We start from the raw sequence: 57671 nt of genomic DNA on the forward strand, positions 1-57671 counted from the left end.
AACTGTATCAATTTGTAATTGATAGCTTTGATTTAAATACGCGATGCTATTAACTTCGTTCGAATTAATATTAGCGGGAAAAGAAACCGCTTTAAAACGATCCGACTTATCTGTGTAATCGTAAGAAATCGAAAACGAAGTCCCTAAACTTCCAATAACGTTAGAATTATCGTAATAGTTGAAATTTCCGTCTCCTATCGCAAAGAAATTTGGAATTCGATAAGCAATCCCTTGGCCACCATTAGTAAACTTGATCTGATTCTTCAGACCCAAGTTAGTATATTTTTGAGTCCAAGTACTATCGCCCCATTGCGAAGTATAATTCAAATAAGTAAAGTCCGTGAAAGAACTCGCGGCATTCCCATTTGCATCATAAGTAATATTCGTGACTCCCAGCCAAGAAGCGTCTTTTGCTTCCAATTGTTTAAAATCATATTTCTTAATATTCGAAACGTTTCCAGCTCCGTCTTTCGCCCAAATTGCGATTTTTTCTAAACCGCCAGCTGCTTTACCTAATTGGACAAAGGTTTTAGATTCGAAACAGTTTTCTTTCCAAACATTGAATAAAGAACTGCTAGGAGGTCCGAAATTTAAAGCTCCGAAAGGTTTTCGTTCGAATTCTGTATTGGTCATCCCCGCTTCAAATTGTCGGATATAACAATATTTTTTGACTGATCCTGCGGGATTCGTATCCGAAACAGAAGCAGTAAAATCTACAAAGCTTGAACTTGCATTATCCGACAAAAGCGTAAAAGTCGCGTTCGGAAGAACAGTATCCGCCATGGTAGGGTCTGTTCCGAGAGAAAGTTCCGTAAAATCACTGGTTCCATCTCCGTCTGAATCAGTATTTACAGATGATGAGAATGTATTCGAAGCTCCTGCGATAAATAAAGGTCGGATTGGGGTAGAAGATTCAGTAATATCTGATAATCCGTCCCCATCAGTATCTACGCTTGTGGTTATAGATCCGGTACTAATCCCATTAAATATTCCGTCGTTATTTAAAGCAAAAACGGAATAGTAATAGGTCGTATCGATAGTTAAGCCGCTATCCAAATATGAATAAGAAGTAATTTCTGAAGCAGAAACCTCATCACCTTGAGTCGGCGCCATAGGAGGTGCAATTTGACTTCTGCGAATTATAATATTCCGAGGAGCATATGTATCTTCATAGGCGAACCAAAAAAGATTCTGATTTGATCCAGGAAATGATTTCAAGGTAACAGGATTGGACGTTCTTAGATCAGGTCCTGTAGAACAGAGAACTCCAGAGGAAACTACAGTCCCTTCTGTGTTTTTAGGTTTTACTACTGCCCAGAAGTTAGATGAAACTCCACCACCTACTGTACCCTTCTTATTTCCACCAAGAACAACCCTAGCTCCTTGAAGATAACTACGTTTATATACTTTGTATCCAGATGCTCCAATGTTTTGTGCCGGATCTAATCCCGGTTCAGTAGTATAAATATATTTTCCAGAAAGAAGAGTAAAATCTGTTCTTAACCAGTCTGCGTCATTAGAAGAATCGGAAGGAGAGATTCCACCTCTTGAATCATACATAACGTATACATCGATGTCTCGGACTGCATTAAAGGAAACATATTCGCTCGCTGTAGAATCCGCGTGGATAGAACTAACACCGCAGGTTCCTGCCCCACCTTGACAACTTGGGACCAAAGCAGCAAATTGAAGTCCTAATTCGCGAAATGCGCCTTCGTTTTCTTTTACAAAATAAGGACGATCCAAATAGTATTGGTAACCTTCTCCGATGGTTCCTACCTGAGCTTTAGAAACATTGGAATCATCTAGCACTCCTTGCATTCCCCAAGCAACGGATTCATCGCTCAAACATGCTGTAGGAGCAGCAACTCCGCTATCTGGCAGAACAGGCAAAGCGGTTAGTATAAAAGGAGTAAAATGTTTAGTATGAACTGTAACGATTGATTTCTCTTTATCTAAACTACCTTTTTCAAGAAGTTTCCACTCCTTAGTTACATAGTCTTTATACCAAACGTATAATTCCTGAGAGAAACCTTTCTCTTCTAATGCTTCCAGATCCACCGGAAATTCGAATTTTACAGGCTCAGAAAAAACGATACTAGAGTTACGAGCTTTAGATTGCTCTTTGCCGTCTTTATCCCTAGTTGCCAGGCTGATATCGTAAATTTTACCCACTGGGACCTGAGAACGGCCGACTAATTTCGGAACATTCGAGTCTTCGGATATACGAAGCTCACTGGCGGGAATTGCCTTTGGCAAAGTTACTATCGGGATAGAACTCGCCAAAATAGGAGTGGGAAACGAAGAGTTGCTTTGTCCAAAAAGGTTTTTAAAAACCCCATTGGAACAATTAAAGCAAAACAACGTTAGCGTAAATAAAAGTAAGTTACGTAGGTTCATTCTGTTTGTTTCCAGTCATATTTTTGTGCTTTTAGTCACAAGAAAATTATCTAGAAACTATAGTCAACCTACAGGACAAATTCAGACACAGTTTATCGTTTATTTTAAGAAAAGTATTTTACATTTTCTTAATCTATTTTCCCCAAATGGGATATACCATTTTTCAATTTTTAAGCTGCCGATCCTGCAGCTTCTCTTTTTTGTGCTTTCGCAGAAGAATAAAGATAATCTTTTTCTTTATAAGCCATAAATCTTCCGAAACCATTTTCTTTTCCGATCTCAGGAAGAACGGTCCCATTCTCCACTGCAATTTTTCCATTGATCAGAACTGCACGGATTGCCTCTTCGTTCCTACGAACTAAGCGAACCATTCCACCAAATTCAGGCATTGGAGTTTCTTGGATGGTTTCCACTTTTTCGTTTAAACCATTTGGATTTAAAAGAACGATATCCGCTTGGGCACCAACTTTTAATTTGCCTGTATCCAAACCGAACCAATCTGCAATCTCTCCAGTCACTCTCCATACGGCTTTCTCTGCAGAAAGAAAAGGTTTTCCCTCTAATTCTGCGTCTCTAACCAATTTCAAAAAACGTAATGGAAAATTATAATGAGCCATTCCTCTTAAGTGAGCACCTGCATCCGAGAAACCAATCAACACGTCTGGATGGCTAACAATATATTTTAAAGGCCCCTTACGATCGTTACCGATTACAGTGTACCAACGAATATCATTCCCATACTCTGCGCATAGATCCAAAAATGTTTCGACCACATGTTGCTTTCTTTCTTTGGCTAAATCTGAAAAAGATCTACCTACCAATTTTTGATCGGGACATTCTACAATCTTAGATTCGTTGAAATCTCTATGAAATACTCTAGGTAAGAACCAATTTGTCCATTGTCTTCGGAACCATTTTCTATATCCTTTATCGAGTAGAAGTTTTCGTCGTTCTGCAAGGTCCGCTAAATGGATAGCAGCAGTTCCCGCTCCAAATTCTTCGAAAACAACAACGTCTACTCCATCTGCATAAAGATCAAATACTGCTGGAACAGCTTGCAAACGAACATCTCCTTTCAAGATTGTATTCACGATCCGGGTCAGAAATGCCACTAACTTGTAAATGGAACGATTGGATCTTGGATCCATGAGAGAAATGATTGTTGTCTTCAGCTTCTTTCTGAAAATCCCCAAACTTTCTTTAAAGAAGAGTAATACATTATATTTGGTAGAAACGTTCGGAACTCCTTGGAAAATCCTATCTTCTCTTCGAACAATCTTATTTAATCTGCTGATCTCAGACCATTTAGCAAATGTAGAAGGAAGCGGTTTACTTCTAAAACGACTACCATCCATTTTATCCCAAGTAAGAGTATTGATAGAAAGTCCTAAGTATCCGCAATCAATCGCTTCTTGCAGAAGTTTTTCCATTTGAAGCATTTCTTGTTCAGTAGGTTTCACTCCGTAAGAAAGAGATCTTTCTAATCCCATTGAATAAGATCTGATAGCAGAATGTCCTAAGAACGTAGAAACATTCGGGCCCAAAGGAAGTGAATTCAAATGATCCGCATATTCTTTCATCGAATTCCAAGTTTTCTTTTTTTGTAAAAGAGGAAGCACCTGCTCTCTAGGAATTGCTTCTACCCTACTGAACATATCAGCAAGATCTTCTGGTGAGCCTATACAAAGACTGAGAGAACAACTTCCCATTGTGATTGTAGTAACTCCGTGCATCACAGACTCTTTAAGTCCTGGAGAAGCTTCTACCTCTGCGTCATAATGTGTATGAAAATCAATAAATCCTGGAGTGACCCAAAGTCCTTTTGCATCGTATATCTTTTTTGCATCACCTGGAATTGATTTAGAGATCTGAGCAATCTTTCCATCAAGAACTGCTACATCTCCTATAAAGGATTCTTTTCCTTCTCCATCAAATATTCTTCCATTCCTGATCAGAACATCGTATTTCATAATGATTCCTCTTCTCTATTCTATCTCTAAGAGCTTCGCTACGAAAGTGTATAATAATCCATAGTCAATCTTTTTCAAATTTTTTGAATATAGATGAACAATTGTTTACTAAAAAGAAAATTTCTTTGATACAACTACGCGCTTAGAGATTTTTTATCTTGTTTGGGCGGATAGGCAAACCTTCGCCCATGCTCACATAAATGTTAGATATCCGCAAAACCGAACCAGGTAGGTTCCCCGAATCAGTGCAGATTACCAAATCTTTTGCTTCATTCCCACCATATCAAATTAGAACGTAATCTAATTATTTTTCATATTACCCTGGTTTATACACACAATCCCACACCCGCTATTCGCAGGAACGCGGTAAGCCCAGAAAGAAATTTCCAAACGAACAACCTTCTACCCGAAATACGTTAGTCAGGCTTGAAATATCGAATTTTTCACCTTAGGATCTTCTCCTGGTGATTCATCCCTAAAGGAATATTTATAAAAAACCGACCGTTATAAAAAGAAATTAGTTCTATATCAAACGTTATTTTATCATCACTTTTTTCGAACGTTTTATCTTGACAGCTTTGCCTCTGGATTTAATCTTCAAAAGCTCGGTTTTGTACCGAGTGATACAGATAAAAAAGCGAACAAGTTAAAACTAAGCGAATCTCAATCTGAGACCATATAGACAGCAAGAGAATAGTGAAGAGGTAAACTCAAATGCGTAAATTAGGATTAGCGGTATTACTCCTATTTTTGTGTAGCGGCACGTTGTTCGCTTCAGGGGGAGGATCTTCCTCCAAACCATTAGCTGGATCATATCCAATCGTTCTTTCCCACGGACTTTTCGGTTGGGGAACTGATTCATCCGGCATCATCAGCATCGTTAACTATTGGGGCGGAATGGATTCCTATCTGACATCCCAAGGTGCAACAGTATATGCTCCTACTAAAACTGCGGCTCAATCTAATGAGACTCGTGGTGTTCAGCTAAAAGACAAGGTTCTTGTTTATATTGCTGCAAACGGCTTTAGTAAAGTGCATATCCTTGGCCACTCCCAAGGTGGATTGGATAGCCGTTATGCTATCTCCAACTTAGGACTTTCTTCTAAAGTTTCTACTTTAACTACTTTGAACACTCCTCACAGAGGATCTCCAATTGCTGATATCGTAACTACTGTTCTTCCTGATTGGATCAAACCTTTCGTTAGCGGTATCTTAGGAGTTGTAGTTAAATTAGTATATGGTGGCGGAAACCAAGACGCTCTTGCAGCACTCGGTTCCTTAACTACCAGCGGAACTGCTGCTTTCAATACTCGCACTCCTGATGCTTCTTCCGTTAAGTATTTCTCTTACGGATCTTACATCACTATTCCTGACCTGATCCAACACCCTCTAATGGGAATCATCCAACCTGCATGTGTTGCTGGTGGATTGTTCAATGGACAAGGCGGAACTTGCGACGGACTTGTTCCTTACACTTCTTTGAAATGGGGAACCTTCAAAGGTGGACCTGACTACGGACTTCTAGTAACTGGTGTGGATCATATCCAAGCTTCTAACACTTTGGGTTCTGGAAAACCTTGGTTCGACGTAGAAGGTTACTTCTTAAAAATGGCTTCCAACGCGAAATCTAATCAGTAATTTCGGTGTTGTGTCTGAAAAAAGCCGGGTTTAATCTCCCGGCTTTTTTTATGCCCAAATCTAAGTGTAGAATATCGATTTTCTAGTTGGTATTTTTCTAATATTCTTCATTCTTTCCGCTTATGAGTTTTTCCCCGAAATTTGCAATTTTAGGTTCCGGAAGTATAGGAACATATATCGGAGCTTACTTGGTAAAAGCAGGATATCCTGTAGTATTTGTAGGTAGAGAAAGATTAAAACAAGAGATCCAATTATTCGGCTTAGGGATCAGCGATTATAAGGGAAATTCATTCACCCTTGCCCCCAGCCAAATCCGTTATGTTACTGATATAAAAGAAGCCAAAGACTCAAACGTATTTTTGATCACAGTCAAAAGTAAAGATACGATAGAAGCTGGAAAATCCATCCGTTCTCTTTTTTCACCCGAAGAATTATCTAAAATTACAGTAGTAAGTTTTCAGAATGGGGTTCGAAACTCAAAAGAACTAGCTTCCGTATTACCAGAGTTAAACGATCGTAATTTACCGGGTATGGTCCCGTTCAACGTAGTATCCAAGGGAAAAGGACAATTTCACCAAGGAACAAGTGGGGAACTTGTAATCAAATCAAACGAATTTGGGAACAAGATCCATTCTTGTTTGAGAAGAGCAGGCCTTCCTTCTATCGTTCATAAAAACATGGAAGGTGTACTTTGGGGAAAACTACTTTTCAATTTAAATAATAGCTTAAACGCACTCGCTGGTGTTCCTCTTAGAGAAGAATTATCGCAAAGAAAATACAGAAAAATTTTAGCTTCTATGATCCTAGAAGGTTTAGAAATACTGAAACTTTCCGGGATCCAGCCTGCAAGCGCAGGTAAAATGATCCCTTGGCTTGCGCCCATCATTTTGGGTTTGCCGGACTTCTTATTTTTTAGAGTAGCTTCTTCTATGGTCAAAATTGATCCAGAAGCAAGATCCTCTATGTGGGAAGACCTACATCATGGAAGAATAACTGAGATTTCTTATTTGAATGGAGAGATTATTAGTTTAGCAGATGAGATCGGTCATAAAGCACCGATCAATCGAAAGATCGCTTCTCTAATTGCAGAAGCAGAAAGCGGTTCCGGTAAATCTAAGTACGATGCGGAAACGCTTTCTAATCTTTTAGGAATTGTTTAGGCTTCTTTGTCGGAAGATCCCGAAGCAGTATCTTCTTGTTTTCCTCTTCCGAAAACAAATCTTCTAACTGCGTAAAATAAACCGATCACTGCTGGGATCAGTAATTTTGCACCTTTCAATAAGAACCCGCCGATCACCGCAAACAATCCAGCTTTTTTCAGAAGTCCTCCAGCGATCAGACCGCCGATCCCATACGCGGCTAAACTGTCGATTTTAGAATCGTAATCTGCGTAACGGTTTCCTTCCGAGAATTCAACGCTCTTTAGGATACGGCCTACATCTCCTTCTACTCTTTTCAAAACGTTAATGTCTCCGAGTACATTGAGTAAAAGATAACCGCTTCTTCCTAAAACTCGAATATTATAATTGAGAGTGTTTGTTTCAGTTCCTTCGAACTTATATTCCTTTGCCCAATGTAATTTTTTAGCGGCAGAATCATAATAAGGAGCAGAAGCCCAACCAACTAATTCCAATCCAGAATAGCCGTCTTTTTTTCTTTGCTCACTTTCTTCTTTAGAAGCTTCTTGTAGCTCGGATAATAATTCGTCGTATTTAATTTCTTTGGAATCCTCGTCGTCTACGTGACCTTCTTCCACATAATCAATGGTGATCGCATATGATCCTAGATCTAAAGGTGTTTCGCTAGCGATGAATAAAATTCCTAATCCTAATTCGCCGGGTGGATTTCCCCAAACATCTTCCAATACAATTTTACTATCTTGAGGATTTAAATACTTATAACCTTTTGGGACCTGGATGTTTGCGATCACCTTGCCGTCTTTATTTGCAAGAGGAACTGCTTTAGTTTCATATTTTAGGGACTTAACCCATTTCATTAAGTCCTCATCTGTTTCAAATTTTTGAGCGGAAACAGGAAGACTCCATAAGATGGCCATAAAAAAGAAAAAGGCCAAGAATCGACGAATCATATTATATTCTCCCGGATTGAATTCGAGTAACAAATACTATGCCAATCCGAAAGGAATTAGGACAACTAATAATGTTTAAATAGGAAAAAATATATTGAAAAGAACGAACTTTATACGACGAACCTAAGGAGTTTTTGCGGCGAACAATCCCACATCTTTTCTAACATGTTTTAGTTCCCATTCCTCCAAAGTAATACCTTCTTCTTCTGCTCTTCTGATCCTATAAGAATTCAATAAACGATATGTAATAGGATAACCTAGCAAGGCCAGAGGAATTCCAAAAGCAAAACCACCTACAAACATGGGAAGTCCCATCTTATCGAATAAGAAAATTGTCCAATGATACAATCCACTGATCAGGTCCATAGACTCAGATTCTTTGGAGATGGCCAATAACGTGTCGAAACTGATAGCCTGGAAAGGAATTCCAACTAAAAGTAAAACCTGTTTTCCAATCCAATAGAAGAGAGAATAAAAAAACGGGAGAGTGACTGGATTTGTGATCCAAATCATTGCGATCGCGATCGGAAGATAAAAACGGATACGGAACAATCTAAGGATCAACCAGGTTCCGAGTCCCAAATACATTTGCACTCCAACCAAAGGAGTCATGGACCAGATCAAACCAATCGTGGTCCCTAAACAAACTTCGTGAATAGGAGCATAAGATTCTTGGAAAGGTAAAATGATCTGTTTATGGATGACGCGCCATATTGTTCTGAGAAAATTCATCGGGTCCTGTTTATTTAGAACTGGAAAGTTTGGAATAATGTTCCCAAGATTTTGAGTATTTCTCCATAGCTGGAAATAATTCGAAGGCTTTTTTTGCAGATTCGCTTGCTGCCTGAGGATTTTTTTCGAAATCGTTTTGTAACTTTGCCAGAAGATAATAGGTTTCCGCTTTGATAATTAAATCTCTATATTCAGTTCCTAATCCCTTTTGTAAAGATTGGATTGAAGTTATCTTGTCTCGATTTAATAGATGAACAAAGCCAATTCCGTAATAAGCAGAACCTTCTGGTTTTACTTGAATGGATTTATTGTACCAGTCCAAAGCCTCTTCTCTTTCATCTTGAGAAAGAGCTAAATTTCCAAGATCTGTAAGTAACATTGAACTGTATTCTTGGTCTTTGGTGGCGTGTGCAATTACTAAGGCTTGTTTATATCTTGTTTCTGCCTTTTCGTAATTTTGTTTATGTTTTTCGATTTGAGCTAGGCCCCTTAGGCAATCGATGGAGTTTTTATTTTCCTTTAAACAAAGTTTATACTCCTTCTCTGCAGAAGAGTCTTCTTTGCGTAAATAATGGATCCACCCTCTTAAATAATGGACCTGGTCCATTTTTCCTGTGATAAGAGCCTTATCTTTTGCTTTTTGAACAGATTCTACTAAATGACCAGAATCCAATAAATCTCTGATCTCTAAAATAGAAGGCTCATTCTTTTCCCCTGAACATGCGGAATAAGAAGCCAATACGAGTGTAACGCTAGCTAAAACAGAATAGTTTCTAAAAAAATGAAAACGGTTCATATATGTGATTCGTATCGGTCTTTTTCATGCTCTTCCGGAGGATCAACATGGCAACAGGAATTTCCAGTTTTTAAGCTGATTTGCTAAAATACTTCTTTTTTCCAAAAAACGCCAGATTGGACGTAATATTCTTTAATTTTTTTCCTCTAATAATCTTTGAAGTTCCCCAAATTTGATTTTAGGGACACTTCTTTCGTATTTACGGAATCCAAGCAAAAAGTAGAAGGTCATACATTCCTGAGTCGGTTTTGGAAATTATTATTTTCCAAAATTCTCTCGAATACTCTTGTTAGTCGGAGAAAGATTGACGAGAAAATATAATCCGATGGAGGATGGTCCCAACCTTCCTGCTCAATGCACACGGCAAAATATTTATTCTTTTTATTAGGACCCATCGGCTTCCTCATTTTCCTTTTGTCCCTCACTCCATGGCATAAGGAAGAAAATTTACGCGCCTACAAAGGTGTAATCGACCTTAGAGGTATCCAAAGTACAAGTTCCGGCCCAGTTGATCTATCCGGAGAATGGGAATTTTTCTGGAGCCAAGAGCCTGGAAAAATTTTAGAATCCTTTCATGGGAATATGACTGTTCCGGGTTCTTGGAACAGAGAAACTGAATTACATCCATCATACGATAGATTAGGTTACGCAACCTACAGACTTAAAGTCCTTTTGCCAGATGTTTGGGTAGGAAAGGTTCTCACTCTAGGTTTAGGCACCGTTTGGAGTTCCTACAGATTTTATTTAGATGGAGAATTCCAGGGAGAATCTGGAGGACCATCTACTTCTCCTAAAACAAGCGTTGCAAGAGTGCAACCAAGATCCTTCTCGTTTGTCCCGAGCTCTAGTCAGATAGAAATTTCACTTTTCGTTACGAATAATTTCGCAAGACAGGGTGGAATTAGTTCTCCTGTTAAGTTAGGTCCTTCTGAAGTGATGTTATCCACGAGAACAAGGACAATCTTCACTGATATTTTTGCATTCTCTAGCTTAGTGATCATGGGCCTCTACCATATCTCTCTCTATTTATACTTAAGATCCAGCAAGGCTCCTTTGTATTTTGGATTTATGAGTATGGCGATCGGAATTAGGACTCTTGTTACGAACACAAGACTTCTTATGGAATTTTTCCCTTCTATCAACCAAAATGGGATCCAGATGATAGAACAAATTTCCATGATGTGTGCTACTGGATTGTATCTACTCTTCTTCTATGAAACATTCACTGTTTATGCATCCAAACTATATATTAGAATTTCCTTAGCAATCATCTCTCTGTTCATTTTAATGACTCTATTCGGATCTTTGGAATTTAATAGCAGTAAGGTTGCGTATTTCCATTTATTCATAGGGGTCACGATTGGTTACGTGATCTATGTAATTTTCGGAATAGACTTTGATAAAGAAAACAATTCTTCTTATATCTTATATGGCTCAGGAATACTATTCTTAGGAGTAGCGATTGATCTATTCTATACTTATATCCTAAAAGTTTCCTCTCATCAGGTTTCGCATATTGCACTCGTACTTTTTGTATTCTTACAGTCTTTGGTGATCGCTTCCGATCGTTCATCTAAATATAAAGAAGCAAAACTTCTTACAGAAGATCTACAAACTATGAACTTAGAACTTTTCGAAATGAAAGAAAAGTTGGTTCAAAAGGTAGAAGATAGGACCAGAACTCTAAACGATACTTTACAACAGATCAATAGAGAACTAGAGATCGCTCAAAACGTACAAAGAAAAATTCTTACTCCTCCAGAAAGAGAGATCAAAGGGATCCGTTTCGACTACGTATATAAACCTTTAGAAAAAGTGGGCGGAGATTTCTTAGATATTTCAGAGATCAATCCTGGACAAGTAAGAGTACTTTTAGCAGATGCCGTGGGACATGGAGTGCAAGCAAGTCTTATGACCATGGCATTAAAGACTGAATACGAAGAGCTAAAAAAACTTCCTTGCCCTACTCACGTATTAAAAGAATTGAATGGAAGATTTTTAAGAAAGTTCGATACTTTAGAAAGTATCTTTCCTTGTTTTGTTGCAGATATCTATTTAGAAAAAAAAGAAGTTCTATATGCCTCTGCAGGACATCCCGATCAGGTTTTACTTTCCCCTGATGGTAACTACGAATTACTTCATAAAACTGGTCCTATATTAGGACTATTCGATGATCTGGAGATTGAGTTCTCTACCTATAAATTCCCTACGGGAAGCCGTTTATTACTTTTTTCTGATGGACTCATTGAGAACAGAAGAAAGGAAAATAGATGGAGCACTGTGGAAACAATCGCGTCCAGAGCCGGCACACTTTCTAGCGTAAGTCTTCAAAAACTATTAGAAGAACTAGTAGTAATGGAAGAAAGATCTAGAGGAGACGAGCAAAGATACGATGATATCACCATCATCGCGATCGAATCGAGAGAAACTCCTGAATATCCAGCTTAATAAAATCTAAACGTTTTCCTTTTTTAAAAGGGAGAAGGTCCAGACTCCGCATAAAAATTCAAATCCGCTCGGCATTAAGATCATAGGATGGATCCATCCGAGTAATACAAATATGATCAAAACTATAAACTGAAAAGTCCTAGAATGAGTGGTCAACTTTACGAATGGACGAATATTCTCCTGTCCCATTTTAAAATAAAAATATCCTAATATAATTAGAGTGAGCCCAACTACCCTCACCCACACGTCGCTTGCGCTTAATAAGAAAAGACTTAAGAAAAAATTTGGAACAGTGATCAGAAGAAATCCTTCGATCAATAAAAAGATCCCGAAATATTGAACACTTTTGCCTGAGTTTATCATGGGCAAAGACATATCCAAATTTAAAAGAAGAACAATCCATTTTTAAGTTAGAATTATTCTCAGGCATAAAAAAAGCCCCCAAGATCGGAGGCTTTTTATCATTCGAATAGACTAAAAAATTAGCAGATAACTACTAATTCTCCAGAAGCTTTAACTTCTCCAGATTCATCAGAAGCCTCTACAGCTACAGTAAGAAGTTTCTCTCCGTTCTCTTCTTTCTTACGTTTGATCTTGCCTGAACAAGTAAGTTTTTGTCCTGGTTTGGTCATCGCTTTGAAAGTAACTCCGAATTCTTTGATCTGCTTTTGGTCTGCCCAAGAAGTGCAAAGTCTTCCGATCTGAGCCATTACGAACATACCATGTGCGATAGTTCCATCTAATCCGGTCTTACGAGCGAAATCAGGATCATTATGGATCGGGTTGAAGTCACCACTCGCTCCCGCATAACGCACTAGATGTGCATGTGTAATAGTATCCACTTTTAAAGGAGGGAGTTCTTGTCCTACTTCGTACTTGTCGAATTCAATTTTACTCATCTTAATCCTCCTATCATTATTCCGGTTTACGGATGAAAATAGACATCTCTGCTTCGATCACAGTTTCACCTTTCGCATTACGAATGGTTGTGCGGAAAGTCATAGTATCCATTTTACCAACTGTTACGTTAACACATTCTCCCTGAGAAGAAACCTTACCAGGATAAAGAGTTTTAACATAATTATATCTTTCTTTTAGATGTAGAATCCTGGATGTATCAACTCCCATGTTCTCCATATCTTTCCAAATTTTAGGATATCCCCAAAATTGGATCACTGTGGGAAAAGTAGGAGGAGCTGGAATATCCTCGTATCCTGCTTTTTTTGCCGCTTCTAAATCGAAGTATATCGGATTGCTTTCGCCGATCGCTAAACAAAACTCTTTTATCTTTCCTCTTTCTACGTCGAATTCGTAAGAGTCGAGTTTTGTGCCGATCAGGTCTTTTGAAATGCCTTTTTCTGCCATAATCCTTTTCCTTTGGATTGGTTTAAAAACCTTCGAAGGATCGAAGATCGTTTCTATGGCCCTATTTTTTAGACACCGATCTCACAGGTCCATTGAATTTTTAGTAACGAACGTTCTGTTCGCTCAAACAAGCGCCGACTGAATGGTGTTCATCTGGATGATAAGGGTTGTAAGCGGACCCCTCAAGTAAAATTCTGACCTTGTCCTTATGATTTCTTTTGGTCCCAAACCTTCTAAGATATTAATCCTGATCCTACTTTGTTATCTTTTACAGGATTGTAGACAAATTTTTTCAGGATCATTTTCAAAAGAAGAAGAGACCATAATCCCTGTTTGGGATGGACTTCGCTCTTTAAAAAAATCTGGAAGTGTATGCAGAGGAAATTCAGAAGAAGCCATTAAAAAGATTTCTTATCATTATAAAAAAAATCCATCCCGTTATTCGGAACTTCCTCTTAACGAAAAATGGAGAAACACTCAACTTACTATTTTAAAAGATAAACAAACTCTTCTAAATGAATCCAGAGATAGTTTACTTCTATTCCAAAACGGTGGTTGTGATATTTCCTCAGAGTTCATTATTCCTGGGGCAAAACTTTACGATCTACAAAATGTTGTTTTAGATTTTTCTATAACTGCGCTTTCTTCTTTAGGAGAGAATGTTCCAAGCTCTGGAAAATTGATCGTGAAATTAGGAAATACTATCGTATTCTCTAAAGATTTGCAAAGCCAAGGGAGAGAATGGATCGATCATAAGATCAAGATCCCAGAATCCATTTCCAAAACTTTAGAAGAGAACCCTAATATTTGGAATTTCGAATGGGTTCCTAAAAATCAAAACGATCTCTTATTTGTAGGACAACCTACATTATACGCTTCTGTAGCTGATCCAAAACTCTGGGGACCTAAAGAAAACGTAATATTGATCGTGGTAGATGCACTTCGCCCGGACCGTTTGGGATTTGGAGGTTCTACTGTTCCAACTAGCCCTTACTTGGACGAACTCGCTTCTGATTCTATCATCTTTGAGAATGCTTTCTCTAATGGAAATTGGACCAAGCCGAGCATGATCTCATTTTTTACTTCTAAGATCGCATCTGAATTGGGCCTTGGAAACGCTTGGTTCTATTCTAGTAATCTTCATAGAAAAATATTCTATTCTAAAAAGCCAGAAACACTTCCGAATCATCTTAGATCCAAAGGATATCTCACAGCAAGTCTTATGAATAATGTATTCCTCTTGGATTATACAGGAGTGGGAGTTGATCTAGGATTTCATAAATTATTCCAACCCGGAAAAGACAAAGACGACACTGAACTCATACTTGCAGAATCTATAAAGTTCCTGAAAGAAAACAAAAACAGAAGATTTTTCCTTCATATAAATATCAACACTCCTCATTATCCTTATCTTCCTGAAAAAAAGTATATGGATATTCTTGCAAAAAAAACTGATCCAAAGATCTGGAACAGTTATGATCCTTATGTCAGAAAATATATGGCAGAGATCCTATATACTGACGAGGTCATAGGTAGAATTCTCGAAGAAGCTAAAAAGACAGGTGCATTCGATAAATCCTGGATCGCGGTAGTTGCAGACCATGGAGAATTACAATCCATGGAACATTATTATCATCACCATTTCGTGGCCGAAAATCTTCATGCCCATGGAGAAACACATTACGATGAAGAGATCAAAGTTCCTTGGATCATTCATCCTCCTGCATCAGCAAAATCAAATATTGAAAAAAGGATTTTCGCTGAACAAGTTTCTCTACTTTCTCTTTTTCCTACTTTAGCAGGGGCATTAGGTCTACCTTGTGATCCAAACTCATGCGATGGAAATGATTACTCCAAAGCAATCTTTGGAGAAGCAGGTCCGCAATCCGAGGATTTTGTATATACTGAAGGAAGATTTTCAGAATCCATTCGAACCAAAGAATACAAACTGATCCGTAGATACCCAGGTTATGATTTTGTAAGAAGGACTAAAGAAGGTGAGCCTCATAAAATGCCTGAGGAGTTTTATTCCTTAGTTTCAGATCCTGGAGAATCACAAAATCTTTCTGGCACCAACTCGACACTTCTAACAAAAGCAAAACAAGAATTAGATTCTCATAGTTTAAAGAAGAATGTTTTCAAACTCAGATTGCCTGCCTGCGAAAAAGAATGCACTCGTAAAATAGATATAGGTATCCAAGCAGGAATTTATAAAATACTATCAGATACTCCATTTATAGAGAATCGTTTAGAAACAAAATCTGCTTCTCTCACAGTGAAACAAGAAGCTGGCAAAGAAAGTATTCTCTCCTTCTATACAGTAGAACCTATTTTTGGATTTCATTTATCTATTTTCAAAGATGGAAAATCAGAAGATTATAAATCCGGAAAATGGGGAATTCTATCAGCAGCGAGTTCTAAAATTTACAGGGATTCTCCTGAATCAGTGGCTTCTGCAAAACTTCCTTACGAATTCAAAACGTCTAAAGTTCCTTATTTTTATAATGATGCTGGACTGTCTGGAAATTCAGAATCTTCGGAGCAAGCCGCGTTAGGAAAAGAAGTCCGAAAAGTATTGGAAAGCTGGGGTTATATCCACGAATAGAATCCGTTTTACGTAAAACTTTCTATTCTCCTTTTTGCCAAAACTCCTTGCTTTTTTTATATCTTTCGTTATGTTATCCGCCTACTAATCTAAACATAAATAGGTGAAAAGAATGAAAGTTAGAAACCTCGTATTTTGTCTTATTCTAATATTCGGTTTTATTTCCTGCGGAAGTAATCCAGTAGAACGCTGCCAAGACAGAAGAAAAATAATGAGAGACGCAGTTTGCCAAGCTGTTGGCGCTCACGAACCTGGAACGGAATCTTATAATAACATCCTTCTTTCTTGCTTAATGGAAAATACCCATCTTAACGAATGTGAAAGTGAAGGTTATTTTTAATTCTAAACTTTTTCCTAAGAGCAAAGGCCGAAGATTATTCCAAAACGATAGTGATATCCACTCTTCGGTTTTTTGCTCTACCTGATTCTGTGGAATTTTCAGTTACAGGCTGGGACTTACCATAACCTCTATAGGACATTCTAGTTTCTTCTATTCCGTAAGAATCTCTTAACTCTTGCAGAACTGATAACGCTCTGTCTTGGGAAAGTTTTAGATTATATTCTTGGCTTCCTTTATCATCTGTATGTCCGCCTATCCGAATTTCTTTGTCCGGATATTTTTTCAGAACATCTGCGATCCTTTCTAAGACCTTTTTGGCTTCCTGCTTTAATTCGGATTTATTATAATCAAACAAAAGATTATCTAAAGAAAGTACAACGCCCTCATTCGATTTTCTGATCTCAACTGGAGCTCGATCTGGGACTTCTTCTTCCGGATTTCCTTCCCATTCAGGCCATTCTAATCCGTTACTTTTTTTACCAGTTGGTTTCTTTTTAGGATAAGCAGTTCCTTCCGGGAAAGGTCCAAGGATCCTTTTAACTTCTTCTGCAATTTTATCCTTATCGTTTTCTGTAACAGAATTTTGTTTGGAATAAACTCCGTGGATCTCAAAAGACATTTCTTGAGCGATCCCATTCGGAAAAACAAATGTATATGCAAGTTGAACATACTTGTATTGAGGAACACCTTGTTCAGAATCAAAGAATACTTTTCCTTTTGCAAAGCCGTAAATTTTGTAAGGAATATTCTGAGCAACAGGATCTGATTCCTTCATTAAGTTATAATTATATTCTATAAGATCTGCATTTCCTTTTTTACCTGCATATTGCCAATCTCCCTTCCCTTGGTAAACATACTTAGCTTGGACTGGGATCTCGATTCTTGCCGTTGGGAACTGAAAACTTTCAGAAGCAGGCTTAGTCCATTCTTCTCCCACACCTACTTCTTTCGCAGAGAAGCTAGGCAATGATCTAAGGTTGGGCATACTGTATTCTGGAGGAACCGTATATTGGCCCAATTCTGAAATATTAAATTTACTCTTAAAAGTTTTGTCTTTATAAAATGCAGGATCTAATTCAGGAAATTTAATATAGGTATCAAATATTGCAGAAAAATCGCATCCTTCTTTTTTGCAGCTAGTCGCCTTAAGTAAAATTCGATTTTTATCTTCTCTATTGATAACTCTAAGGCCTTGCCTCGCCTTTACTCTATGGTATTCGTTTAATTCTAGATCGTCCCCGGATTTCATTTTCCATCGGAACAGTACCGGAGTTTCGGAAAATATATAAGAGGGAATTAAGAAGAATAATATGAGGAACCCTCTGAATGCCATATATATAGTTTCGAAAAATTTCCCTAAAAACTTAGAAAGGAATCTCAAAAAACTGGTCTCTTTCCAGGATATTTTAGACTAAAACGGCCCATATTTCTGCACTGAAAAGTGATTTGCGGACTTATATTCTAAACGTAAGAACTTGACAAGTATGGGATATAAATTCATCCAATTAGTTCGTGGTTCCTCATTTCCATGAGATCGTATTCTTCGGAGTTTTGTTTTGTATGCTCCTTTCTGTGGCATGCCTACTCCGGCCTGAGAAAAGTGCAGGTTTAAGGATCTTATCTTTATTATCTTTTTGTGTTTCTATCCAATTCTTATATGTTTATTTTCTTTTAAAGGGGATTTATTTCGAACCTTCGTTTTTAAATCATCTTCATATTCCATTCGCATGGTTCTTAGGACCTGGAATGTATAGTTTGTATTCTGTTACAGTTAGAGAAGAGAAGTTCACACCCTTCGAAAGGAGTTTTTATCTTCCAGGAATACTTCTTCTTATCTTATTTCCTATCTTGCATTTAGTTTTACCTCAAATCTTTCTAAGTCATCCTATAGATTATTTCGAGAAGGGTTCCACAAATTGGTCGGATATCCTGCTGTTAGGTGCATATTCTGCAAATTTAGTATTTTATTCTTCTATCGTTTGGCAGACAAGAGCAGCTTTCCAATTAGAAAGACTGAAAAAAGATGCAGGTACGAGGATACTTCTGTTCGTTATAATCGGAAGTGGAAGTGTAACTTCTATCCTTGTTATTTCTTATTTAATCAGAGATATTAATTTATTATTCATTTCTGTTCTAAGCACTGTTATCTATGCAGTCGCAGGTTATCTGGCACAAATTTATTCTCCGGAAGTTTTCAGCGAGATGGGACCTTCGATGAGAGATGCATATCGTAATTCCAGATTAGAAGGTGTGGACACAACTGATCTGGAAAATCGTTTGGAAAGTTTGATGTCAAAAGAAAAAATCTATCTACAAGAAGATCTTTCTCTTTCCATACTATCCAATCAGTTAGATATCAAACCATATCAACTTTCAGAATTTCTAAATCAAAGAATGGGCACTAACTTTGCAAAGTTTGTAAATGGTTTCAGAGTAGCAGAAGCAGTTCGTATATTACAAAAAGAAGAAGGAGCCAATATTCTCTCTGTTGCTTACAGATCCGGCTTCAATTCAAAGGCGACTTTCAATCTTGCATTCAAATCAATACAAGGTGTTTCTCCTAGAGAGTATCTTCGAAAATCTAAAGTCTCTTAATTGAACGAACGTTTTCTTCTAAATTTGTTTAAATAAAAAATTAAGACCTTTTAATTTGTCCAAGATTCGAATCCAAGACGACCCTCACTGATAACTGTCTTATACTCCCTCTTCATAAATTAGCTAAAAAGTCAAAGACTGAAAAAGCGTATGGAGAATAGTGATGAGAAAAATATACCGAACGTTAGTTATGCGATTTTGCATACTAATGATGATCGTAGGAGGATCTTTTTACTCTTGTAAAAGTGATTCTTCTCAAAATGCGGAAGCTGCAGCCCTCTTAGCTTCCTTAGATCCAAGCTTGGCTCAAGCTTCCGGAAACAAAGGTGTTTCCGAGTTAGAAGATTCAAGCGGCCAGATCCAAAATGCATTCGCGCAAGAGAGCGACGGAAGTTTCACTTTCGACAATACCATCAAGGTAACTGCAAACGACGGAGTTGTGTTAGAGGCTAGCCTTTTCACTCCTTCTACCCCTTCCCCTACCGGAAAATACCCAACAGTAATTTTCGTGAATAGCTGGGCGTTGAATAAATATGAGTATCTGGTTCCTGCTGCGAAACTCGCTAAAAAGGGATACATTGTTCTCTCTTATAGCACAAGAGGTTTCGGAGCTTCCGGAGGACTCATTGATACTGCTGGTCCAAAAGATAGAGCTGACTTAAGCAAAATTATCGATTGGTTACTTGCGAACACTCAAACCGATTTAGCTAACATAGGTATTTCAGGTATTTCTTATGGTGCCGGAATTTCCTTAGCAGGCGTAAGCACTGAGCCTAGAATTAAAACTGCTGTCGCAATGAGTGGTTGGGGAAATCTAAAACGTTCTCTTTATGGCAATGACACTCCTAGATTGATCTGGGGATTATTGCTTGTTGCTTCCAGTTATATCACAGGAAAACCTGATCCGATCATCGCGCAGAATTTCGGAAAACTTCTACAACATACGGATATTGATTCTGTTACCACATGGGCAGCAGATCGTTCTCCTGAAACTTTTGTAGGACAATTGAATGCTTCTGCAGGTAAGTCTGTAATGATCTCGAATAACTTCGAGGATTTCTTATTTAACCCGAATGCGGTTTTAGATTATTATTCTAAGATTACTGTTCCTAAAAAACTTTTAATGAACGAAGGAATTCATGCTTCCGCAGAAATCGGTGGCATCCTCGGTTTTTCCGGTACAGTATGGGACAACGCATACGATTGGTTCGATTATTGGTTGAAAGGAGTCAATAACGGGATCATGGACAAACCTCAGGTTACTTTCCAAAAACGTTTTGCGGGACCTAGAGTAACTCTTCCTTCTTGGCCTTCTCCAACTGTTTCTGATAAAACTTTTTATCTGAAACCAAGAGGTTTATTCACTAACGGAGAAATTGGAACAAGCCAAAACACTACTGTAACTAGCACAGGAATTCTTTCCGGAGCAGACACTGTTGCAAGCACTGGATTTCCTTTACTTGCGGATATTCTTGCTTCTCACGCGGATATTCCTGTAACAACCAATTTAGGTTTAGTAAGCAGAGTGAATGGAATCGTTTACCAATCTTCTAACCTTAGCTCTACAGTAAAGATCAGAGGTAAAATGTTCTGGAACGGAAGAATCTCTTCCAGCCTAGGAAAGGCTAACGTGAACGTTTACTTCTACGATGTAGATAAATACGGCACCGCTACTTTGATCACTCATGGTACATCTACTATTTTCGATGCTGGATGGTATGAAACAAAAGATATGTCTATCGATCTAAATGCGGTAGCTTATGATGTTCCTGCAGGAAATAAGATCGCGATTGCAATCGATACTTTCGATTCACAATACTCGGTGCCTACTGTGCTGATTTATGGTCTGGATGTGAAACACTCCAAAACCCCACAATCCACTTTAGTGATCCAATCGGAGAATTAATTTAGGATTTCCATTCCCCTCTTTTAACGGCGGGCTTGCCCGCCCTTTTTTATGCCTCTCTTTCTTTTCTCCACTGGATATAATCAGGCAATTCTACTAGTTCAATAAATCCTTCTTCCTCTGGATCATCAGGAAGCATTCCGATGTCGTAATATCCGATTTCTTTGGTGTATGTATCTTCGCCAAGAAGAGCTTCTAATAATAGGCCAACTGCTTTTTTGAGATTAGGATTGGATTCTACATTCGGGAAATCGGGGAAACAGATCCGAACTCCGAAACTTTTAGGAAGGTTTGTGTTCTCTAAAGGTAGAAACCAGATCTCTTCTGAATCTAATTCCAAACCTTCGTGAAATATGACTGTGCCTTTTTCTTGGTATTGGTCTACGGAAAATACATCCCAGCCTGAAATTTCGGGAGCGAGGTCTACAAATCTTTCCGCCTCTGCGTACAGATCCTCGTCTCCTGCTGTGACCACTGTGAATTCGTGAGGACTTTCGTCTCCCCCGCCAATCTCGAAAAAAAACTCGGAATTCACTTCCTGGAGTCGATCCATCAGGTCGTCCAAAAGACGATCTCTTTCTTTATCTTCCAGGTCATCTAGTTTAGTGTAATACCGGCTGTTTTGGGAAAACCAGGTCCAAAACTTTTCCGCTTTTTCTACCATTCATCCGCCTCAGTCACGAATCTATTGGAATTTCCAACCAAGAGACTCGATAAAAATATCCGAATGTATGAAAAGAATGTTTAAAGGGAAAGAATTATTTTCCGATTTCCGAATCTATCCAACGCAAATACTTTTGGTTCGCCTCTTTGATTTCCCAGGAAACGATACAAGGGACCGTGTAACTATGTAGTTCCGAAATTCTTGCTACGACTTTTTCCGCCTCAGAATCTTTAGTTTTTAATAAAAGAACCGTTTCCTGATTATGCTCCAGTCTTCCATGCCATCTATAAATAGATTTCATACCAGGGATCAAATTGGCACAGGCAACCAGTCTTTCGTTCACTAAAGTTTCCGCGATTTTTAAAGCCTCTGTCTCATTCTTCGTGGTGACGTAAAAAGTTCGATAGCTCATCCTATAGTGATACTCCTGGAATTGAATTGTTTCAAGGATGATTCTCCAAATTCACAAAACGAAAGTCCTAAAAGTTAAGGTAAAATTCTGGACAAAGTCCCCCTCTAAATTAAGAAATTCGCAATGGCTCCCAAAAAATCGCCTAATCTTATCTTTAAAAAATCGTATGACGCATTAGCTTTGAATTCCGCATTTTTCGGATTCTATGCGCACTCCGGTTTCTCTCTCGGACTAAAAGAGATCGGTTTTAAACCTGCGGCTATCGCGGGCTCTAGCTCAGGAGCTTTAATCGGTTCCTTAGTTTCAGCAGGAATTCCTCCAGAAGAGATCACAAGATTCATTCTTACTTTGCAAAAAAGTGATTTCTGGGATGGAAACTTCTTCAGCCAGTTCCTGAAACCGTTTAGAAAAGGACTTAAAAATTATTCGGGTATTCTTTCCGGAAAAAAGATCAGGGCATTATTAGAACCTTACTTAGGAGGTAAGGATATTTCTGAGATGCCTATCAAGATGGGAATTGCAGTTTCTAATCTCACCAAAGGCATCAGAGAATTAAAGACCGAAGGTAATATTGTAGATATGATCATGGCATCCATGACATTCCCTATTCTATTCGAAGTTCCAAACTTAAATGGAGAGGAATTTTTAGATGGTGGAGTTGCAGATGCAGAGCCTATCAAAGAATTTATCTTGGATCCAAGTATCAAAAGGATTGTGATCCATGATATTGAGAACCGCAAACCTGTTTCTGATAAAATACTGATGAGAGCTTTCGATTCTTGTGTGAGTGTGATCGCAAGTGAGACCCGAGATCTTAAAGAATTATTAGCAAAGAAGTACGGTAAAAAAATTATCAGAGTGGTAACCAATACTCCCTATCTTCATCCAAACAAAATGGAAAACGGAAGATTAGCTCTCGAGTTAGGAAGAAGGTCCGCTCATTTTATGAAGTCCCAAATATTGGGGGCCTAAATACAAAAGCCGCCCGACAAGATCGGACGGCTCGGAGAAATGATCTAGAGAATAATCGAAGTTCGGAATTCTACTTTTCCGTTCTTATATTATTTCTTTGCGTCTTTTTTAGGATCAGCTTTTGGAGCTTCTTTCTTTGCTTCTTCTTTTTTAGGAGCTTCTTTCTTTTCTTCCGCGCTTAAAGCAAAAGCTGCTACAAGAGACAAAGTGGTGATTGCTAATACTAGTTTTTTCATTTAGAATTCTTCCTTTTCCTTAATTCCACCTTCCGGTGTGCAAAAGACCATACCACAAGGACATCTGCCTTACAAGCAAAAATTACGTTATAACAGATAAAAAATCCGTAATTACGTAAATGGGTCCAAAAAATACAGAAGTTTGCCTGTGGGAAAAAATAGCTGACAATGAGGGGTTGATCTTATGAATAAGAAACAGGAGTCTTCGGACTCCTATCGTCGCTTCACTCTTATATCCGGTGCGGCTTAAACCCAGCCGGATCCTTTTTTGAAGACGATTAACAGATAGTTCTTCTTGCTATATTGAAATAAAAAAGGGCCTCCTTTGCGGGAGGCCCTTTTTGTCGCTGCACTCTTATATCCAGTGCGGCTTAAACCCAGCCGGATCCTTTTTGGCCTTAAACGTATAGATTGCAGATTTTATGAAATTCTAAAATTTCATAAAATATAGTATTAGTTAGTAATTTCTGCAAAGTCAGATCCTGGCTCCCAGTTAAATTTCTTTTCATATTCTTTCCCCTGACAAGATACCTCTTGATTATGGTCCGGAAATTTCCCAGTGATTGAAATTTCACCTTTATCTAAATAATACTCCGTGCATTCTAAATCTTCTCCCCAAAGAAGAATCAATTTATCACCTTTAAATAAACTATAGATACTCAATCCATTGCCGCTGCCTGGAATATTCCGCGGAAAAGAATGAATAATTTCATCATTTCCATCACCGTTGAAATCGAAGGACTCCACGTTATGAAAAGTATGTCCTGTTTCGATAAATTCATTCCCTGATTGTATAAAGAATTTTCCGTATTGTCTTTTTATAGGAATATAATCGCCTGAATATTCAGTTGGATATACAACGTATCCCTTTTTATTTCCGAAAGCAAATTCCTTTAAATCTATGTTATGAAAGTCAACCTGATATGCATATGCTCGCGCAATTTGAATTGCGAGTGATTCTCCATACTTTTCGATAAAATCCTTCGCAGTTATAGTAAATAGATCTAAACCATAATTTAAAGAAGAGGCAGAGACATATCCAATTACATTTTCTTCCTTTCCATCCACGTGACCACCGGACAAGGAAAATATTGACTCTTTCAAATAGATGAATACTTCTCCATTCGACTTTATAATTTTTTTTGAGAAAGGAATATAGGAGGAATAAGTTGATATATTTTTCTTTTCCCTTTTAATCAAATTTCCATCTTTAATACCATATACAAAATCCTCTAAATAAGAGACGTTAACCCATCCATTTTCCGAGACTTCTGATAATTTTTCCTTATTCGAGACCTTGCCAATATCTTCCTGATTTTCAATAAAGAGCCATCCTGCTTTCGCAAATTCAGAGCCACCAAAATACCAACGCCCTCTCTTGCCAGCGATATCAAATTCATCTATTGTTTCAAATTGCAAATGAAGTATTTGCCCCTCCTCCATGTTACTTATCCTTTTTGCTAATACTTGAGGAGAGATTAATAGTTCAGTTTGTAATTCAGTTTTATAATTCTTGCGGCTGGCCTTCTGGATCGGAAAGAATTCCGTGCCAAACAATAGTTTCAACCGTGGGACCTTCCCTATTCCATGGTTAGTTTTAATTATGATTTTTTTAGCGATGGACTCATCTTTTTCTAAAACCCAAAAGGATCGAGGAGGTAGGTCAATCTCAACCAGGTCTCCAGGAAGCAAATTAGGACTAATTCCATCTTTTTGAATTGGTTCTATTTGATAAAATCCGTAAACAGTAACGGCAAGTTGTCTTTCACTTTTTGGCCCGGAAAACAAAGAAAGAGAAAGGAAAAAAGAAAGCAAAAACGCAAGTTTCCTAAATGTAGACACAATAAAATACCTTTGAACCGTATGAAATATTACTAAGGCAAGCGTATTTAATCTAACGCCAAAATCACTCTTTTTCTTCTGATCCTATTTTAATAAACCATTCAAATAAAAAAGGGCCTCCTTTGCGGGAGGCCCTTTTTGTCGCTGCACTCTTATATCCAGTGCTGACGTCATAAGCCCTTTCGGGATTATTTTTTTGCTTCTTTCTTAGCGTCAGCCTTAGGTGCTTCTTTCTTTGCTTCCTCTTTTTTAGGAGCCTCTTTTTTCTCTTCTGCGCTTAGTGCGAAAGCTGCAACGAGAGCAAGAGTAGTAATCGCTAATACTAGTTTTTTCATGGACATTATCCTTTTAATTGTTTTGGCCTCAGAAAAATCCCGGGGCCGAGGTTAAAGATAATCCGGAAAAGTTCAGACCGCCCACAATCAAAATTCAAAAGTTTATATAAAATTTTGCTAAACTAGCCTTCTTCTTTTTTTATAAAACATATTTAAAAGAAGGATTTGAAACCTACTTCATGGAACTAAAGGAAAACTCATTCGGGTCTTAGAGGAAGAGAGTTTTTCGCTTATTATATCTTCAACGGAAATTTATTTCCAAAACTAAACCCCAAACCCAATGCCGTCTTTTAGGCATTTAAGCGATTTCCGGATTTTTCTCGTCTCTCCTAATCCAATCGTACGTTCTTGACTCGGTACCCTTCCGCTTAGAACCTGTTCCCAGGGTTCATACATCGCGTCTCCCGCAGATTGCCCTCATTCCAATTAAGGTTATAGTTATAATGGATTTCGCTCTTTCAGACGATCAAAAAGCGCTCAGAGGCCTTGCCAGAGATTTTGCAAAAAATGAGATTCGCCCAAAAGCAGAACATCATGATAAAACGGGAGAGTATCCTCTTCAGATCTTGAAAAAAGCCTGGGAAATCGGCTTAATGAATATCCATATTCCGGAAAAATATAACGGAGCCGGAATGACCGAGTTAGATGATACAATCATCGGAGAGGAATTATTCTGGGGTTGTTCTGCAATGGCAACTGCTATCCTTGCAAACAACTTGGCATTGGCACCAGTTCTTATCGGAGCAAGTGACGAGGTCCTGAAAAAATGGATTCAGCCTATGACTGAACAATTCCAACTCTGCGCTTACGCAGTTACAGAACCTGGTGCAGGTTCTGACGTTGCGGGAATCCGCACTACTGCAAGAAAAGTTGGAGACGAATATATCATCAACGGTTCCAAAATGTGGATCACTAACGCAGGTTATGCGGATTGGTTTTTCGTACTTACTAAAACTGATCCTGCTGCAGGTCATAAAGGTATCACAGGATTTATAGTTAGCTCCAAAACCCCAGGTGTGGTAGTCGGCAAAAAAGAATTGAACATGGGACAAAAATGTTCCGACACCCGAGGGATCACTTTCGAAGAAGTGAAAGTCCATAAAAGCCAAATGATCGGTAAAGAAGGCGATGGATTTAAGATCGCAATGGGAGCATTTGATCATACTCGTCCGGGTGTTGCGATCGGAGCAGTTGGTGTTGCGAGAGCTGCCATGGAACATGCATTAGAATATGCAAAGACTAGAACTGCATTTGGTAAACCGATCATGGAGAACCAAGCTATTTCCTTTATGATAGCAGAGATGGCGAGAGATATAGAAGCAGGAAGACTTCTTTGTCACCAAGCTGCTTGGTTGATCGATAACGGTTTCAGAAATACTTACCAAGCTTCTATCGCTAAGGTATTCTGCGCAGATGCTTGTATGAGAATCACAACTGACGCAGTTCAAGTATTAGGTGGTTACGGTTTTAACTCTGAATACCCAGTTGAAAAACTGATGAGAGATGCAAAAATTTTCCAAATTTATGAGGGAACTTCTCAAATCCAAAGATTGATCATCTCTCGTTACCTAACAGAAGGTAAAGGGATAGAAGGACCGAACCTCTGAAGGAATTTTCCTTAACATACGAAGAATTCCTAGAGAAAACAAAACTCGGGAATTTGGTCCCTGTTTTCAAACAAGTCTTCTTAGATTTGGAAACCCCGGTGTCTCTTTTTGCAAAATGGGGAGGCACCGAGGCCAAACATTCTTTTCTTCTAGAATCAGTAGAAGGTGGAGAGAATGTCGGTAGGAATTCCTTCTTAGGAAAAGATCCGTATCGATTGCTCTACGGTAAGAACGGTCTATTCTATGTTTCAAAAAGAAAAGAACCTGAAACAGAGATAATCACTTATGATCCGTTATTCCTATTGGAATATTCTATGGGAGACGATAAATACGTTCCGGATCATAGACTTCCTTCCTTCCAAGGTGGAGCAGTAGGATTTCTTTCCTTTGGTGCCGTACGTTATTACGAAAATATTCCAGATACTAAACCAGAAGATGAACCAGCACCAGATGCATACTTTGCGTTATACGATGAGGTTCTTGTAGTAGATCATGTGGATCGTCTTTTAAGGATCGTTGTAAATGCACGTCTTTCAGAATACGAAGATCCTAAAGCTTGTTACGAAGCTACATTAGAAAGAATTGATGCAATCGAAAAAGAGATCAGAGAAGGAGAACTTCCTGGTTGGGTTAAGCATCCGTTAGAATCCAAAGAAAAGTTAGAATACACTCCTAATATTCCTGACGAAGATTATAAAAAAGCAGTTCAGAAAGCTAAGGAATATATTTACGCGGGAGATATCTTCCAAGTAGTTCCTTCTAGAAAGTTGGAATTCCGACCAGGTGTTCCTCCTTTCCAAGTGTATCGCGGATTAAGAACTGTAAATCCAAGTCCTTATATGTATTTCCTAAAGTTGGATGATATTTCCTTGGTGGGATCTTCTCCTGAGATCATGGTAAAATGTAAGGATAGAAAAACTTACCTCCGACCAATCGCAGGTACAAGACCTAGAGGAGCGAATCCGGAAGCAGACAAACTTTTGGAAGAGAATCTTTTAGCGGATCCCAAAGAGATCGCTGAACATATTATGCTCGTTGACCTAGGAAGAAATGACTTAGGTAGAGTTTGCGAAGCAGGAAGTGTTCGAGTAGAAGATTTCAAAATTATAGAAAAATATTCCCACGTTATGCATATCGTAAGCCAATGTTCCGGCATTTTGGAAGAAGAAAAATCGGTTTACGATCTTCTCCGCGCAACTCTTCCTGCGGGAACAGTTTCAGGTGCACCTAAGATCAGAGCTATGGAAATCATAGACGAATTAGAAAGGACACGACGAGGAATTTATTCAGGAGCCTTAGGTTATATTTCTTACCAAGGAGATACTGACATGGCAATCGTGATCCGCACTATCTCTTTTTACGGAGAGAAGGCATTCGTCCAAGCAGGTGGTGGAGTAGTTTATGATTCTTCCCCCGAAGGCGAATTAGAAGAGACCAAAAACAAAATGGCCGCATTACTACGTGCAGTAGACTTCGCAAGAAACGGATTGAAAGGAGAATGGAATAGATGATCCTTCTCGTAGACAATTACGATTCTTTTACATACAATCTGTATCAGTATTTTTCGCAGATCGGCAATAAGGTAGAAGTTTTCCGCAATGATAAGATCGATCTAAGCGAGATCAAAAGATTAAATCCGAAAGGAATTATCTTAAGTCCAGGTCCAGGACGTCCTGAAGATTCAGGAGTTTGTATTGATATTTTAAAAGAACTGGCAGGACAATTACCGATCTTAGGTGTATGTTTAGGTCACCAAGCAATTGGCCTTGTCCATGGCGGAAAGATCGTAAACGCTCCAAATATCATGCACGGTAAAGTAAGCTTAATAGAACATGATGGTAAGGATATTTATAAATCCTTGCCTTCCCCATTTTTAGCTACTAGATATCATTCTCTTGTGATCCAGCCAGAAAGTCTTCCTGATGTATTAGAAATTTCCTCTAAGACGGAAGATGGGATTATCATGGGAGTGCGTCATAAAACAAAACCTCATTTATATGGAGTTCAATTCCATCCAGAGTCTATCATGACACAAAACGGATTGGAACTGGTGAGAAACTTTTCTCGAATCGTTTCAGAAGCATAAAACAAATGAAAATTTTCTTCCGCTTAATGAGTTATTCAGTACGTTATAAGTACAGATTTTCATTAGGTATTGCATTCGCTCTTCTCACTGCAGTCTTAAATGCAGTCTCTTTAACTTCTATCATTCCTTTATTCGATACAATGGCAGCGGATCCAAACACTCGCTTCCAATTCGAATTTACTGACGCAGAACAAGAGATCATTACTAAAGAAGAATCTAATTTAGAGATCCGATTAAACCCGGTCGAAAGGGCTAAGAAAGTTCTTATCGATGTTAAAAGATGGTCCAACGGTCGTACTAAGTATATGGAGCCTAAGGAAGTGGTTTGGGCAGTTTGTCTTTTGATCCTTCCTTTATATGGACTCAAACTGCTCACATATCTTGCTTCCGTGTATTGTCTTGCTACCGCTGGTTATTGGGCTGTGAGGGATATACGACAGGAATTATTCGAGAAGAATCAAATGCTCCCTCTTACTTTTTTCTTTAAAGAAAAAACAGGGCTTTTGATGAGCAGGATCATCAACGACGTAGAAGTAGTAGCAGCTGTGATCTCTTCTAACTTCAGAGATGCTACGATCAACTTTTTCTATGTGATCACTCACCTTTTAGTATTACTTTATCTGAATACTGAACTTCTTCTTATCGCTTGTGGAACTGTACCTTTGATCATTCTGCCAGTGACATTATTCACTAAAAAGATCACAAGATCCACAGAAAGATTCCAAGAGAAACTTGCTGATCTGAACGCGAATCTTCAAGAGATGATCTCTGGTATTAAAGTGATCCGTGTTTTTAATACTGAAAAATATGAAAAAGAAAAATTCCAGAAGATCAATCAGAACGTTTATCGTAGAAATTTTAAAGGGCAATATTATCTTCAGATCGCGCCGAGCTTGGTAGAATTAACTTCTTCTTTAGTTGCTCTTGGATTTTTTGCTTTAGGCGCAAGGTATATTCTCGCAGGAAATGTAGGCTCTCCATTCACAGTGGGACAATTCATGGTGTTCCTGCTCACACTTCTTTTCCTTCTCCGCCCATTAACACAATTATCACAGATGGTGGGAAAAATTTCCCAAGCTATCATAGCAGGAAGAAGGATCTTCGAGATCATAGATCTGGAAACAGAAGATCATAGCGAAGATGAAAAAGTAAAAGTAGAAAGAGTCACTAACTCTATTCAATTCAAAGGGATCAACTTTGCTTATCCAGGAACAAATGCAGAAGTCCTGAAAGATATCAACTTGAATGTGAAAGTAGGAGAAACAATCGCGATCGTTGGAGCCAGCGGCTGCGGGAAGTCCACTTTAATGGACTTAATTCCTAGATTCTTTGACCCAAGTGTTGGATCAATAGAGTTCGATGGAGAGAATATTAAAGACCTTTCTCTTGCAGATCTACGTAATAAAATTGGGATCGTAACCCAAGATATTTTTCTATTTCACGGAAAAGTCGCTGATAATATCGCTTATGGAAAACCAGGAGCGAGTAGAAAAGATGTGATTAGAGCTGCAAGACTTGCCCATGCTCATGACTTCATCAAACAAATGGACAATGGATACGATAGTATCCTAGGGGTGAGAGGTTTAAATCTTTCAGGCGGGCAACGACAAAGGCTTGTGATCGCAAGGGCTCTATTAAGAGATCCAGAGATTATGATCTTGGATGAAGCAACATCTGCTTTAGATGCCGAGTCAGAAAGATTAGTAAGCGATGCATTCCGCAGATTATTCGCAAACCGTACTACATTTGTGATCGCACATAGACTTTCCACGATCAAAGACATTCCACGAATACTTGTAATGGACAACGGAAGAATTGTAGAAGAAGGAAATCATACTTCTCTAATGGAACAAAACGGTCTTTATCGTAAACTTACAGACAACCAATACGCCGGAGCGGGGATGCTGCCTTGAAACCATTAGTTCTTGTAGTGGACGACAATGATCGTTATGCCAATAATCTTAAAACTTATCTCCAAGAAAATGGATGCGAAGTCCTGCGTGCAATCGATGCATCCCAAGGCTGGGATCTTTATCTCGCTAATAAACATAAACTCAAAGCTATCATCACTGATATCACAATGGAAACCCAAACCTCAGGCCTCTGGATGATCCGTAAGATCTACCAGGACGGATTCGAAGGAATTAAGGTGATCGCCACTACCGGGTTTGATGTTTCCGGTGTAATGGCAATCAGTAAGTATTTCCTACCTTGGTTTGCAGGTGTAGAGTATATGGTGCCTAAGGTTCCTTTAAAAAAAGGAGAGGTTATACTTTTGCCTACGAGCGGAGTCTTTTCAGATTTTTTAAGTAAACTGAAAGCCTAAAGCCAAACATTATATATTCTATTTTTATTATGTGGAGAAACTAAAACTGTTTCAGGCTTTCCATTTCGTAAGATAAAAGCCTGGCCGTCCGATTCCAGATCCCATAGTTTCCCTTGCAAAAACACGTTGATCCCATTTTTAAATCCGGATCTGGCCGCCCTGGTTTCCAATGCGTATTTTTTCCAGGCCTGCCCCTCTGTGATCTTTCCAATATCCTTTGGATCTACATCAGAAGGATTTTTTTCTCCATTATAACCAGCCCAAGATTGATCCCAAACGGAAACCTCTCCTCGATTGATATAAGAAGGAACTGCAACGAAGTCTGCACCAGATTCTTTTAAATTCGAATAAGATTCAGGATACCAAGAGTCGGCACAAACCAAAACTCCCATTCTTCCTATAGGAGTATCTATTACTGTCCCTGATTTCGAATTAGGATCTAAGAATGGTTTCTCTTCTTCCGTTAAAAACTTTTTACGGATCGGTTCGCCTAAAACAGAACCATCTTTTCCAAACACAAAGCTTGTATTAAATAAAGAAGAAGGACCTAAAATAATCTTACCATTCTGAACAGAAGGAGAAGGTAAAACTATAGACCCAGCCAAGATCGTTGTTTGGTATTTCTGAGCAAGGGCAGAGAAGGTACTTTCATAGATTTCCTTCATCTCATTTGCTTTGATCTTAAATATAGCCGCCTGAACCTTATCATTCTCCTTAGAAGTAATCAGATGATACAAAAAGGAAAAAGGGTTTCGAAAAATGAAATAAACCATTCCGGATTGCAGGTTTGGGGAAGTATATAAAGATGTTTTTTCTCCTGAAACAACCAACCAGGTTCCGTAATATTCAGGAAAAACAAAAATTGTCTTATCAGTGATCCATCCGGCTTCTTTTGCGCGTATAAAATATGATTCGGTCTTATCTAAGAACCTATTACGGTTCGAATAATCGCCAGGAACCATAAAAGGCTCTACTCCAATCAAGTTTCCTTTAGAGGAATCCCTGCCGTAAAAGTAAGAACTTATCTCAATAGCTTTGTCTTCAGGCGAATTTCCCAAAAAAGAATAAGCCCAAATCGAATATGCGCATACCAATGATAGAATGCCGTAAAATGAATACTTCTTCATGCTACTCCCACCCCTATACACCAAATTGACTTTAAGTTTTTATAATATAAAATAAACAAACGTTCACTTATTGATCCATCTATATCAATAAAATAAAGAATCTTAAACAATAAGCAAACACAATTAGCGAACAATTGTTAACTAACTTATTTAACTAACAAATGTTCATCAGCATAATAATTATACATTCATATTATAAAATAGGAAAATAGATATGTATAGCATTTGTTACATCTCATGGAACAGCGTTCGCGCATTACGATTTTGATTTTATTAAGCGTAAAAAATTTTTTTCTTGAAATCAAAACGTAAACTCTTCCATTTCAAATGAAATCTTCATAAATGAAAAAATAAAAATGGAAGGGTCAATATATGAAAACGAATTATTCAAGCGGAGCTTTGCCTTCTGAACAAGTATCATCACTCTTTAAAAATCTTTCCGCTCAATCTGCTAAAACATTTGTAACCTTCGGTGGGCAAGGTATAGATCCTATTCCTGAGTTACGTTCCTTCTATGAAGAAGGTCATTCTCATTCTGAATTTTGGCAAACTGTCTTCTCATCTATCGAAGAGGAATGTAAGGCAATCCATAAAGATAGACTTATAGGAGCATTACCCTTAGGTTTTCATTTAAAGGAATGGTTGGATCAACCTGAACTAACTCCGGATCATTCCATCTTAAAGAATTGTTCTTATAGTATTCCACTTATCTTTCTAGCCCAAGCTTCTGCTTTATTTAGAGTTCTCCAAGATGAATCTAATTGGGAGGCTCTATTTAACGAGACCTCGGGCATATTTGGCCATTCCCAAGGAGTATACGCTGGATTCTTATTATCTTCTTCCCCAGATAAACCCACATTCTTAAAAAATCTGTCGCTGATACTTCGGAACTTGATCAGCTTAGGGATCCGAGTCCAAGAGGAATTTCCAATTTTAGAATTGGATGTTACTGCAAAAAGATTTTTGAAAGCGGATGAGATTCCCTCTCCTATGGCCGCCTTAAAATCGGAAAACGACCCCTTATTAACTGAAGAATTAGAAAAATTCAATGTAAACAGAAGTTCCGAGGACACAGTATATTTAGGCTTGAAGAATGGACCAAAGGCTCGAGTAGTCTGCGGTTCTCCAGAGTCTTTATTAGAATTCAGAACTTTCCTTACTAATAATAGCTTTCCTAATCTGGAATCCTGGACATTCCTAAAAATTTCTGCTCCATTTCATAGCCCTTTATTAAGAAGAGTTCCTGTACTCTTAGAGGAGGATGTCAAAAGAATTGGATTCAATCCAAAACAATCTGATCTAAAAATTCCTTTATACGATACAAGAGATGGAAGAGATCTCAGAACTGAATCAGATATTGCACTCGCATTGTCTAGAATGGCAGTAGCAGAAATATTAGATTGGGAAATCTGCTTAGGAAGTTTAGAAAAAGAGGAAGCTAAAATTCTTCTGATATCATTCGGACCAGGAGTAGATGCCGAAAAATTATGCTCCCCTACTCTAAAAGGAAAATCCTATCTAGTTCGAAACTTAAGCAAACCTGAATCTTACAGATCCTTTACCAAAGAAACTAATTTAGAATTTCCTAAATCATGGAAAGAATTCCAACCAGAAACAGTAGAACTTCCTAATGGAAAAGTTTTCTTAAAAAACAATTATTCTGTTTGGACAGGAAGAGCTCCTATCTTCGGAGGAGGTATGACTCCTTCTACCGTTGAACCTGGAATAGTTATCTCTGCCGCAAAGGAAGGATATTTGGTAGAATGGGCAGGCGGAGGACAGGTAACCGAAGAACTATTCAGAAAAAGAATGGATGTATTTCGAAAAGAATTACCTCCAGGAGTCGGCATAGTAATCAATCTTCTATACCTAGATGCTTATTTATGGAATCTGCAAGTTCCGTTAGTGAAAAAACTAAAAAGTGAAGGAGCTCCTATCGAAGGAGTCACCATCTCTGCGGGTATTCCAGAAGCCGAAGAAGCAATTCGAATATTAAAAGATTTTGAAGCTCACGGGATTTGGCTAAATTCTTTCAAGCCTGGAACCCAAAAACAGATCCGACAAGTTATCTCTATCGCAAAACAAATACCAGATTCAAAAATCCTAATGCAGATAGAAGGTGGAGCTGCAGGAGGACATCATAGCTGGGAAGATCTAGAAGAACTAGTTCGTTCAACCTATGGCGAGATTAGAGATTGTAAGAATATTATCTTAGCAGTCGGTGGGGGAATTGCAGAACCTCAAGATTCAAAATTTTGGTTATTCGGAAACTGGGCAGGAAAAAACCCAATGCCAGTAGATGCAGTCTTCTTAGGCACAAGACTCATGGCCGCAAAAGAATGTGCTACATCAGAAAAAATTAAACAAGCCTTGGTAGATATCTCAGGATCTGAAAATTGGAAAACAACCCAAGAAGGAAAAAACGCGGGAGGAGTAATCTCGGGAAGATCAGGACTAGGCGCTGATATTTATTACGCAGAAAATACTTGGACCAAACTTTCGTCGCTCGCTGAAGAATTAACAAAAGGAAAAGAAACTGAAGAAGCTAAAAAAGTAGTATTATCCAAAAAGAAAGAATTAGTTTCTCTCATTAATTCTACTGCCAAACCTTATTTCGGTGATCTAGAAGAGATGAGTTATACTCAAATTCTTTCCAGATATTTAGAGTTAACCTGTCCAGGGCAAAGATTAATTTCTCCAGAAGGAAATTGGCCTGATCATCCATTTATAGATAAAAGTTTCAGAAATAGATTTATAGAATTAGTACAAAGATTCGAATCTAGGGTCTCAGAACCATCGGACCAGAATTCTATATTGGAAAAAATAGGATCTGACTTTGATCCAAATGTTTTTCTAAATGAATGGAAGAACAGATATAAAAACGCGGATACAATTCTAATCTTACCAGAAGATATAATCTTCTTCTTTAACGTTTGCAAAAGACCAGGTAAGCCAGTAAACTTTATCCCAGTAATTGATGAAGACTTAGTAAAATGGATCCGTTCCGATTCTCTTTGGTATTCTCATTGTGTAGGTATAGAGCCAGATTCTTGCGCTTGGATCCCAGGACCAAAAGCCATCAAAGGAATTCATAAGGCAAACGAACCAGTCTCTTCCATCTTCCAAAACTTTCTGCAAATAAATTTAGTTAATTCTAAACCAAAAAAAATCCATTGGGAAGATTTATTCGATTCGGATTTTCAAGGTAAAAAAATACTGAATTTATTCTCAGAGGAACAAATTAGAAATAATTCGGTCTCTATATTCGAAAACATTGATATAAATTCGAATGATTGGATATTGATTTTAGCAGAATTAGGAAAAGGATTCCTAAATGCTATTTTAAAATCTCCTAAAATCGGACAAACATCCTCCGATTTAAAACTATTCTTTGAACCAAGAATTGGCAGAAAATTTATTTGGGAAACAAGCGGCTCAGAAGAATTGTTACTGATCCAAGTCTGGGAAGAAAACAAACTAAAAGTAGAGTTAAAACTTTCGGAAAAAGATTCTGCAGAGTTAAAACTTTTCTTCTACGATCCTAAGGATGGGAATGCTATTCCTTTTCAAAGAAAGTTTAGCGCAGGCAAAGTTTCAGGAACATTTATAGAAGAAGATCTTGCCTTTAAAGAAAAATCCGGCCTCGACCTTTATTTGAAAACATGGGGATTGGATCAAAAAATTGATCTGAATTCTTCTAAGAATATCTCTCAAGAATTAGAATCAGAGATCGTAATCGATAAAGAATCTATTTTAAATTTCAGAAAAGCGATCGGAGAATTAAGAAGAACAGATCTTAAATCAGATCCGAATCCTCCTCTTGGAATGAGCACGGCTTTCGCATGGAAAGTATTACTCTCTCCATTATTTACATTAGAAAATAAGAATTTATTTAGACTTTTACACTTCTCTCAAAATTTCCAGTGGGAAAAAGAAGCAAATGATTTGGTCCCAGGAGACAAACTAAGATCCAAAGCAAGACTTGCTAAAGTTCGCAAATTAGGTTCTGGCCAAGAGATACAGATCTTGGGAGAAATTTCAAAAGAAGGGAAGAAAGTCTGCTCTTTCCAAACTGGATTTTTGATCCGAGATGTTTATGCTAAATTCGAAGAATTCGATTCTTTACCTTTCGAAAAAAGTATTCTGATCAAATCGGAAGCAGAATCCAATCTTCTAAATTCTATCCCTTGGATTTACAAAAGAGAAGATCAAGAAGCGAGCTCAGTTGGATCTAAATTAAAGTTCACTTCTACAAATCGCCTTGTTCTATCTTTGGGTTCAAACCAGGAACTTCATACAATCGAAGGTAAGATCCAGAAAGTTTCAGGTTCTCATTCGGAAGAATGGGGAAAATTTAAATCAGAAGAAAAAACCAATGTTGGAATTCCAACATCATTCGATCGATTCTTCTTAAATCTTACAGAAGCAGATCAAGAAATTCCACTTACGAAATCCTATAAGATCGTATCCGAAACTTTCTACGCCCCTTCTGACATGAGCGAATATTCTGCAGCTTCTGGAGATACAAATCCAATCCACACTGATATTGATTTTGCAAAATATGCAGGCTGGAAGGACAGAATTGTTCACGGGCTTTGGACTTCTTCTAGAGTAATTAAACAAATCGTAATAGATGTATGCGACGGAGATCCATCCAGATTATCTTCCTTCGAAGAAATATTCGAAGCTCCTGTATATTTAGGAGAAGAACTACTTTTAGAGGCAATCCATGTTTCCCAAAAGAAAGGATCTCAAATTCTATCTGTCAGTTTAGAGAATAGAAATGGTGAAAGAAAATTAAGCGCTAAAGCAATTGTTTCTCCTAAAAAAACGGGCTATGTATTCACAGGCCAAGGTTCTCAATCCCAAGGGATGGGAATGAAACTCAGAGATGAATTTCCGGAAGCCAGAAATGTTTGGCAAAGAGCAGAGAACACTACAAGAGATGAGTTAGGTTTCTCTCTTTTAAAAATTGTACAAGACAATCCAACTTCGCTGAAAGTAGGGAAAAAAGTTTGGAATCACCCTAAAGGAGTTCTTCATCTCACTCAATTTACTCAAGTTGCTTTGGTAACTAAGTCGATGGCAGATTGGGAGATCTTAAAAGAAAGAGGATTTTTAGATCAAGAAGCACCGTTTGCAGGACATTCTCTAGGAGAATTTTCCGCTCTATCTGCCAGAGGATTTTTAGGATTGGAAAATGTGATCCGGATCGTGTATGGAAGAGGACTTACCATGCAAAGTCTTGTCCCAAGGGATAAAGAAGGAAGAAGTCCCTTTGGAATGAGCGTCGTATTAGGAAATCGTCATGTAGGTTTGGACGAGGAAACTATCCTGAAAGTAGTAGCACAGATCAAAGAAGAAACCGGTCTTCCTCTGGAAGTAGTCAACTTAAACATACGAGATAAACAATATTCTGTAACGGGAGACCTTAAAGCCCTCACTGAAATGGAAAATCGTTTTAAAGAAATTGTAAGAGGCAAAAAGACTACAATTCGTTTGGAAGGAATAGATGTACCTTTCCATTCTAGAGTATTGGTAAACGGAGTTGCAGAATTCAGAAAAACTTTAGAAGCGAATGTTCCACAAATATCCGGCTTTGAAGAATTGGATGGAAAATACATCCCGAACTTGGTGGCAAAACCATTCTCCATCGATAAGGAATTTATAAAATATGTTGGAGAAGTTTCAGGAAGCCCGGTCCTAGAAAAAATCTTAAAAGAAAACCAGAAAATTTCTGATAAAGAACTCAGACGTATCCTGCTAATCGAATTACTTGCTTACCAATTTGCAATGCCAGTACAATGGATCAAGACCCAGGACCAATTTTTCCAAGATTTGAAAGTCAGAAGATTGATCGATCTAGGAGCCAGAGGAGATCTTGCAGGTATGGCAAGGCAAACTCTGAGAGAAGTTTCGGATCCTTCTTCTTTTGAAATTCTACATATAGAAGAAAATCGGAATATAGTCTTTTCAGAATTAGAAGATTGTAATACGGCTGAATTTTCCAAACTCAGAGAAATGCCGGAACCTATTACAATTGAAACTCCGACTGCGAAAATAGAAGTTAAGAACGTTCCTACACAAATCCAAGAAACCGTTCAAGAGTCCCAACAATTCGGTGGAGAAGAAGCATCCGTAAATCTCACTAAAAAAGATGCATTATTCGTATTACTTTCTTTGAAAGCAGGGATCCGACCTGAAGAAATTTTAGAAGATGAGAACATTGATATTCTTTTTGGAGGAAATTCTTCCAAAAGAAATCAGGTCATGGCAGATCTAGGAGCGGAATTCAAGACTACAAGTTTGGATGGAGCACATGAAAAATCATTAAAGGATTTAGTAAAATCCTTAGAAGAACAATCTGCATATACTCAACCAGGACCTTATCTCAGAACTTCTTTTGAAGAAACCTTAAAGAAATTTTTCCCGCCTGATTTTGGCAGAGCGGAAGTTTTCAAATATTTAAAAGAAGAAAGAGGCCTGAGTGCTTCTGGAATTTTTGCAGTCAGTATCTTTCTTCCTTTATATGTAAGAGAAGGAGAGTCGTTGAGAAAAGGAGCCTTAAGTTCCATCGCGTTAAACTCTCGGATCGGAAATTCTAAAGAAGCTTCCAAATGGTTGGATAAAGCAGTAGATCTATTTGCTCAGTCCAAAGGGATCAGGATAGGAAAACTTTCTGCGAACAACTCTGGAACTTCTGGAGGAGCAAAAGTAGATGCTGCGGCTTTAGAAGAATTAGAAAGAAAATATTTTGGAGCAGAAGGCATTTTTGGAAAAGCGATCAAAAATTTCCAATCCAGGCTCTTAGGAGAAGATCCATTTTCAGAATTCTTAATAAAGGATCTGAATGTTCTACAAGAAGCTAGGCAAAAGATCCAAGCAGAGTCCGCTCCTTCTTCTTTATTTGAAGAAAAGAAAATAGTTCGTTTTTCAAACTCGGAACAATGGGCAAAGAAAAAACTACTGCAAGGTCTTACAAGGATCAGAACCGGCGCGTCGCACCATTTAAGTTTAGAAGAAGAAAAATATTTTGCAAATCATGCAAACCCACTTCTATCTCAGGTTCTAAACTATTGGGATCAAATTTTGCAAAAGGACGAGATCCAATTTCCGGAAGAAAAGAAAAACATAGGATCTAAAAGAGAATATTTAAGATCACTTTCTTCTAAATGGGATCAAAATAGAAAACCAATCTTCCAAGCAGAAAATTCTGTATTACGTCCTAGATTAGAGATCTCAGAAGAAGGAAATTTAAACTTTAAAGAAGTAGAATCTTCTACTAAATTAAAGGATTTCTTTCAGGGGAAAATTTCTATTGGAACAAGTACGGACCAGGGAGCCAGCTGGGCAGAAAATAAAAAAGAAACTGAGTCGATCCTAAACTCCATTTTACATTCTTCTGGCGAAGGAATTTCTTTTTCAGGTCTGAAAGTTTTAGTAACAGGTGGAGGTCCAAACTCAATTGCGTTGGAGACTGTATTCGTATTGCTTGCTGGCGGTGCGGATATTATTCTAACGACTACTTCTTATTCTCCTGAAAAAGTTAAATTCTATAAAAGAATATTCCAAAAGTACGGAGCAAAAGGTGCTTCTCTCTCCTTAGTTCCTTTCTCCCAAGGATCTTTTGAAGACATACGTTCTCTTTCAGAATGGCTGATCCAAAAAGATTGGGAGCCTGATGTTTTAATTCCATTCGGAGCAGTTGGAGAAGAGAATACTGGATCACAATTGGATGATTCTTCTTTAACTTCGTTGAGAGTCATGTTGCTCGGTGTGGAAAAACTGATAGGCACTCTAGGAAGAGTGAAAAACACACCTACGGAAACGTCTCCACTTCATGTGATCCTGCCTCTTTCACCGAATCATGGGATCTTCGGAAGAGATGGAATGTATGCTGAAACTAAATTGGGTCTTGAGACTTTGTTCCGCAAAAAATTCTCGGAAGAAGATGATTGGGGAAAACATACAAGGATCCACGGTTGTGTGATCGGTTGGGTAAGAGGAACAGGCCTCATGGAAGCCAATGACCTTGTTGCTCAAGCGTTAGAAGAAAAATCAGGCGTGCTTACATTCTCCAGAAGAGAAATGGGACTACTTTTAGGAAACTTGATCCACACTTCTGTATTCCATTCTTCTGAACAAATTACTAAAACAAATTTCACAGGCGGCCTGGATTCTCAAACTGATCTTGGAAAAACTTTAGGGAAGATCCGAACAGATATTCTCTCAGAAGCCAAGATCAAAAAAGAAACCTTCTCTCTTAAAAATAAAATTATATTAGAAAAACAGGAAACTATTGCGAGGGAATATTTACCGAAGGAAGTGTATAAATATCCTTCTGTCCCTTCTCAAGCTAAACTGAATGGGATAGGACATTTAAAAGAATTAGATCTAACTCAAACGATTTGTGTAGTTGGTTTCGCAGAAGTAGGACCTGCGGGAAGTTCCATGACGAGATGGGAATTGGAAAAATCAGGAACACTTTCCTTAGAAGCCGCTCTCGAACTTGCTTGGATGATGGGTTTTATCAAATACCAAGCCGCAGATAAAGGAAGAAGTTGGACTGACTCCGAAACAGGAGAAGCTGTCGCAGAATGGGAAATCAAATCCAAATATGAAGAGAAAATCTTAACTCATACTGGAATTCGGATCATAGATAAAGAATCAGTTGGTTTTGATCCATCTGCATTATTCTCCTTTGTAGATGTAGTTTTGGAAGAAGACTTCTTCATTCCTGTTTCTAATTCAAAAGAAGCAGAGGAATTTAAGAAGGCAGAACCTGAAGCTACTGAAATTTATCACGATACTGAAAAAGACAAATGGTTCGTAAGAAGGAAAAAAGGAAGTACGATCAAAGCCAGAAAAGCTTCTGACTTCAATAGAAAAGTTGCAGGACAGATCCCGAAAGGATGGGACCCAGCAAAATACGGACTAACCAAAGATCTAACCGCACAAGTAGATCCGATCACAGTATATAATCTTTATTGCACATGCGAAGCATTCTTACGCTCCGGAATGGAGCCTATGGAATTGTATAGGTTCATACATCCAGGACTCGTAGGCTCCACAGTCGGATCAGGTATGGGAGGAATGGGCAAACTCAAAAGAATGTTTCACGACTTCTTACTTGGAAAAGAAAGACAGCATGACGCGCTGCAAGAATCGTTAATCAACGTTACTACAGCTTGGGCTCTCACCTCTTATGTAGGAGGATATGGTCCTGTCCAAACTCCAGTCGCAGCCTGCGCCACAGCAGGAATATCTTTAGAGATGGCAGCGAGTTTGATCAAAGAAGGTAAAGCGGGCTTTATGTTAGCCGGCGCCTTCGATGATTTTGCGATGGAAAGTTTAGTTGGATTCGGAGACATGCAAGCCACCGCAAGCAGTGTAGAGATGTTGGAACAAGGCATCGATCCAAAAGGAATGTGCCGCCCGAACGATATCCGAAGAGGTGGATTTGTAGAAGCTCAAGGTGGAGGAGTCGTTCTACTCGCAAGAGCAGACCTGGCTTTGGAAGCGGGACTTCCTGTTTATGGAATATTAGCATACGCTGGTTCCAAAACAGATGGTATCCAAGCTTCTATTCCTGCACCAGGACTCGGACTTTTATCCTTAGGTGCTGAATCTGAAAAAGAAAAATCACCTCTGAGAACTGCATTATCCGCTTTTGGACTCACTGCAGATGATATAGGAGTCGCATACAAACACGATACTTCTACAAAAGCAAACGATAAGAATGAAAACAAACTTTTGTATAATTTATTATCTAAGTTAGGAAGAAGTCCAGGAAACCTATTACCAGTCGTTTCTCAAAAATCTCTTACAGGGCATTCCAAAGGTGGAGCTGCAGCATGGCAGACAATTGGAATATTACAAACTTTGGAAGAAGGTATCGTAACTGGAAACCGAAACCTGGAAGAAGTAGATCCGGATATGAACGATTATCAGTTCATTACCTTTACAGATGAAAGTATTCCATTCGGTAAACATAATATTAAAGCCGGGATGTTGACTACTTTAGGTTTCGGACATGTGGGTGCACTTTGCCTTTTCGTTCATTCAGATTATTTCTTAGCGGCTCTAACTCCAGAACAAAGAGAAACCTATCTGATATTGAGAAGAAAAAGAGAGATCACCAACCGAAACAGATACCATGAGATAAGAATGGGTATAGGAAAACCTATGTATGAAAGACATACAAAGTCTTATTTCCAAGAAGAAGAAATCGGTATTCTTTTGGACGCAAACTACAGATCCAAACAGGGAGAGAAAAAATGAAATTAGAATCACAAACTCTTCCAAGTTTCGAATCTGTTAGCAGTCCTTACGCTTCTGTTGGAGTTGATCTTACTTTCATTCCTGAGTTCAAGGAAAGTTTACAGGATAAGGCTACCTTCTTCTTTAAAATTACTTTTACAGATTGGGAAAGAAATAAAGGACAGACAAAACCTGAAAATCAAAGAGCAAGTTTTTTTGCAGGAAGATATGCAGCAAAAGAAGCTCTGATCAAAGCATTGGATGGATATCGTTTATTCCAAAAGCCTGATTTAACTGTAAATTATTCTGAAATAGAGATACGTAATGACGATTACGGTCGTCCCTATTTTCGTTTTTACGGAAATTTTGAGACTTATCTAAACAATTTAAAACCGAATTCGATCCGGTTAAGCATCAGTCATACGGGGGATTATGCATTTTCCGAAGTCCTCCTGATATTTTAGGAGAAAGCGAATGATACCCACAAGAAAACCTGAACCAGATTCATTTACACAAGGAATATTAAGTATTCCTGAAATAGATTCAGTTATAAGAGAATTAAAAGTCTTAAACCCTGGACGCTCCGAAAGAAAAGAAATTTTGCCAGAACGAAAAGGAATACTGAGAAAAGTACTGATCGCAAATAGAGGAGAGATAGCCAAAAGATTCTTTTTAGTATTAAGGGAAGAAGGCATCCGTTCCGTTGCAGTAGTAACAGATCCTGATAGAGAACAATCTTGGTATGAATCAGCCGATGAGATCATATACATAGGAAGTTCAGATAAATATACAAATTCTCAGACAATCATAGCTGCTGCATTACTTTCAGACGCAAACGCTGTTTATCCCGGATATGGATTTTTATCCGAAGACTTCAAATTTGTAGAATCCTTAGAAGAAGCTTCTTTAATATATAAAAAGAATATAATATTTATGGGACCCAAAGCCTCAGTGATGAGAAAAGTGGGAAACAAACTGGATGCCAGAAAATTAGCACTGGAGAATGGTATCCCCCTTTTATTAGGAAGCGGACCAATCACCGGAGGAGAAGAGATCGCAATCCAAGAAGCAGAAAGGATCGGCTATCCTATCATGATCAAATTGGACAGCGGTGGCGGTGGAAAAGGAATGGTCATCGTAAGAAATTCCAAAGAACTAGTTCCCGCAATTGAAAGTGCAGTTCGGATCGGTCTCCAATCTTACGGAAACGGGACCTTCTTCTTTGAAAAATATGTAGAGAGACCTGCTCACTTTGAAGTACAAATTTTCAACTCCACCGCTGTTGGAATACGAAAATGTGCGGTACAAAGAAGAAATCAAAAAGTCGTAGAAGAAAGTGGAGAAACTTTTTTAGACGATAGAACCTTATTACAATTATTATCTTCTGCTGAAAAGATCGCTCATATCTCAGGCTACTCCGAAGGATGTGCCGCAGGAACTGTGGAATTCCTACTAGATTGTGAAACAGGCAATTTTGGATTTTTAGAAATGAATACCAGATTGCAGGTAGAATATCCTGTGACTGATCAATCTCTTGGCATTGATCTAGCAAAATGGCAAATTCTATTTTTCGACGGAAGAGAACAAGAGATACCTTACGACTCAGTAATCAGAAGAAGATTCTCCGATAGAAATCATTCTATCCAATGCCGAATATATGCAGAAGATCCTTTTCAAAACTATTCACCTTCTCCCGGAAAAATAAAAGATCTAGAATTGCCTACATTCAATGGAGTGCGTTGTGATTTTGGATTCAGAAAAGGCGATAGAGTATTAGGTGATTACGATCCTATGATCGGAAAATTGATCACTACAGGAACCACAAGAGAAGAAGCATTACTCAGAATGGAAAGAGCCCTTTCTGATCTATATATCCGCGGCATTACTACAAACATCGAACAACTGATCAAATTAGTAAGACATGATCTTTTTCGTTCAGGAGAATATGATAATTTAATTTTATCTAATAATGAAGAACTTACAAAAGCGGAGAAGGAATCAGAAGAAGAAGGTGCAATCATCTGCTCACTTGCTGAATCTGTTTTTATAACAGAAAACGATCTGAAAAGATCTTTTAGAGATAGAGATCTTCCCAAATTACTTCATTCTCAAGAGTCAGAATATTCCCTTTATGAATTCGAATTAAAATCGGAACTAAAAACTTTTAAGACCCGCTTATTCAGAACTTCTATTTCTAGTTATAGAGTATTACTAAATGGAAAAGATTTCGGAACCATTGGGGTTTCCGTACGCGGAGAATTAGGAGAAGAATTTTTAGTTGAATTTGAAGGAAGAACAATACCTGTTCGAGTGGATCGAAGGCCCTCTTATCATTTAGTTAGATTTCCAGATAAACAAGGAAAACTCAGGTATCTAAGATTTTCTATTCTATCCAAAGACAAAAAAAATAATACATCCAACGAAGGAGTATTACGTTCTCCTTTCCAAGGGACATTCGTAAAGATCTGCAATAACCCGTTAACAAATGGAACATGGAAGGAAGGAGAAATCATCCAAGAAGGAGATCCTATCCTAGTCATTTCAGCAATGAAAATGGAAACTGTGCTTACTGCGCCCGTCGGCGGAAGACTGGGCTATTTATTAGAACATGGAGATAGGAACAAATTAGTCAGGGGAATGACCGCTTCCGGAATGGTCCTCGGAAAAGGACTTAGCGAAGGAGAAATACTCGCCAAAATTGAAACAGAACAGAAATCCGAGACAAATAAAGAATTAGAAAATCATAATACTTCTGGGGAATCTATCTGGGAAATCTGGACTTCTATAGATGCAGATACAGAACTAAAACTTCCTCCAATCCAAAAAACTTCAGGCTCCGATCTAAGAACCTTTTTAAGGTCCTGGATGTTAGGAACTTTCAGAGAACAAGATGCAGCAGAAAAGATAGATTCTATACTTTCAAATTTCGAATTTGCAAAACTTTCAGATTCAGAAAATCGGCTTTGGGGAAACTTTTATATAGAACTTTTAAAATTCCATGTACTCGTGAGAAGAATATTCTCTTCAGATCCTGGTACAAAATTTTCTCATTATGGAGAAATACAAAGAGCACTTTCAGAATGGGATACTGAAGGGTATAATCCACCAAAGACTACGAAAAAACTTTTATCAAATGCATTTCATTATTATGGGATCAAACCTTGGAACCCTCTCAGAAGGACCAAGAGCCAAAAAGATGCATTTATATTTTTAGTAAAAGCTTATGCGAATCTGAGAGAAGGAAAAGAACTTACTGCAAAACTTTTAGAAATACTTTCCATTTATGCTCCGCCTACTCCTTCAATAGATCTTGCATTGAATGGAATCTTGTATTTAGAAGAAAGAGAGAAGGAAAGCTCACTCGAAAAAACAGTCCGAAGAATATTAAGCTCAAGAGGAAATCGTCCCCAAAAATTTAAAGGGGGAGATGCAACCATTTCCAGAAAGCATGTATTCGACTATGTAAGATTTTTGAAATCACCTTGGTCTTCAGTCTCCGAAGAAAAACCTGAAACCTTAGAAGAGAAATTCAGAAGATCATTTTCTGAAAACTTACCGCTACTCCCAGAAAACTTTGATGATTCCTTAACAGCCCAAATCAGAAAAAAACTTGAGTATTGGCAAACCCAAGGAAATATCAAAAGATTGTTTTCCCCTACTCCAGGGCATTTCTTGTATTTTCTGGAAACTGGAAAAGAAAAACAATATATACTCTTCTCCACTTTAAGCGCTAAACCTGGAACACAAACGTCCAGATTCGATCTAGAAACTACTGCAAAAATAGGAGCCTGTATTTTACAAGGTTCTCAAATATTCAAAAGACTAGATATTTTCAGATTAGAAGTTCTTGTCTCCGGATTTAAAGTAAAATTCGATCCAGGTTCCAATGAAGAGGATGTATTCAATTATAATAATATAATGGAATCAGCAGGTTCTGTTCTTCGTTTCTTCTTACATGGATTGTATAGTCAATTCACGATGGATTTCCTACCGGAAAACACTGAAAAGACAGTTACACTTTCCTTCTTCTTTAAAGATGGAAAGCTTAGAATGGACATTGCTCACCCTAATGACCCAAGATTTCCGTATTGTGTCGGAACAGATCCTAAAGACCTAGCAGTTTTTCAAAAAGGAAAATGGCCTTTGGAATGTTGGGTCTCTGAAGTATTCGATACTGACTCCGCAAAAGAGATCACGATCCCCGGAATAGACGGACTTCTCAGAAAAAATCCTAAAACAGGCAAAGAAGAAATCTATAGTCCCGGAGCAAAAATATTCGAAGGAAAAATAGGCGGAAAACCTGCATTATGCTTTTTTAAAGATTCCAGAGTTGCAGGCGGAGCCACAGGAGATTTAGAAGGAAGAAAATATATAGCGGCAGCGTACTACTCCTATCGAAAGGATCTTCCTTTATATATTTGGAATGATGGTGCCGGTGCAAATATCAAAGAAGGAATGGTTTCTTTGAATAGAGCGGCAGAAGGATTCTTCATGAATTCACTTTTAAGTGCTGGCGTCAAAGCATCCGATTTCAGAGCAGCAATCGAATCACATTCAGATCCAATCTTAAAAGAAGTATGTTCCGAAACTGAAAAAAAATACGGATCAGAATTCAGAAAATATAACTCAGAAGATAAACCCAATCTATGTTTTACTGTCGCAGTTGGAACAGGTTCATCAACTGGTTTGGATGTTTACGGTTCTTCTCAGGCATCTTTGCAAGTTCTCCTAAATGAAGACGAATCTTACAGAGTTCTTACAGGATCTTCTGTGATCGAGTCCGTAACGGGTGAGAAATTCACAAATTATGAGATCGGCGGCGCAAAAATTATGGGCCAAGCCACTGGTACTGTGGATTTTGTTGCCAATGATAAGATCCAACTCATTTGGATCATCAGAAGAATTCAAGATTCTTTGTTAGGATGCAAACTTCTTCCAAAAGAAAAAAGCCAAAGAGTTATATCAGAAAATTGGAATGTTTTAGATGAGAATGAGATCATCCATCACTCAGAGAGCGGCTTTTTCTTACCGATTAAAGAAAACTATTCTGGTTCAGGATCCTTAATTTCAGGATTCATTCGATTGGGACAAACACCTGTGCTTTCCATGGGACCAAGAACAAACGACGGATTTCATTCTCTTCCATGTATTATCAAAGCCAAAGAGTCTGTTCGTATCGCAGAAAAAACAGGTGCAAGTTTACTTTTAGTTTATGGAAGCAAATGGTTCAGAAGTTCTCATCTGGATGATTACGATTCTCTTAGACCAAGAAGGGACTTTCAAAAATCATTACAAAATTTTAAAGGAGCCTGTTTACATTTTGTTAAAAATCCAGAAGGACTTAGGGTTTCCGAACTCACCTCTAGTGCAGATGTATGGTTGCTTTTAGAACCGAATGAAAAAAGTAAAGCTTCCGCTCATAAAGAATTTTCGAATAAAAAAAGATGGGCAACATTCACTTCTAAAAACGAATCGGAAGCTTATGAGATCATCAAAAAATTCTTCCATCTATTAAATCATAGAAGTATCGAAAATTCCTCTCCAAGCAAAAATGAGATTAAACTTCCGAAAGAGATCACTGTTTCTTACGATATGAAAGAAGAGATCGTTCAGAAAATTTTGGATGAGAATACATTCTTAGAATTTGGAGAATGGGATCCTGGTTCGAGCTTGATCACAGGACTTGGAAGAATACAAGGAAGAACAGTTGCGATCATCGCTGACCAACCTAAAGGAGGAGGTTCTCCCGACGCACCAGGCACCGAAAAATTCAGAGTATTCACTGAGTTTGCAAATAAACATTCCATACCTTTATTAATGATTTCTGATGCTCCAGGATTTGTTCCAGGAACAAAACAAGAAAGAGCAAGGATACAACAGATCGGCGGAGAGTCTTTGGATGTAAACGTTCTCTCCGAAATTCCAGTAGTTTCTATCATATTAAGACAGAATTATGGCGGAAGACAGATCCACGCATTTAGCGGATTTTTAAGACCTGGGATCGCATACTATTCTCTGGCAGAAGCAACTCTTGCTGTGATGGGAGGAAATTCTGCGTTCGATCTATTCCAAGGAGCAAAAGTTTCCTCCCTCAGAAAAGAAGGAAATATTCAAGAAATTGAATCTATTCAAAAAGAATTTTTCGAGTCTTTTACCAAAAAATCCAGAGCAGATTTCGATGCAAAAAACACTGGGGTTTTAGATGGAACATTCGGATCCATTTCCGAATTAAGGGAAGTTTTAAAAATAGGTTTAGAAGAAGCAGATCTTAAACTTTCCCTTTGGAGAAAAAATAAAAACAAATACTCTGAAGGTGAAGTATATATTTGTCCTTCCAACTCCGAAGAAGATTGGAAAGATCTAATCTTACCTTAATTTGAAAAATCCGTTTGTAGGATTTCCTACAAACGGACTCAACTCAAAACTTCGGAACCACTCCAAAGTATATTCGGGGTGTGTGAGTTCTTATCTCTTGCGGATCGCGATCATCGCAATATCGTCCGAAAGTTTAGAGAAACCAGTTGCACTCAAATCTTGCTGCGTATGAGATTCCACGTCTGTAACAATAATCTTGATCAATTCTTCAGGACGTTTTTCTCCATTTGTATGTAATAGCTTAGCAAGTCTTTCTCTTGAATACATATCGGAGTTAGGACTTCTTGCCTCATCCAAACCATCCGTATACTCAAAGAAAACGTCTCCAGAATCTAATGTTAATGCCCTTCTTTCTATCGTAGTTTCAAAGAAAGAATTTTCATCCATGCCGATAGGTAAACCGCCAGCAGGAAGTTCTTTTATTTTTCCATCAGAAGCATCGAAGAATAAAGGTTTCATATGCCCAGCAGAAATATATTCCAATCTAGAAGTATTAGAATCGAAGATCGCCAAGAAGAATGTAATGAAAATATGATCTGGAGTGTCTTCATACAAATAACCATTCGCCTCAAGTAAGATCTTTTTAAGATCTCTTTCTCCTTTGCGAAGAATTGCACGGATCTGAGCCCTGAAAAGAGCCATCACGATTGCGGGACCAACACCATGGTTAGAAACGTCACCGATACAAATCGCGATCTTTCCTCCGCCTAATTCAATAAAATCGTAATAGTCCCCGCCCACTCCCGTCATCGCCTTATAGAATGCACCGAATTCTACATAGTCATTCAAGCTAGAAGGAAGTTTTTCGGGAAGAAGTCGTTTTTGGATTTCTTCTGCCGCCAGAAGTTCTCCTTTCATCTCTTCTCTCTCTTTCAATCCATGAACCATATCGTTCAAAGATTCACTTAATATACCGATCTCATCATAACCTGCAGGAGGAAATTCAACATTCAGGTTACCATCTCCAATCGATTCAGCATTTTTACTAATAATTCTGATCCTACGGACCACAAACCAAGCCAAACCATAAGCCAAAAGGATTGCGATTGTTCCAATGATCCCAGTATATCGGATCATCTCCTCTCGGTTAGACTTCATTTGGCGAATTCCCTCGGTCCGATCTATTAGAATAATATTATATCCTAATAAGTCCTTGCGAAGAAGTTCGTAAACTAGCCCTTTACCCTCTTCCTCCCCAGAAGCTACAAGAGGAGTAGAATCCAAGGCCCACATTACTTCTTCGACCTCGCTTCTGCTTCGGACCAAAATTCCGGAATCCCAAGCAATTCCCCTTGGAGTTTTAGGAAGTTCAGTTTCAGAATTTCCAGAAAGTATCCATTCTCTCAAAAGTCTCCATTTGATCTTAACGGACTTTCTTTCGTTTTCATCTTTATAATATCTTCTGATGCCTGCAGGCCCTGTTTTGAAAGGAATAAAGGTGAAATCTTCTAATGCCGCTTCTCTCAAACCAAAAAATGCATCTTCTGCCTTACGCTCGTAGGAATTCCCCCAATCACCTTTAGTAGACTCTAAACGAATTAAGGAATCTTTATATTCTTCTTCCTGAGATTCTAAGACTCGGATCTTCTCTTGGATCTCTTCCGGAGAAACTTTATTTTCTCCTTCTTTAGGAGGGAATTTAAGCATCTTCTCCCATTCTAAAATTTCTTTAGAAGTGCTTGAGATCTTGTCCTTTAGAGATTTATGATCATCATTCCATTTTTTCTCATTCTTCTCGAATACAGGTCCATAAGGTTGCAACTGCTCTAACTTAGTGTCACGTTTTTTGAGCATCTGTCTGTAAGCCAAAGCCAGATTTTTGAATTCTTTATCAGAAGAAGGTTTAGCTTTTCCATCCTTGCGGAGTTCCGACATTCTGGTCTTCAGTCTCTGAGAAATCTCAGCGATCTCTGCGGAAATTTTTCTATCTTCTTCCAGATATTTTTCCCAGTCTTTCCGATTCTCCGCGATCTCTTCCGCCATAGATCTAGATCTTTCTGCAGTACTTGGATTTCTAAAAACAGGACGATATACTACTTCGTATTGTCTTCCGCCTACTTCATAACTTTCAGGTTCAGATTTGTTTTGTATAACTTCCAAAACATCTGTGTCCCCAAAAAGAGCTTTACGACTTTCAATAAAGTCAGCTTGGGCGAGTAATTTTTTTCCTGTCTCTGAACTTTGAGAGAATAACAAACCTGTATCTAAGGTTTCCTTCCCCACTCTATCATATGCTAAAATTCTAATTTTATCCGGAAGTAGACCTAAGGAAGAAATTCGATCTTTAAAAGATCCTCTAAAAAAATTCTGAAGAGCTTTTGTTAATGCAGTCTCACCTGATGCAGCCCTCTTTTCTCCATCTGGGATCGCTTTTTCAGCGGCCTTACGCTCCTTCTCCAATTTATCCTTATCTGTCAGATATGTTTTTTTCTTTTTGGGATCTAAGTCTGCTTTAGTTAATTCTGTATCTAAAAACTTAATTTCTTCTGTGATTTCTTCTATTCTGATCTTAGAAGTTTCTGCGCTGATCCGAGCAAGAGCCGTTTTTTCAGCGATAGATCGGATCCTTTCGTAAACAGGAGTGTCAATCGGTGCTCCATTCTCTTTTCTTAATTCGTTACGGACCTTAGATTCGAATTCTTGGATCTCTTTTTCGGAAAGATATTTTGTAAAATAAGTATCTACAGATTTATAAACATTTCCTCTTTTAACATTCAAACCTATGGATTGACCGAATGATTTTAATGCTCCGAAAAACCCACCTTCCTTCTGGACAACTGTCCTTTTGAACTTACTGAGTTGTTTTTTCTTCTCTTTAACCCTGACCTTGAATTCCTCGATCAAGATCATACTTCGACTCAGGTTTTCCAGATCCAAAACGACTGAGTTTACATATTCCAAAGGAGCCTTTAACTCTGACTCAAGCTTCTCTTCTAAAGCTTTTGTCTGTTGGGAATAATGGATTATAGAAGTAAAACCTAATATAGAGATGACCAATGCGGCCGTGAAAAAGGAAAGTTTTGCTCGAATGCCGGGCAGAACCGCTCTTAGGAATTTGTTTTTAATCATCTTATTATCTCGTATGGATCAGAGTGAGTTTATTACGCGGAGGATTTTTGAGACGCTGGTAACGTACGACCATTATCTTTTTAATGGAACGTAATCCGAAACCTCCATCTGCACCGCTTTCGTATAATTCCTTCCAGGTTTCGCTTTTTTCTTTGGTGGGATCGAAAGGAACGCCTTGGTCCAGGATGGAAAACTTCCAGCTTCCTTTATTCTTTTTCATTCTTAATTCAATTTTAGAAGAGTCAGGCTCCGTAAATCCATGTTCTATTACATTAGTCATAGCTTCGTCTAGGCAGAATACTATCCTGCCTTTGACAATATCAGAACAGTCCTCTCCTAAAAATTCGCGGACTTCTCCCCGAATTTTAGAAAGTTCGTCCAGATCGACGGAGTAATATAGGATTTTTTCCGGAGCGAAATCCATGAGAGGATTCAAACTCCGCCTAACGCATCATTTAAAGAAGGAAATACTCTCACCTTTTTAGTGAAGTACATCAGTTCCATCGTATCCTTTACTTCTTTTTTAAGACTACAGAAAACGATCTCGCCTGATTTTTCCTTCAGAAATTTTTGGATTGAGTTCAAAACACCAATCCCAGCAGAAGCGATATAAGTAAGAGCAGAACAATCACAAATAATTGTTTTGATCCCGTTACCTACTGCAGCTTCTAATTTGATTTTCAGATCCGGAGCAGTCTTAGCATCAATCTCTCCTGCAACTGTGAGAATTAATTTGCTTCCGTCTACTTTCTCGTTGAATGTGAGGTTTGCCATTTACACACCCTTCCTTAATTCTTTCATTAAATCCTTCGCTTGGATGATTCCGTATAATTTTCTTTCTAAGGAGTCTATTTCATAGTAATACTTTGTATTCGGATCTCCTTCGAAGATATGTGCATATTTCCGAATACCTTGGATCGCTTTCTTAGCGTTCCCTTCTAATATACCTTTTGTTATAGAAAAGTAAAGTTCGATTGCAAGAGAATCTCTCAAAGTCTCTTTAAATCCAACTTCACGTTTTCCTAATGCATCCAAAAGATTTTCCACCTCTTGTTCGCTATAAGTTTCGGAATCGCTGTAATTGATTATATATCTGGAAAGTAACTTTTTACAACGAACCAGGTTATTAACTTTTGCAGCAGATAGTATCTGCTGATATAAAGTATGAACTTCTGTATCCAAATATACTTTTTGTCTGGTCCCATCTAATTTTACGGGCTCAAAAGCAGATTTTAATTCTTCTTTGGAAAAATTTTTAATTGAATCTTCGAAAAGTTTTTCATTATTACTGCTAGTTACTTTCTCAAATTCTTTTAAAGGTTTTTCTAATACAGCTATAAACTCCAAAGCTTCTGGAGAAACAGCTACACTTCCCGTTTCTTGAATCCTTTCCAAAAAGAAAATACAAGAATCACCTAAGGCTGAAAGACTTTCTATAATCGCCTGAGAGATCAAACGTTTACATTGGTGAGGGATAGTATGCAAATAAGATGGATTATTAGAATCCTCTTGGATCTTATCTATCATCTTACTGGCAGCAAGCGCAGAATGTGATTTTTCTTTTTCCCAACCTGCATAGATAAACGGTTCATACAGATATTTTTTAAAATGCTTTTTGCCGGACATGGCAAGAAGTCGGATGATTTTTACAAGTTCCTGTGCGAGATCCGAAGGGATCGATGTTCGTTTTTCGGCCATATCGAGGTCAGAATCATTTTATAAACTCTTAAAAAAAGCATAGCAAATTCCGAAATTCGAATAGATTCCGAGAGAAACTAATAGGACATAAGAGCCTGTTCCAGACTCTTGAAGCCCGCGATCAAATACTAATCAATGACTTAAGTTTTGGAACGGACTATAAAACAGATTTCAGAATTGTAATATTGGGTTTTGGGGCGACTCCTCGCTTTGCTCGGACCGGGCTCAACGCTTCAATCAGCGACGCACAATTTATTGTGCATCGCCGGATTTCCGCTGCGATCCCTGTCGCATTTAGAAAACAAAATTTACTTTTTCATTTCTTTTCGAATCTTTTCATCCAATCAAAAAAGTCAGCTTGCCATAAGGCCTGAGCCCCTAATTGGCAATGTTCTGCTCCCCCTGAGGCTCGATCATAGATTACTGAAGTAACAGATTTTGCATTCGTCAATTTACGTTTAAAATCCTCAACCTGTTTCAATGGAATAAAATGATCTTCGGTCGCCGCAAAAATCAGAACCTCTTGGGTTATTTTTTCTGCAGAAGACTCCAAAGTATAATTCCTAAAAGCTTTCAAAGTCTCAACTGAGCTTGCAGTTTTCATAGTCCATTTTCCATTTTTTACTCCCCAAGAAAAGCTAGGAGAAAAAGAAGATTTGATCTTAACAAGAAACTCAATTAGATTATTATAATTCTGTTTTTCCAACCAAAGAATAATTCCTGGAACTGTACGTTCCGCTACTTCTCCGAAATCATATAAAACATCATAAGCAACCACTCCATCAAATCTCTTATCAAAAGCCGCCGCGCGAGGAGCAAGATATCCTCCTAAACTCATTCCAACCAAAACCGTTTTAGAGGGTTTTGGATGAGAAGCAAGGAAAGTATCAAGCACTGCTTTCGTAGGTTTTTCCCATTCCGGAGTAAATCCCAAATTTTGTTTTCTTAAAACAGAACCTTGGCCTGGCCCTTCGTAAGTAAGTACACTAAATCCTCTTTCATAAGCAGCTCGTACAAGACCAAAATATAATTCTTCTAAGGTAGAATCGAAACCTCCAACAAAAACGATTAGAGGTTTTTTATCCGCACCTGCAGGCCCTGGATAATAGATCGCATTTAGATGGTGGTCTCCATAAGGAACTTTGATCTTTTCATGTTTTACTCCAAGACTATCCAAACCCTTGTGAAAAATTTCCACAGACTTGTCGAAAGCAGCAGGTCTTTTTTCATCATCAGGATCTAGGAAAAATTCAGCAGTTCTTAAGTAATTATGGGCTCTTAAATATGCCTGACCCTTACTCATTGGATCTTGAATCTTATCTGCTCTCTCGAGCACTTTATTGCCCGCATTCTCCCATCCATAAAACCAAGATTGAGGATCGCCTTCCTTGATATTCTTAACCGCTTCTAGAATTTCTCCAGTCTCTGCCCCATCGCTACGAGCATCGTTTAAGGCTCTTAAGGTTTGAAAATGATACGCTTGGTCATTAAAAAAGCGCCCCTTTTCAATTTTTCCGCAATTCCAGACCGAAATCAAAAATACCGTAAAAATCAAAAGTGAGTTAAATTTTCCAATTATATATCCCATTTAAATTCTCCAAAACATGAACTTTGTTCATATATGAGACTAACCAAAAACAGAATGTAAATTCAAAATTTGAACATTGTTCATATTTTATAAAAAAATGGAAAATACGCTTGTTGGCAAACCGCTCAACACAGAGCATTTTAAAAGATGGATCCAAAGAAGAAAAGTGTCCGAAATCCGGTCCAAGATCGTTCCATTGCCCGAAAGGAAAATCTTATAGAAGCAGCCTATAAGTTAGTAAAACGTAACGGATATAATGAGACAGGAATACGCGACATAGTAGAAGAAGCAGACGTTTCCATTGGGACATTCTATGCATATTATAAGGATAAAAACGATATCGCAATAGAAGTGATCCGAAAGTACAGCGAGGAATTTTACGGCAATCTCGCCGCGGAAACTATCAGTTCTCTTCCTGAAAATGCAGATATGACTCGGATCATTTTGGAAATTCTTACCAGAATGCGTAAGTCAGCTCTGAAGAATAAAAAACTACATAAAGAATTTGCGATACTTTCTATTGCAGATCAAACACTTGCAAACGTTGTGAAAAAAATAGAAAGAGAAAGGATCGGTACCGAAGTTTTCAAGCTGATGGAATACTTCGGCAAAAATCGAAAACTAAAATCTGATCCGGCGGCACTTTTAATCGCTCAAAGAGCAATGGACGATATCATAACGTATATGGTATTGCAAGGATTCGATATTCCGGATGATAAGATCCTAGAAGAAACTGCATTGATGATCGGGAAATATTTGGAAAATCCATAATTTAAAGAATTACGCCCACATTTCCCAAACTCAAGTCGATTCGATGCTGATTTTTATAACATCTGCCAGATTTCTGAATTCATCCACAATCTTTAGAATATCAAAATCTCTAGGCATAGCAATCGTAAGTTTGATCTGAGCACTTTTAGATTGGTAATCCTGCATAAAAGATTCAGAGACCAATCTTAACTTATTTCTTAATAATAATTCCTTAAACCCTTTTCGGTGGAATTTTTTCTGTTTCAGATCCAGAATTAAAACCTTATATTCGTATTTTCCGAAATATCTTTCTTCTACTAAATCGAATAAAACTAAAATGACAAGAGTAGCGACTGTAGTTAAAAACCCTGCAAAGTATAAACCTGCACCCACAAGTAAACCAATCGCAGAAACAATCCAGATAGAAGCAGCGGTGTTTAAGCCTTTTACCGTCAGACCAAACTTCATGATCGCACCCGCGCATAAAAATCCAACTCCAGAAACCACCTGAGCTGCAATTCTGGAAGGATCTCCTCCCACTACTGAATAATATTCAGGAATAAAAATAGATAATAACATCAGAACGGTGGATGCAAGACCGATCAAAATATGGGTCCTGAAACCAGCTCCGTGATTTTTGCCCTCTCTATTCCAGCCTACCGCACCAGCAAAAAGAATGATCAAGGCCACACGAATACTTACCGTGATGGTATCGATCGTTTTAGAATCCAGAATGGTTAGAAATTCCTGCATAATCCAAGGAATGATCTAAGGTTTCAGTCGGTAAACTTCTTTTAAAAAATCTAGATCTCTACTTAACAATGCAGACATGCGGATCTTATCCCATTTCAAAGGATTGCCTTCCTTGTCCAAAGCGGTCCCGCCTGCTTCTTCCAACGCGAGAACTCCAGCAGCAAAGTCCCAGATCTTGGCTCCGCTTAAATTCATGAATAGATCAGTCTTGCCCTCTAATAATTCTAAAAATCCAGCGCCGGTTGCCGCTAAGGCACGAGTTGCTAAAGTATTTTTACTAGCGCTTGCAATCCAACGATAGTCCTCGTCTTGGAAAGTATTATTGATCTCAAGAGAAAGAACAGAACGATCCAGACTTCCTCCTTTTTTCAAGAGGATCCTTCTATCATCGATAAAGGTCCCGATTCCTCTTTGAACAGTCAGATAGGTATCCTTGGCAGGAAAATAAATACATCCAACTTTGGGAGATCCATTTTCGATATAAGCTAAAATTACACTGAATTCTTTGATCCCTCTGGAAAACAAAGTAGTCCCATCTAACTCATCACATACGATAAAAGTTCCAGGAAGAGGTTCAATATTATTCTGTTCTTCCATTATTAGCGGAATTCCAGGAAATTCTTTTTTGAGAATTTTTTCTAAAACTCGATGAGAATCTAGATCGGCTTGTGTCAAAATCTGCATTGG

General features: G+C 38.2%; 39 protein-coding genes (2 of these 39 cut by a window edge). 17 read left to right on the top strand and 22 right to left on the bottom strand.

The window, feature by feature from the left end:
• A protein-coding gene (locus EHQ52_RS05695) for a thrombospondin type 3 repeat-containing protein (RefSeq protein ID WP_135614284.1) crosses the window boundary here: on the bottom strand, window positions 1-2259 show its 5' portion. The gene continues 1515 nt to the left of window position 1, outside the view; only the first 2259 of its 3774 coding nucleotides appear in the window; its start codon is at window positions 2257-2259; the stop codon falls past the left edge of the window.
• A gap of 311 nt (window positions 2260-2570) precedes the next feature.
• A complete protein-coding gene (locus tag EHQ52_RS05700; protein ID WP_135614285.1) occupies window positions 2571-4370 on the bottom strand; it encodes an N-acyl-D-amino-acid deacylase family protein in 1800 nt (599 codons plus the stop codon).
• Between the two features lie 714 nt (window positions 4371-5084).
• Here EHQ52_RS05700 and EHQ52_RS05705 point away from each other — a divergent pair.
• Window positions 5085-6008, top strand: a complete 924-nt coding sequence (locus EHQ52_RS05705) for an esterase/lipase family protein (protein WP_135614286.1) — start codon at window positions 5085-5087, stop codon at window positions 6006-6008.
• A gap of 122 nt (window positions 6009-6130) precedes the next feature.
• Entirely contained in the window at window positions 6131-7168 is a 1038-nt protein-coding gene (locus EHQ52_RS05710) for a 2-dehydropantoate 2-reductase (protein WP_135614287.1), read from the top strand.
• Here the strand turns inward: EHQ52_RS05710 and EHQ52_RS05715 are convergent.
• From EHQ52_RS05715 to EHQ52_RS05725, 3 genes are all read right to left on the bottom strand, one after another.
• Window positions 7165-8097, bottom strand: a complete 933-nt coding sequence (locus EHQ52_RS05715) for a DUF2167 domain-containing protein (RefSeq protein WP_135614288.1) — start codon at window positions 8095-8097, stop codon at window positions 7165-7167. The two genes, EHQ52_RS05710 and EHQ52_RS05715, sit on opposite strands and share 4 nt — an antisense overlap.
• A gap of 123 nt (window positions 8098-8220) precedes the next feature.
• Window positions 8221-8829 (bottom strand): DUF2062 domain-containing protein, encoded by a 609-nt coding sequence (locus EHQ52_RS05720; protein ID WP_135614289.1) that lies wholly within the window; start codon window positions 8827-8829, stop codon window positions 8221-8223.
• 10 nt (window positions 8830-8839) lie between these two features.
• Window positions 8840-9625: a tetratricopeptide repeat protein gene (locus EHQ52_RS05725; RefSeq protein WP_135614290.1), complete on the bottom strand. Its 786-nt coding sequence runs from the start codon at window positions 9623-9625 to the stop codon at window positions 8840-8842.
• A 354-nt stretch (window positions 9626-9979) separates the two neighbouring features.
• Between EHQ52_RS05725 and EHQ52_RS05730 the strand changes: the two genes are divergently transcribed.
• Window positions 9980-12073, top strand: a complete 2094-nt coding sequence (locus EHQ52_RS05730; protein WP_135614291.1) for a PP2C family protein-serine/threonine phosphatase — start codon at window positions 9980-9982, stop codon at window positions 12071-12073.
• Window positions 12074-12079: 6 nt separating this feature from the next.
• Here EHQ52_RS05730 and EHQ52_RS05735 read toward each other — a convergent pair whose 3' ends face one another.
• The 3 genes from EHQ52_RS05735 to EHQ52_RS05745 form a co-directional block, all read right to left on the bottom strand.
• On the bottom strand, window positions 12080-12436 hold the full coding sequence (locus EHQ52_RS05735; RefSeq protein WP_135614292.1) for a hypothetical protein: 357 nt from the start codon (window positions 12434-12436) through the stop codon (window positions 12080-12082).
• A 119-nt stretch (window positions 12437-12555) separates the two neighbouring features.
• Window positions 12556-12972, bottom strand: coding sequence for a MaoC family dehydratase (locus EHQ52_RS05740; RefSeq protein ID WP_100708332.1), 417 nt, complete (start codon window positions 12970-12972; stop codon window positions 12556-12558).
• A 16-nt stretch (window positions 12973-12988) separates the two neighbouring features.
• Window positions 12989-13438, bottom strand: coding sequence for an FAS1-like dehydratase domain-containing protein (locus tag EHQ52_RS05745; protein ID WP_135614293.1), 450 nt, complete (start codon window positions 13436-13438; stop codon window positions 12989-12991).
• 208 nt (window positions 13439-13646) lie between these two features.
• Here EHQ52_RS05745 and EHQ52_RS05750 point away from each other — a divergent pair, with 208 nt between their 5' ends.
• Together EHQ52_RS05750 and EHQ52_RS05755 are read left to right on the top strand one after the other, a co-directional pair.
• A complete protein-coding gene (locus EHQ52_RS05750; protein ID WP_135614294.1) occupies window positions 13647-16043 on the top strand; it encodes a sulfatase in 2397 nt (798 codons plus the stop codon).
• Window positions 16044-16155: 112 nt separating this feature from the next.
• Window positions 16156-16383 (top strand): hypothetical protein, encoded by a 228-nt coding sequence (locus EHQ52_RS05755; RefSeq protein ID WP_135614295.1) that lies wholly within the window; start codon window positions 16156-16158, stop codon window positions 16381-16383.
• Between the two features lie 34 nt (window positions 16384-16417).
• Here the strand turns inward: EHQ52_RS05755 and EHQ52_RS05760 are convergent, their stop codons facing one another.
• Window positions 16418-17716 (bottom strand): OmpA family protein, encoded by a 1299-nt coding sequence (locus EHQ52_RS05760; protein ID WP_167492208.1) that lies wholly within the window; start codon window positions 17714-17716, stop codon window positions 16418-16420.
• 227 nt (window positions 17717-17943) lie between these two features.
• Between EHQ52_RS05760 and EHQ52_RS05765 the strand changes: the two genes are divergently transcribed.
• The gene (locus EHQ52_RS05765; RefSeq protein WP_135614297.1) at window positions 17944-18978 is read left to right on the top strand and encodes an AraC family transcriptional regulator; all 1035 of its coding nucleotides are present in this window, start codon (window positions 17944-17946) and stop codon (window positions 18976-18978) included.
• Between the two features lie 208 nt (window positions 18979-19186).
• A complete protein-coding gene (locus EHQ52_RS05770; RefSeq protein WP_135615662.1) occupies window positions 19187-20884 on the top strand; it encodes an alpha/beta fold hydrolase in 1698 nt (565 codons plus the stop codon).
• A 49-nt stretch (window positions 20885-20933) separates the two neighbouring features.
• On the opposite strand, the gene EHQ52_RS05775 is transcribed toward EHQ52_RS05770, so the two are convergent.
• Both EHQ52_RS05775 and cutA read right to left on the bottom strand, forming a co-directional pair.
• Window positions 20934-21548, bottom strand: coding sequence for a hypothetical protein (locus EHQ52_RS05775; RefSeq protein ID WP_135614298.1), 615 nt, complete (start codon window positions 21546-21548; stop codon window positions 20934-20936).
• A gap of 94 nt (window positions 21549-21642) precedes the next feature.
• The gene (gene cutA / locus EHQ52_RS05780) at window positions 21643-21960 is read right to left on the bottom strand and encodes a divalent-cation tolerance protein CutA (RefSeq protein WP_100722660.1); all 318 of its coding nucleotides are present in this window, start codon (window positions 21958-21960) and stop codon (window positions 21643-21645) included.
• Between the two features lie 123 nt (window positions 21961-22083).
• Here cutA and EHQ52_RS05785 point away from each other — a divergent pair, with 123 nt between their 5' ends.
• On the top strand, window positions 22084-22932 hold the full coding sequence (locus EHQ52_RS05785) for a patatin-like phospholipase family protein (RefSeq protein ID WP_135614299.1): 849 nt from the start codon (window positions 22084-22086) through the stop codon (window positions 22930-22932).
• 89 nt (window positions 22933-23021) lie between these two features.
• Here EHQ52_RS05785 and EHQ52_RS20040 read toward each other — a convergent pair whose 3' ends face one another.
• From EHQ52_RS20040 to EHQ52_RS20045, 3 genes are all read right to left on the bottom strand, one after another.
• On the bottom strand, window positions 23022-23168 hold the full coding sequence (locus tag EHQ52_RS20040) for a hypothetical protein (protein WP_165782587.1): 147 nt from the start codon (window positions 23166-23168) through the stop codon (window positions 23022-23024).
• A gap of 453 nt (window positions 23169-23621) precedes the next feature.
• On the bottom strand, window positions 23622-24983 hold the full coding sequence (locus EHQ52_RS05790) for a hypothetical protein (RefSeq protein ID WP_135614300.1): 1362 nt from the start codon (window positions 24981-24983) through the stop codon (window positions 23622-23624).
• A 215-nt stretch (window positions 24984-25198) separates the two neighbouring features.
• Complete coding sequence (locus tag EHQ52_RS20045) at window positions 25199-25345, bottom strand: hypothetical protein (RefSeq protein WP_167492184.1); 147 nt, start codon at window positions 25343-25345, stop codon at window positions 25199-25201.
• A gap of 443 nt (window positions 25346-25788) precedes the next feature.
• On the opposite strand from EHQ52_RS20045, the gene EHQ52_RS05795 reads away from it, so the two are divergent.
• From EHQ52_RS05795 to EHQ52_RS05815, 5 genes are all read left to right on the top strand, one after another.
• Window positions 25789-26952 (top strand): acyl-CoA dehydrogenase family protein, encoded by a 1164-nt coding sequence (locus EHQ52_RS05795; protein ID WP_135614301.1) that lies wholly within the window; start codon window positions 25789-25791, stop codon window positions 26950-26952.
• An 86-nt stretch (window positions 26953-27038) separates the two neighbouring features.
• Entirely contained in the window at window positions 27039-28463 is a 1425-nt protein-coding gene (trpE, locus tag EHQ52_RS05800) for an anthranilate synthase component I (RefSeq protein ID WP_208653459.1), read from the top strand.
• Entirely contained in the window at window positions 28460-29038 is a 579-nt protein-coding gene (locus EHQ52_RS05805) for an anthranilate synthase component II (RefSeq protein WP_135614303.1), read from the top strand. Before trpE ends, EHQ52_RS05805 begins: the two co-directional genes overlap by 4 nt.
• Before the next feature lie 5 nt (window positions 29039-29043).
• Complete coding sequence (locus EHQ52_RS05810; protein WP_135614304.1) at window positions 29044-30951, top strand: ABC transporter ATP-binding protein; 1908 nt, start codon at window positions 29044-29046, stop codon at window positions 30949-30951.
• Window positions 30948-31364: a response regulator gene (locus tag EHQ52_RS05815; RefSeq protein WP_135614305.1), complete on the top strand. Its 417-nt coding sequence runs from the start codon at window positions 30948-30950 to the stop codon at window positions 31362-31364. The genes EHQ52_RS05810 and EHQ52_RS05815 overlap by 4 nt, the downstream gene beginning before the upstream one ends.
• Here EHQ52_RS05815 and EHQ52_RS05820 read toward each other — a convergent pair.
• Window positions 31361-32491, bottom strand: a complete 1131-nt coding sequence (locus EHQ52_RS05820; RefSeq protein ID WP_135614306.1) for a carbon-nitrogen hydrolase family protein — start codon at window positions 32489-32491, stop codon at window positions 31361-31363. The two genes, EHQ52_RS05815 and EHQ52_RS05820, sit on opposite strands and share 4 nt — an antisense overlap.
• A 372-nt stretch (window positions 32492-32863) precedes the next feature.
• On the opposite strand from EHQ52_RS05820, the gene EHQ52_RS05825 reads away from it, so the two are divergent.
• Genes EHQ52_RS05825 through EHQ52_RS05835 form a run of 3 tightly spaced genes read left to right on the top strand, consistent with a single transcriptional unit; the run spans window position 32864 to window position 49126 of the window.
• Window positions 32864-42772 carry a type I polyketide synthase gene (locus EHQ52_RS05825; RefSeq protein WP_135614307.1) on the top strand — a complete coding sequence of 3303 codons (9909 nt, stop codon included), beginning with the start codon at window positions 32864-32866 and terminating at the stop codon, window positions 42770-42772.
• Window positions 42769-43215 carry a holo-ACP synthase gene (locus tag EHQ52_RS05830; RefSeq protein ID WP_135614308.1) on the top strand — a complete coding sequence of 149 codons (447 nt, stop codon included), beginning with the start codon at window positions 42769-42771 and terminating at the stop codon, window positions 43213-43215. The genes EHQ52_RS05825 and EHQ52_RS05830 overlap by 4 nt, the downstream gene beginning before the upstream one ends.
• A 10-nt stretch (window positions 43216-43225) precedes the next feature.
• Window positions 43226-49126 carry a carboxyl transferase domain-containing protein gene (locus EHQ52_RS05835; RefSeq protein ID WP_135614309.1) on the top strand — a complete coding sequence of 1967 codons (5901 nt, stop codon included), beginning with the start codon at window positions 43226-43228 and terminating at the stop codon, window positions 49124-49126.
• A 90-nt stretch (window positions 49127-49216) separates the two neighbouring features.
• Here EHQ52_RS05835 and EHQ52_RS05840 read toward each other — a convergent pair whose 3' ends face one another.
• The 5 genes from EHQ52_RS05840 to EHQ52_RS05860 form a co-directional block, all read right to left on the bottom strand.
• Window positions 49217-52195: a PP2C family protein-serine/threonine phosphatase gene (locus EHQ52_RS05840; protein WP_135614310.1), complete on the bottom strand. Its 2979-nt coding sequence runs from the start codon at window positions 52193-52195 to the stop codon at window positions 49217-49219.
• 4 nt (window positions 52196-52199) lie between these two features.
• Window positions 52200-52619, bottom strand: a complete 420-nt coding sequence (locus tag EHQ52_RS05845) for an ATP-binding protein (RefSeq protein ID WP_135614311.1) — start codon at window positions 52617-52619, stop codon at window positions 52200-52202.
• A gap of 8 nt (window positions 52620-52627) precedes the next feature.
• Window positions 52628-52969, bottom strand: coding sequence for an STAS domain-containing protein (locus EHQ52_RS05850; RefSeq protein ID WP_086447289.1), 342 nt, complete (start codon window positions 52967-52969; stop codon window positions 52628-52630).
• Complete coding sequence (locus EHQ52_RS05855; RefSeq protein ID WP_135614312.1) at window positions 52970-53893, bottom strand: hypothetical protein; 924 nt, start codon at window positions 53891-53893, stop codon at window positions 52970-52972.
• 316 nt (window positions 53894-54209) lie between these two features.
• Window positions 54210-55481: an alpha/beta hydrolase family protein gene (locus EHQ52_RS05860; RefSeq protein WP_135614313.1), complete on the bottom strand. Its 1272-nt coding sequence runs from the start codon at window positions 55479-55481 to the stop codon at window positions 54210-54212.
• A gap of 147 nt (window positions 55482-55628) precedes the next feature.
• On the opposite strand from EHQ52_RS05860, the gene EHQ52_RS05865 reads away from it, so the two are divergent.
• Window positions 55629-56252, top strand: coding sequence for a TetR/AcrR family transcriptional regulator (locus tag EHQ52_RS05865; RefSeq protein ID WP_135614314.1), 624 nt, complete (start codon window positions 55629-55631; stop codon window positions 56250-56252).
• Window positions 56253-56282: 30 nt separating this feature from the next.
• Here EHQ52_RS05865 and EHQ52_RS05870 read toward each other — a convergent pair whose 3' ends face one another.
• Window positions 56283-56984, bottom strand: coding sequence for an MgtC/SapB family protein (locus tag EHQ52_RS05870; protein WP_135614315.1), 702 nt, complete (start codon window positions 56982-56984; stop codon window positions 56283-56285).
• 15 nt (window positions 56985-56999) lie between these two features.
• On the bottom strand, window positions 57000-57671 hold the 3' portion of the coding sequence (locus EHQ52_RS05875; RefSeq protein WP_135614316.1) for an inositol monophosphatase family protein. It continues 108 nt past the right edge of the window; only the last 672 of its 780 coding nucleotides appear in the window; its start codon lies beyond the right edge, outside the window; its stop codon occupies window positions 57000-57002.

Origin of the sequence: Leptospira koniambonensis, assembly GCF_004769555.1 — a bacterium.
Lineage (GTDB): Bacteria > Spirochaetota > Leptospiria > Leptospirales > Leptospiraceae > Leptospira_B > Leptospira_B koniambonensis.

Coding starts and splice junctions, on each gene's coding strand:
- EHQ52_RS05700 (WP_135614285.1), bottom strand. CDS start 4,370: ATGAAATACGATGTTCTGATCAGGAATGGAAGAATATTTGATGGAGAA.
- EHQ52_RS05705 (WP_135614286.1), top strand. CDS start 5,085: ATGCGTAAATTAGGATTAGCGGTATTACTCCTATTTTTGTGTAGCGGC.
- EHQ52_RS05710 (WP_135614287.1), top strand. CDS start 6,131: ATGAGTTTTTCCCCGAAATTTGCAATTTTAGGTTCCGGAAGTATAGGA.
- EHQ52_RS05715 (WP_135614288.1), bottom strand. CDS start 8,097: ATGATTCGTCGATTCTTGGCCTTTTTCTTTTTTATGGCCATCTTATGG.
- EHQ52_RS05720 (WP_135614289.1), bottom strand. CDS start 8,829: ATGAATTTTCTCAGAACAATATGGCGCGTCATCCATAAACAGATCATT.
- EHQ52_RS05725 (WP_135614290.1), bottom strand. CDS start 9,625: ATGAACCGTTTTCATTTTTTTAGAAACTATTCTGTTTTAGCTAGCGTT.
- EHQ52_RS05730 (WP_135614291.1), top strand. CDS start 9,980: ATGCACACGGCAAAATATTTATTCTTTTTATTAGGACCCATCGGCTTC.
- EHQ52_RS05735 (WP_135614292.1), bottom strand. CDS start 12,436: ATGATAAACTCAGGCAAAAGTGTTCAATATTTCGGGATCTTTTTATTG.
- EHQ52_RS05740 (WP_100708332.1), bottom strand. CDS start 12,972: ATGAGTAAAATTGAATTCGACAAGTACGAAGTAGGACAAGAACTCCCT.
- EHQ52_RS05745 (WP_135614293.1), bottom strand. CDS start 13,438: ATGGCAGAAAAAGGCATTTCAAAAGACCTGATCGGCACAAAACTCGAC.
- EHQ52_RS05750 (WP_135614294.1), top strand. CDS start 13,647: ATGATTTCTTTTGGTCCCAAACCTTCTAAGATATTAATCCTGATCCTA.
- EHQ52_RS05755 (WP_135614295.1), top strand. CDS start 16,156: ATGAAAGTTAGAAACCTCGTATTTTGTCTTATTCTAATATTCGGTTTT.
- EHQ52_RS05760 (WP_167492208.1), bottom strand. CDS start 17,716: ATGGCATTCAGAGGGTTCCTCATATTATTCTTCTTAATTCCCTCTTAT.
- EHQ52_RS05765 (WP_135614297.1), top strand. CDS start 17,944: ATGCTCCTTTCTGTGGCATGCCTACTCCGGCCTGAGAAAAGTGCAGGT.
- EHQ52_RS05770 (WP_135615662.1), top strand. CDS start 19,187: ATGATGATCGTAGGAGGATCTTTTTACTCTTGTAAAAGTGATTCTTCT.
- EHQ52_RS05775 (WP_135614298.1), bottom strand. CDS start 21,548: ATGGTAGAAAAAGCGGAAAAGTTTTGGACCTGGTTTTCCCAAAACAGC.
- cutA (WP_100722660.1), bottom strand. CDS start 21,960: ATGAGCTATCGAACTTTTTACGTCACCACGAAGAATGAGACAGAGGCT.
- EHQ52_RS05785 (WP_135614299.1), top strand. CDS start 22,084: ATGGCTCCCAAAAAATCGCCTAATCTTATCTTTAAAAAATCGTATGAC.
- EHQ52_RS20040 (WP_165782587.1), bottom strand. CDS start 23,168: ATGAAAAAACTAGTATTAGCAATCACCACTTTGTCTCTTGTAGCAGCT.
- EHQ52_RS20045 (WP_167492184.1), bottom strand. CDS start 25,345: ATGAAAAAACTAGTATTAGCGATTACTACTCTTGCTCTCGTTGCAGCT.
- EHQ52_RS05795 (WP_135614301.1), top strand. CDS start 25,789: ATGGATTTCGCTCTTTCAGACGATCAAAAAGCGCTCAGAGGCCTTGCC.
- EHQ52_RS05805 (WP_135614303.1), top strand. CDS start 28,460: ATGATCCTTCTCGTAGACAATTACGATTCTTTTACATACAATCTGTAT.
- EHQ52_RS05810 (WP_135614304.1), top strand. CDS start 29,044: ATGAAAATTTTCTTCCGCTTAATGAGTTATTCAGTACGTTATAAGTAC.
- EHQ52_RS05820 (WP_135614306.1), bottom strand. CDS start 32,491: ATGAAGAAGTATTCATTTTACGGCATTCTATCATTGGTATGCGCATAT.
- EHQ52_RS05825 (WP_135614307.1), top strand. CDS start 32,864: ATGAAAACGAATTATTCAAGCGGAGCTTTGCCTTCTGAACAAGTATCA.
- EHQ52_RS05830 (WP_135614308.1), top strand. CDS start 42,769: ATGAAATTAGAATCACAAACTCTTCCAAGTTTCGAATCTGTTAGCAGT.
- EHQ52_RS05835 (WP_135614309.1), top strand. CDS start 43,226: ATGATACCCACAAGAAAACCTGAACCAGATTCATTTACACAAGGAATA.
- EHQ52_RS05840 (WP_135614310.1), bottom strand. CDS start 52,195: ATGATTAAAAACAAATTCCTAAGAGCGGTTCTGCCCGGCATTCGAGCA.
- EHQ52_RS05845 (WP_135614311.1), bottom strand. CDS start 52,619: ATGGATTTCGCTCCGGAAAAAATCCTATATTACTCCGTCGATCTGGAC.
- EHQ52_RS05850 (WP_086447289.1), bottom strand. CDS start 52,969: ATGGCAAACCTCACATTCAACGAGAAAGTAGACGGAAGCAAATTAATT.
- EHQ52_RS05855 (WP_135614312.1), bottom strand. CDS start 53,893: ATGGCCGAAAAACGAACATCGATCCCTTCGGATCTCGCACAGGAACTT.
- EHQ52_RS05860 (WP_135614313.1), bottom strand. CDS start 55,481: ATGGGATATATAATTGGAAAATTTAACTCACTTTTGATTTTTACGGTA.
- EHQ52_RS05865 (WP_135614314.1), top strand. CDS start 55,629: ATGGATCCAAAGAAGAAAAGTGTCCGAAATCCGGTCCAAGATCGTTCC.
- EHQ52_RS05870 (WP_135614315.1), bottom strand. CDS start 56,984: ATGCAGGAATTTCTAACCATTCTGGATTCTAAAACGATCGATACCATC.